Source organism: Caballeronia sp. LZ033, from assembly GCF_031451265.1.
Lineage (GTDB): Bacteria > Pseudomonadota > Gammaproteobacteria > Burkholderiales > Burkholderiaceae > Caballeronia.
Genome location: NZ_JARUXQ010000001.1, coordinates 2444943 through 2502295 on the forward strand (window position 1 = coordinate 2444943; position 57353 = coordinate 2502295).

General features: G+C 64.8%; 50 protein-coding genes, 1 other RNA gene and 2 pseudogenes (1 of these 53 only partly in view). 20 read left to right on the plus strand and 33 right to left on the minus strand.

Translation table 11 applies throughout. The annotated features are described in order from the left end of the window. From QCE62_RS11500 to QCE62_RS11520, 5 genes and pseudogenes are all read right to left on the minus strand, one after another. A pseudogene (locus tag QCE62_RS11500) lies at positions 1-420 on the minus strand (electron transfer flavoprotein subunit alpha/FixB family protein); the annotation flags it as partial. A 15-nt stretch (positions 421-435) separates the two neighbouring features. Continuing rightward, positions 436-1185: an electron transfer flavoprotein subunit beta/FixA family protein gene (locus QCE62_RS11505; protein ID WP_309809274.1), complete on the minus strand. Its 750-nt coding sequence runs from the start codon at positions 1183-1185 to the stop codon at positions 436-438. 179 nt (positions 1186-1364) lie between these two features. After that, entirely contained in the window at positions 1365-2156 is a 792-nt protein-coding gene (locus tag QCE62_RS11510; RefSeq protein ID WP_309917856.1) for a MetQ/NlpA family ABC transporter substrate-binding protein, read from the minus strand. Positions 2157-2190: 34 nt separating this feature from the next. Continuing rightward, a complete protein-coding gene (locus tag QCE62_RS11515) occupies positions 2191-2844 on the minus strand; it encodes a methionine ABC transporter permease (RefSeq protein WP_309809278.1) in 654 nt (217 codons plus the stop codon). Further along, positions 2834-3868: a methionine ABC transporter ATP-binding protein gene (locus tag QCE62_RS11520; RefSeq protein WP_309917859.1), complete on the minus strand. Its 1035-nt coding sequence runs from the start codon at positions 3866-3868 to the stop codon at positions 2834-2836. The genes QCE62_RS11515 and QCE62_RS11520 overlap by 11 nt, the downstream gene beginning before the upstream one ends. 196 nt (positions 3869-4064) lie before the next feature. Between QCE62_RS11520 and QCE62_RS11525 the strand changes: the two genes are divergently transcribed. Continuing rightward, positions 4065-4931 (plus strand): alpha/beta hydrolase, encoded by an 867-nt coding sequence (locus QCE62_RS11525; RefSeq protein WP_309917863.1) that lies wholly within the window; start codon positions 4065-4067, stop codon positions 4929-4931. Here the strand turns inward: QCE62_RS11525 and QCE62_RS11530 are convergent. After that, positions 4928-5851, minus strand: coding sequence for a histone deacetylase family protein (locus QCE62_RS11530; protein WP_309917866.1), 924 nt, complete (start codon positions 5849-5851; stop codon positions 4928-4930). The genes QCE62_RS11525 and QCE62_RS11530 overlap by 4 nt on opposite strands. A gap of 396 nt (positions 5852-6247) precedes the next feature. Here QCE62_RS11530 and mltB point away from each other — a divergent pair, with 396 nt between their 5' ends. Then, complete coding sequence (gene mltB, locus QCE62_RS11535) at positions 6248-7420, plus strand: lytic murein transglycosylase B (protein ID WP_309917868.1); 1173 nt, start codon at positions 6248-6250, stop codon at positions 7418-7420. Positions 7421-7497: 77 nt separating this feature from the next. Here mltB and cysM read toward each other — a convergent pair whose 3' ends face one another. The 16 genes from cysM to gyrA all read right to left on the minus strand — a co-directional run bounded on the left by cysM (position 7498) and on the right by gyrA (position 25602). Beyond that, on the minus strand, positions 7498-8400 hold the full coding sequence (gene cysM / locus QCE62_RS11540; protein ID WP_309917872.1) for a cysteine synthase CysM: 903 nt from the start codon (positions 8398-8400) through the stop codon (positions 7498-7500). 302 nt (positions 8401-8702) lie between these two features. Then, positions 8703-9089, minus strand: a complete 387-nt coding sequence (locus tag QCE62_RS11545) for a helix-hairpin-helix domain-containing protein (RefSeq protein ID WP_309917875.1) — start codon at positions 9087-9089, stop codon at positions 8703-8705. 74 nt (positions 9090-9163) lie between these two features. Next, positions 9164-10156 (minus strand): ADP-glyceromanno-heptose 6-epimerase, encoded by a 993-nt coding sequence (gene rfaD / locus QCE62_RS11550; protein ID WP_309809291.1) that lies wholly within the window; start codon positions 10154-10156, stop codon positions 9164-9166. A 23-nt stretch (positions 10157-10179) separates the two neighbouring features. Beyond that, positions 10180-11166 carry a D-glycero-beta-D-manno-heptose-7-phosphate kinase gene (gene rfaE1 / locus QCE62_RS11555; protein ID WP_309809293.1) on the minus strand — a complete coding sequence of 329 codons (987 nt, stop codon included), beginning with the start codon at positions 11164-11166 and terminating at the stop codon, positions 10180-10182. Continuing rightward, positions 11132-12535, minus strand: coding sequence for a UDP-glucose/GDP-mannose dehydrogenase family protein (locus QCE62_RS11560; RefSeq protein ID WP_309917878.1), 1404 nt, complete (start codon positions 12533-12535; stop codon positions 11132-11134). Before QCE62_RS11560 ends, rfaE1 begins: the two co-directional genes overlap by 35 nt. A 79-nt stretch (positions 12536-12614) precedes the next feature. Then, positions 12615-13790 (minus strand): lipopolysaccharide assembly protein LapB, encoded by a 1176-nt coding sequence (gene lapB, locus QCE62_RS11565; RefSeq protein ID WP_309809297.1) that lies wholly within the window; start codon positions 13788-13790, stop codon positions 12615-12617. Between the two features lie 48 nt (positions 13791-13838). Then, positions 13839-14132 carry a LapA family protein gene (locus QCE62_RS11570; RefSeq protein WP_309809299.1) on the minus strand — a complete coding sequence of 98 codons (294 nt, stop codon included), beginning with the start codon at positions 14130-14132 and terminating at the stop codon, positions 13839-13841. 311 nt (positions 14133-14443) lie between these two features. Continuing rightward, a complete protein-coding gene (locus tag QCE62_RS11575; protein WP_309809301.1) occupies positions 14444-14773 on the minus strand; it encodes an integration host factor subunit beta in 330 nt (109 codons plus the stop codon). A 23-nt stretch (positions 14774-14796) separates the two neighbouring features. Further along, on the minus strand, positions 14797-16527 hold the full coding sequence (rpsA, locus tag QCE62_RS11580) for a 30S ribosomal protein S1 (RefSeq protein ID WP_309809303.1): 1731 nt from the start codon (positions 16525-16527) through the stop codon (positions 14797-14799). A 119-nt stretch (positions 16528-16646) separates the two neighbouring features. Beyond that, positions 16647-17354, minus strand: coding sequence for a (d)CMP kinase (gene cmk / locus QCE62_RS11585; protein ID WP_309917881.1), 708 nt, complete (start codon positions 17352-17354; stop codon positions 16647-16649). A gap of 75 nt (positions 17355-17429) precedes the next feature. Beyond that, entirely contained in the window at positions 17430-18734 is a 1305-nt protein-coding gene (gene aroA / locus QCE62_RS11590) for a 3-phosphoshikimate 1-carboxyvinyltransferase (protein ID WP_309917884.1), read from the minus strand. Between the two features lie 36 nt (positions 18735-18770). Continuing rightward, positions 18771-19706, minus strand: a complete 936-nt coding sequence (locus tag QCE62_RS11595; protein ID WP_309917886.1) for a prephenate dehydrogenase/arogenate dehydrogenase family protein — start codon at positions 19704-19706, stop codon at positions 18771-18773. A 66-nt stretch (positions 19707-19772) separates the two neighbouring features. Then, positions 19773-20855, minus strand: a complete 1083-nt coding sequence (gene pheA, locus QCE62_RS11600) for a prephenate dehydratase (RefSeq protein ID WP_309917889.1) — start codon at positions 20853-20855, stop codon at positions 19773-19775. A 25-nt stretch (positions 20856-20880) separates the two neighbouring features. Further along, the gene (gene serC / locus QCE62_RS11605) at positions 20881-21963 is read right to left on the minus strand and encodes a 3-phosphoserine/phosphohydroxythreonine transaminase (RefSeq protein ID WP_309917892.1); all 1083 of its coding nucleotides are present in this window, start codon (positions 21961-21963) and stop codon (positions 20881-20883) included. A 187-nt stretch (positions 21964-22150) separates the two neighbouring features. Beyond that, entirely contained in the window at positions 22151-22762 is a 612-nt protein-coding gene (locus QCE62_RS11610) for a DUF2059 domain-containing protein (protein ID WP_309811638.1), read from the minus strand. A gap of 200 nt (positions 22763-22962) precedes the next feature. Further along, entirely contained in the window at positions 22963-25602 is a 2640-nt protein-coding gene (gene gyrA, locus QCE62_RS11615) for a DNA gyrase subunit A (RefSeq protein WP_309917896.1), read from the minus strand. A 741-nt stretch (positions 25603-26343) separates the two neighbouring features. Between gyrA and ompA the strand changes: the two genes are divergently transcribed. The 9 genes from ompA to QCE62_RS11660 all read left to right on the plus strand — a co-directional run bounded on the left by ompA (position 26344) and on the right by QCE62_RS11660 (position 34121). Beyond that, entirely contained in the window at positions 26344-27006 is a 663-nt protein-coding gene (gene ompA / locus QCE62_RS11620; protein ID WP_309809318.1) for an outer membrane protein OmpA, read from the plus strand. Between the two features lie 212 nt (positions 27007-27218). Beyond that, positions 27219-27917 (plus strand): bifunctional 2-polyprenyl-6-hydroxyphenol methylase/3-demethylubiquinol 3-O-methyltransferase UbiG, encoded by a 699-nt coding sequence (gene ubiG / locus QCE62_RS11625; protein ID WP_309917898.1) that lies wholly within the window; start codon positions 27219-27221, stop codon positions 27915-27917. 4 nt (positions 27918-27921) lie between these two features. Continuing rightward, complete coding sequence (gene gph / locus QCE62_RS11630; protein ID WP_309809321.1) at positions 27922-28686, plus strand: phosphoglycolate phosphatase; 765 nt, start codon at positions 27922-27924, stop codon at positions 28684-28686. A 90-nt stretch (positions 28687-28776) separates the two neighbouring features. Continuing rightward, positions 28777-29135: a transfer-messenger RNA gene (ssrA, locus tag QCE62_RS11635) on the plus strand. A gap of 248 nt (positions 29136-29383) precedes the next feature. Beyond that, on the plus strand, positions 29384-30016 hold the full coding sequence (locus QCE62_RS11640) for a hypothetical protein (protein ID WP_309917902.1): 633 nt from the start codon (positions 29384-29386) through the stop codon (positions 30014-30016). Between the two features lie 372 nt (positions 30017-30388). Beyond that, positions 30389-30835: an alpha/beta hydrolase gene (locus tag QCE62_RS11645; protein WP_409017854.1), complete on the plus strand. Its 447-nt coding sequence runs from the start codon at positions 30389-30391 to the stop codon at positions 30833-30835. Beyond that, complete coding sequence (locus QCE62_RS11650; RefSeq protein WP_309917903.1) at positions 30832-31059, plus strand: hypothetical protein; 228 nt, start codon at positions 30832-30834, stop codon at positions 31057-31059. The genes QCE62_RS11645 and QCE62_RS11650 overlap by 4 nt, the downstream gene beginning before the upstream one ends. A 20-nt stretch (positions 31060-31079) precedes the next feature. Then, the gene (locus QCE62_RS11655) at positions 31080-31391 is read left to right on the plus strand and encodes a MipA/OmpV family protein (protein ID WP_309917906.1); all 312 of its coding nucleotides are present in this window, start codon (positions 31080-31082) and stop codon (positions 31389-31391) included. A 321-nt stretch (positions 31392-31712) separates the two neighbouring features. Further along, positions 31713-34121: a VCBS repeat-containing protein gene (locus QCE62_RS11660; protein WP_309917908.1), complete on the plus strand. Its 2409-nt coding sequence runs from the start codon at positions 31713-31715 to the stop codon at positions 34119-34121. Positions 34122-34142: 21 nt separating this feature from the next. On the opposite strand, the gene QCE62_RS11665 is transcribed toward QCE62_RS11660, so the two are convergent. The 3 genes from QCE62_RS11665 to QCE62_RS11675 form a co-directional block, all read right to left on the minus strand. Beyond that, positions 34143-35219, minus strand: coding sequence for a glycosyltransferase family 4 protein (locus QCE62_RS11665; protein ID WP_309917912.1), 1077 nt, complete (start codon positions 35217-35219; stop codon positions 34143-34145). Positions 35220-35583: 364 nt separating this feature from the next. Continuing rightward, positions 35584-35853 (minus strand): hypothetical protein, encoded by a 270-nt coding sequence (locus QCE62_RS11670; RefSeq protein WP_309917914.1) that lies wholly within the window; start codon positions 35851-35853, stop codon positions 35584-35586. Between the two features lie 127 nt (positions 35854-35980). Continuing rightward, positions 35981-37051, minus strand: coding sequence for a substrate-binding domain-containing protein (locus QCE62_RS11675; protein WP_309809344.1), 1071 nt, complete (start codon positions 37049-37051; stop codon positions 35981-35983). Between the two features lie 129 nt (positions 37052-37180). On the opposite strand from QCE62_RS11675, the gene QCE62_RS11680 reads away from it, so the two are divergent. The 4 genes and pseudogenes from QCE62_RS11680 to QCE62_RS11695 all read left to right on the plus strand — a co-directional run. Continuing rightward, positions 37181-37669: an NAD(P)H-dependent oxidoreductase subunit E gene (locus QCE62_RS11680; RefSeq protein ID WP_309917915.1), complete on the plus strand. Its 489-nt coding sequence runs from the start codon at positions 37181-37183 to the stop codon at positions 37667-37669. Further along, positions 37666-39222: an NADH-ubiquinone oxidoreductase-F iron-sulfur binding region domain-containing protein gene (locus QCE62_RS11685; protein WP_309917917.1), complete on the plus strand. Its 1557-nt coding sequence runs from the start codon at positions 37666-37668 to the stop codon at positions 39220-39222. The genes QCE62_RS11680 and QCE62_RS11685 overlap by 4 nt, the downstream gene beginning before the upstream one ends. 35 nt (positions 39223-39257) lie before the next feature. After that, the gene (fdhF, locus tag QCE62_RS11690) at positions 39258-42179 is read left to right on the plus strand and encodes a formate dehydrogenase subunit alpha (protein WP_309917920.1); all 2922 of its coding nucleotides are present in this window, start codon (positions 39258-39260) and stop codon (positions 42177-42179) included. Between the two features lie 27 nt (positions 42180-42206). Beyond that, positions 42207-42323: pseudogene (locus QCE62_RS11695) on the plus strand (formate dehydrogenase subunit delta); the annotation flags it as partial. Here the strand turns inward: QCE62_RS11695 and QCE62_RS11700 are convergent. The 3 genes from QCE62_RS11700 to QCE62_RS11710 all read right to left on the minus strand — a co-directional run bounded on the left by QCE62_RS11700 (position 42278) and on the right by QCE62_RS11710 (position 45647). Further along, positions 42278-44197 carry an FAD-dependent monooxygenase gene (locus tag QCE62_RS11700; protein WP_309917923.1) on the minus strand — a complete coding sequence of 640 codons (1920 nt, stop codon included), beginning with the start codon at positions 44195-44197 and terminating at the stop codon, positions 42278-42280. The pseudogene QCE62_RS11695 and the gene QCE62_RS11700 overlap by 46 nt on opposite strands. Positions 44198-44277: 80 nt before the next feature. Then, positions 44278-45282 carry a cation diffusion facilitator family transporter gene (locus QCE62_RS11705; RefSeq protein ID WP_309917928.1) on the minus strand — a complete coding sequence of 335 codons (1005 nt, stop codon included), beginning with the start codon at positions 45280-45282 and terminating at the stop codon, positions 44278-44280. A gap of 23 nt (positions 45283-45305) precedes the next feature. Next, positions 45306-45647, minus strand: coding sequence for a metalloregulator ArsR/SmtB family transcription factor (locus tag QCE62_RS11710; RefSeq protein ID WP_309917930.1), 342 nt, complete (start codon positions 45645-45647; stop codon positions 45306-45308). Between the two features lie 143 nt (positions 45648-45790). On the opposite strand from QCE62_RS11710, the gene QCE62_RS11715 reads away from it, so the two are divergent. After that, positions 45791-47641, plus strand: coding sequence for a tetratricopeptide repeat protein (locus QCE62_RS11715; RefSeq protein ID WP_309917934.1), 1851 nt, complete (start codon positions 45791-45793; stop codon positions 47639-47641). Between the two features lie 21 nt (positions 47642-47662). Then, positions 47663-48226, plus strand: coding sequence for a pyridoxamine 5'-phosphate oxidase family protein (locus QCE62_RS11720; RefSeq protein WP_309917939.1), 564 nt, complete (start codon positions 47663-47665; stop codon positions 48224-48226). A 6-nt stretch (positions 48227-48232) separates the two neighbouring features. On the opposite strand, the gene QCE62_RS11725 is transcribed toward QCE62_RS11720, so the two are convergent. Further along, a complete protein-coding gene (locus tag QCE62_RS11725; protein WP_309809363.1) occupies positions 48233-49528 on the minus strand; it encodes an MFS transporter in 1296 nt (431 codons plus the stop codon). Positions 49529-49800: 272 nt separating this feature from the next. Here QCE62_RS11725 and QCE62_RS11730 point away from each other — a divergent pair, with 272 nt between their 5' ends. From QCE62_RS11730 to QCE62_RS11740, 3 genes are all read left to right on the plus strand, one after another. Then, positions 49801-50295 carry a GNAT family N-acetyltransferase gene (locus QCE62_RS11730; protein WP_309917942.1) on the plus strand — a complete coding sequence of 165 codons (495 nt, stop codon included), beginning with the start codon at positions 49801-49803 and terminating at the stop codon, positions 50293-50295. Positions 50296-50503: 208 nt separating this feature from the next. Then, on the plus strand, positions 50504-51397 hold the full coding sequence (locus QCE62_RS11735) for a hypothetical protein (RefSeq protein WP_309917944.1): 894 nt from the start codon (positions 50504-50506) through the stop codon (positions 51395-51397). A 76-nt stretch (positions 51398-51473) separates the two neighbouring features. Beyond that, positions 51474-52241 carry a DUF2968 domain-containing protein gene (locus tag QCE62_RS11740; protein WP_309917946.1) on the plus strand — a complete coding sequence of 256 codons (768 nt, stop codon included), beginning with the start codon at positions 51474-51476 and terminating at the stop codon, positions 52239-52241. A gap of 86 nt (positions 52242-52327) precedes the next feature. On the opposite strand, the gene QCE62_RS11745 is transcribed toward QCE62_RS11740, so the two are convergent. The 4 genes from QCE62_RS11745 to QCE62_RS11760 all read right to left on the minus strand — a co-directional run. After that, a complete protein-coding gene (locus tag QCE62_RS11745) occupies positions 52328-53722 on the minus strand; it encodes a type 1 glutamine amidotransferase (protein ID WP_309917948.1) in 1395 nt (464 codons plus the stop codon). Positions 53723-53869: 147 nt separating this feature from the next. Further along, entirely contained in the window at positions 53870-55627 is a 1758-nt protein-coding gene (locus tag QCE62_RS11750; protein ID WP_309917951.1) for a cation:proton antiporter, read from the minus strand. Between the two features lie 183 nt (positions 55628-55810). After that, positions 55811-56149, minus strand: coding sequence for a P-II family nitrogen regulator (glnK, locus tag QCE62_RS11755; RefSeq protein WP_086969848.1), 339 nt, complete (start codon positions 56147-56149; stop codon positions 55811-55813). A 138-nt stretch (positions 56150-56287) separates the two neighbouring features. Then, positions 56288-57353 carry the 3' portion of an NAD(+) synthase gene (locus QCE62_RS11760; RefSeq protein ID WP_309917954.1) on the minus strand. The gene runs 989 nt beyond the window's last position, so the window shows 1066 of its 2055 coding nt (coding positions 990-2055); the start codon falls outside the window, past its right edge — the gene reads right to left on this strand; the stop codon is at positions 56288-56290.

A 57353-nucleotide genomic window follows, 5' to 3' on the forward strand; every position in this document is an offset into this window, starting at 1 on the left:
ATCGCTCGATTGCACCGTCGCGATGGCATTGCCCGCGTAGATCGGACGCTCGAAAGTATCCGCGCTGTCGACGGCGGTGATGTCGCTGATCTGCGCGACATCCAGATGCGCGGCGATACGCGGCGCGATGTTCTTGCCGTAAGCGGTAGCCGGAGCCAGGATGTGCGAATAGTCCTTCGCGATATTCAGCACCGTGCCTTCGACGTTTTCCGCGAGGCCGTCGGCAAGTTGAGGCGCGTCAGCGAGCAGCACCTTGGCTACGCCTGCGATCTTCGCCGCGGCATCGGCTGCGCCTTGCGCATTCGAACCCGCGACCAGCACATGCACGTCGCCGCCGATCTTCGTGGCCGCTGCAACCGTATTGAGCGTCGCTGCCTTGATCGACGCGTTGTCGTGTTCCGCAATTACCAGAATCGTCATTTTTTCGCGTCTCCTTTACAGCACCTTGGCTTCGGTCTTCAGCTTCTCGACCAGCGTCTTCACGTCCGGCACCGTGATGCCGGCGCTGCGCTTCGGCGGCTCGACGACCTTCAGCGTCTTCAGGCGCGGCGCGACATCCACGCCGAGATCCGCCGGCTTCACGGTCGTGAGCGGCTTCTTCTTCGCCTTCATGATGTTCGGCAGCGTCACATAGCGCGGCTCGTTGAGACGTAGGTCGGTGGTCACGACGGCCGGCAGCTTCAGCGACAGCGTTTCCGCGCCGCCGTCCACTTCGCGCGAGACGGTGGCTTTGCCATCGGCGATCACGACCTTCGAGGCGAACGTCGCTTGCGGCAGTCCCGCCAATGCAGCGAGCATCTGGCCGGTCTGATTCGAATCGTCGTCGATGGCCTGCTTGCCGAGAATGACGAGTTCAGGCTTTTCCTGATCGACCAGCGCTTTCAGGATCTTCGCGACGGCGAGCGGCTGAAGCTCATCGGCCGATTCGACCAGAATGCCGCGATCCGCACCGATTGCCATGGCCGTGCGCAGCGTTTCCTGACATTGCGTCACGCCGCACGACACCGCGATCACTTCGGTTGCAACGCCCGCTTCCCTCAGACGCACCGCTTCTTCCACGGCGATCTCGTCGAACGGGTTCATCGACATCTTCACGTTGGCGATATCGACGCCCGTGTTGTCCGATTTCACGCGGACCTTCACGTTGTAGTCGACCACGCGCTTGACTGGCACCAGAATTTTCATCCACACGCTCCAAAGTTACGATTACGTCAACCCAGCGTCATTATACGAGCGACGCGGCGGCTCACTTCCCCGCAATCGGGCAGGCCGGGTCATCGTGCAATAGGATTTTCTCTATTTTTATCGAACGGTCGTTCTATTCACATCCACGAAAACCCGTACTCGTCACCTTTTGATGCTGCTTACCACGCGGTGATGACCGCACCCGCGTACTTGCCTTCCACGAACTGCTTCACTTCCGGCGAGTGATACGCCGCCACCAGTTTGGCGACCCACGGCTTGTCCTTGTCGGCGGCGCGGATCGCGATGATGTTCACGTACGGGCCGTGCGGATCCTCGATGGCAATCGCATCCGACTTCGGCTTCAGACCCGCTTCCATCGCGAAGTTCGTGTTGATGGCGGCAGCGTCGACGTCGTCGAGCGAGCGCGGGATCTGCGCCGCGTCCAGTTCGACGATCTTCAGCTTCTTCGGGTTCTCCGCGATGTCGAGCGGCGTGGCCTTCAGGCCTGCGTCGGCGCGCAGCTTGATGAGACCTTGCTTCTGCAGCAGCAGCAGCGCGCGGCCGCCGTTGGTCGGATCGTTCGGCACCGCGATGCGCGCGCCGTTCGGCAGCGCCGCCAGCGACTTCAGCTTCTTCGAATAGATGCCCATCGGGAAGGTCACCGTATCCGCGATCCGGATGAGCTTGTAGCCGCGATCCTTCACTTGCGCGTCGAGATACGGCAGATGCTGGTAGCTGTTCGCGTCGAGATCGCCGGCGGCGAGTGCGGCATTCGGCTGCACGTAGTCCGAGAATTCGATCACCGTGATCTTGAGGCCGTTCTTCGCGGCGACCTGCTTCACCACGTCCATGATCTGCGCGTGCGGGCCGCCTGTCACGCCCATCTTGATGGCGTCTTCAGCGTGAGCGAGGTTGAACAGCGATGCGCTCAGGAGCGCGGCGGCGAACTTCAGGATGAATCGACGTTGCATGGTGTGGTCTCTTGGGATGATTTCTTGGGATGATTTATTTGTGGCTGAGGCGCCGCACGAGCCAGTCGCCGAACGACTGCACGAGTTGCACGAACACGATGAGAATCACGACGACGGTGATCATCACTTCCGGCAGGAAGCGCTGATAGCCGTAGCGGATGCCGAGATCGCCCAGGCCGCCGCCGCCGATCGCGCCCGCCATTGCCGAATAGCCGACCAGCGAGACGAACGTGATGGTCAGCCCGGCGACGACGCCCGGCAGCGATTCCGGCAGCAGCACCTTGAAGACGATCTGGCGGGTGGACGCGCCCATGGCCTGCGCGGCTTCGATGAGTCCGCGATCCACTTCGCGCAGCGCCGTCTCGACAAGGCGCGCGACGAACGGCGCGGCGGCGATGGTCAGCGGCACGACGGCGGCCGCCGTGCCGATCGACGAGCCGACGATCAGGCGCGTGAACGGAATCACGGCGACCAGCAGGATGATGAACGGCGTGGAGCGCACCGCGTTGACGATGCCGCCGAGCACGCGGTTCACCGCGATATTGGGCAGCACGCTGTCGCGGTCGGTCAGATAGAGCAGCACGCCGAGCGGCAAGCCCACGGCCGCGCCCACGAGTCCCGAGATGCCGACCATAACCAGCGTTTCCCAGAACGACTGCACGAACATGTCGAACATCTCACTCAACATGGGACAACTCCTCCACCACGACGCCCTGCGAGCGCAGATAGTCGATCGCTTCCGCGACCTTCACCGGTTGCCCGCCCGCCAGCACCGCGAGCGAGCCGAACGCCTGGCCCTGGATCTCGTCGATCTGGCCATGCAGGATGTTGAAATCGAGCTTGTAGCGGCGGATGGTCTCGGAGAGAATCGGCTGATCGACGCCTGAGCCCGTGAACGCGAGCCGCAGCAGATGTCCGCTGCCGGTCTTGAGGCGCTCGCTCACGCGGGCCTTCAGCGCGGGCGGCAGTTCGTGCGCGATGACATCGCCGATCAATGCGCGCGTCACTTCGTGATGCGGCCGCATGAAGACATCGACGACCTTGCCCTCTTCCACCACGCGCCCCGCCTCCAGCACCGCGACGCGGTCGCACACCTGCTTGATCACTTCCATCTGGTGCGTGATGAGCACGATGGTCAGGCCGAGTTCGCGATTGATCCGGCGCAGCAGGTCGAGAATGGCGCGTGTGGTTTCGGGATCGAGCGCGGAGGTGGCCTCGTCCGAAAGCAGCACCTTCGGCTTGCTCGCCAGCGCCCGCGCGATGCCCACACGCTGCTTCTGGCCGCCGCTGATCTGCGCGGGATATTTGTCCTTGTGCTGCGTCAGGCCGACCAGTTCGAGCAGCGGCAGCACGGCGGCTTCGATCTCGTCGCGCTTCTTGCCGGCGAGTTCGAGCGGCAGCGCGACGTTGCCGTACACGGTGCGCGAACTGAGCAGGTTGAAATGCTGGAAGATCATGCCGATGTCGCGGCGCGCGGCCCGCAGGTCGTCGCGCGAGAGCGTCATGAGGTCGCGGCCGCCCACCACGACGCTGCCTTCGCTCGGCCGCGTCAGCAGGTTGATGGTGCGCACCAGCGTGCTCTTGCCGGCGCCGCTGCGCCCGATGATGCCGAAGACTTCGCCGGCGGGAATCGTCAGATTGACGTTGTGCAACGCCTCGACCCAGCCCCGGGGCCCGGCGAAACGTTGTGAGAGATTGTGAATTTCGATCATGGAAATGCAAACGGCGGAAGGCCTCGCCAGGTGCATGCACCCGCGCAGCCGCCGCCGCTTGATGAAGCTGAAGCTGGTTTTGTCCTGTTCGCCCGCGATTTTACAGGAGCGGCTTCATTCTGTTTAATAATGATTTCAGATCACCTAATAACTCATCGAAATGACAGGCAAGGCACGCACGCTCTACTCGACAAGCATGGTTACGACGCGCCATGGCGTCGATTTGCTGCTGCATCGCTGGCAACCGGCGCGGGACGGCGAGACGCAGGCGGTGCTTGCGCGCGTGGCGCTCGTGCATGGCCTGGGCGAGCACGCGGGCCGCTATGACGCGCTGGCGCTCGCGCTGAATGCGGCGGGCATCGAATTGATCGCGGTCGATTTGCGCGGGCACGGCAAGTCGTCGGGGCCGCGCGTGCAGGTGCGCGTCTTCAACGACTATCTGCGCGATACCGACGTGCTGCTCGAAGCCTGCGCCGCGACGCCGCCCGCCGCCACGCCGCTCTTCCTGATGGGCCACAGCATGGGCGGAACGATTGCGGCGCTGTATGCGATCGAGCGCGCGCCGGAAAGGAAGCTGGCTGGGCTGATCTTGTCGAGTCCTGCGCTGAAGCCGGGGCCGGGCACGCCGCGCTGGAAGCTCGCACTAAGCCGGCTGGCAGGGCTGATCGCACCGCGCATGGCCGCGTTCAGCATCGACCCTGCGTTGCTGTCGCGTGCAAGCGGTGTGGTGAGCGCGTATCAGCGTGATCCGCTCGTGCATCACGGTCCGGTGCCCGCGCGCACGGCCGCGCAGATTCTCGCCGGCATGGAGCGCGTGGCGGCGCAGCGCGCGACGCTCGAGTTGCCGCTGCGGATCTTCCACGGCACCGCCGACGCCATCTGCGATCCCGCCGGCAGCCGTGAATTCGAAGCGCACGTCGGCTCGACCGACAGCACCCTCGCGATGGTTCAGGACGGCGCGCACGAGACGCTCAACGACCTGGATCGGGATCGCGTGATCCGTGAACTCATCGACTGGATCCTCGTGCGCGCCGAGCATGCGCGCACGCATGCGTCCGGCTAGATCTCCGCGAGCGCGCGCAGATGCGCGACCACGCTGCGGCCGAGCGCCGAGAGGTTGTAGCCGCCTTCCAGGCAACTGACGATACGCCCTTGCGCGTGACGTTGAGCCACCCGGCGGATCTGCTCGGTGATCCACGCGTAGTCGTCCTCGACGAGGCCCATGTTGGCCATGTCGTCTTCGCGATGGGCGTCGAACCCGGCGGAGAAGAAGATCATCTGCGGCTTGAATGCCTCGAGCCGCGGCAGCCACAGCATGTCGACCACTTCGCGCACTTCCATGCCCTTGGTGCGCGCGGCGAGCGGCACGTTGACCATGTTGTCCGCATGATTGCCGGCGCCGCTGAACGGATAGAACGGATGCTGGAAGAAGCTGCACATCAGCACGCGCGGGTCGCCGCTGAAGGCGGCTTCGGTGCCGTTGCCGTGATGCACGTCGAAATCGACGATGGCGACGCGCTGCAGGCCATGCACCTCGAGCGCATGCCGCGCCGCGATCGCGACGTTGTTGAAGAGACAAAAGCCCATCGCGCGCGCGGGCTCCGCATGATGGCCCGGCGGACGCACGCTGCAGAACGCGTTGTCATAGCGTCCTTCGATGACGGCATCGGTGGCCGCGACCGCCGCGCCCGCCGCGCGCAACGCGGCCTGATAGGACGCGGGGCACATCGAGGTATCGGGGTCCAGTTCGCTGCGTCCGTGCTCGGGCGTGCGGCTCTTGATGTAGTCGATATGCGCCTGCGTATGCACGCGCGCAAGTTCGGCTTCGTCGGCGAGCGGGGCTTCCTCGCGTTCGATCAGCGCGTCGATGCGGCTCGCGATCAGTTGATCTTCAATGGCCTGCAAACGTGCCGGGCATTCGGGATGCCATTGGCCGTTGTCGTGCTGGAGGCAGTCGGGGTGGGAGTAGAAGCCGGTCGCCATGATGTCTCGCAATGCCGCTTTCGTCGGCTCTCGTCTCGTCTTTTTTCGTCATATACGACCTCGGGCCGCGCCTTTGACGCTAAGTTACCACAGCGTTACCACAGCGTTCCCGATGACGGCCGCGCCCGCGGACTTGGCCGGTACGGGCGCGAGGCGTCGGTTATACTGCCCCGACGCCTTGCCGGCCGTGCCACTGCGCGCGGCCCGTCGCAGGCCGTTGCGTCCCGTTGAGAATCGTTGCGGATCGACCCCGGTCGATCCAGATCAAAGGCCGGCTCGAGCCACCTGAAGCACTGAAGCACCGCGGCAGAATCAAGGCCCACTCGAGACCGGCTCCACGAGCGTCGTGCCGTCCGAACATCCGGCATCGCTCCAACCGCCCCAACCACGCACACCATGACTTTTCAGTTTGCTCCGTCCGACCTCGCGGCCCCGTTCAAGCCGACTCCACGCGCGTTCCTCGCTGCACTCGTCTGCGCGCTCGGCTGCCTCGGCGCAACCGGCGCCGTCGCCCAGTCCCAGCAACCCCAGACCGCGACGCCGCAAGGCCAGATGTTCGAAGAAGAGATCGTGCCGCAGCGTTACGCGAACAATCCGAATGTCGAGGCGTTCATCAACGACATGGTGGCGCGCTACGACTTCGACTCCTCCGCGCTGCACGACCTGTTCGCGCGCGTCAGCTATTCGGCCACGGCGGCGAAGCTGGTGCTGCCCTCGCCCACGCCCGCGACCAAGAACTGGCGCGCGTACCAGGCGCGCTTCATCGAGCCGGTGCGCATCAATGCGGGCGTGAAGTTCTGGCGCGCCAATCAGGCGACGCTCAAGCGCGCCGCCGAGCAGTTCGGGGTGCCGCCGGAGATCATCGTGGGCATCATCGGCGTGGAGACGATCTACGGCCGTTACATGGGCAACTTCCGCGCGCTCGACGCGCTGACCACGCTCACCTTCGATTACCCGAACACGCCGAACCGCGCCGAGCGCATGGCGACCTTCCGCAAGAACCTCGAAGACCTGCTCGTGTGGACGCGCGATTCGCAGATCGATCCGACCACGGTGCTCGGCTCCTACACGGGCGCGATCGGCATTCCGCAGTTCCTGCCGAGCAGCATCGTGCAGTACGCGGTGGACTACGACGGCAACAGCCGCATCGACCTGCGCACGAGTCCGGCGGATGCCATCGGCAGTGTCGCGAATTATCTGAAGCAGAACGGCTGGGAAGCGGGCCGTCCGGTGGTGTGGCGCATTGCCGGCGACGAAGGCAGCCAGGGCATTGCCCAGGCGGCGGCGGATGGATCGCCGGAGCCGAAGTGGTCGCTCGCGCAGCTGACCAAGGCCGGCATGCTGCTCAACGAGCCGGGCCTGAATCTCGCGGCCGAAGCTGCCACGCCGCTCACGGTCGTCGATCTGCCCACGCCGGGGCGCGCGACGGAGTACACGCTCGGGCTGAAGAACTTCTATGTGCTGACGCGCTACAACCGCAGCTTTTTCTACGCGCTTGCGGTGTATCAGCTGGGCGAGGCGGTGAAGGCGCGCATGATCGCGGGCGATACGGGCGCGAATTCACAATAGCGCGCGGTTCGCTCGAACATGAAGAAAACCCCGGCACGCCGGGGTTTTCTCATTGAGCGCTACAAACCGTCTGGACCTTAAGCGGGAAACACGCCCGTCGACAGATACCGGTCGCCGCGATCGCAGACGATGAACACGATGGTCGCGTTCTCGACCTGACGCGCGATACGCAGCGCGACTTCACACGCGCCTCCTGACGAAATACCCGCGAAGATGCCTTCGACGGAAGCGAGGCGCCGCGCCATGGCTTCCGACGCGGCCTGGCTCACGTTCTCGACGCGATCCACGCGGCTGCGATCGAAGATCTTCGGCAGATACGCTTCCGGCCACTTGCGAATGCCCGGAATACGCGAGCCCTCTTCCGGCTGCGCGCCGATGATCTCGATCTTCTCGTTCTGCTCCTTCAGATACTTCGACACGCCCATGATCGTGCCGGTCGTGCCCATGGACGACACGAAGTGCGTAATGCGTCCTTCGGTCTGCTTCCAGAGTTCCGGGCCCGTGGCTTCGTAGTGCGCGAGCGGGTTGTCCGGATTCGCGAACTGGTCGAGGATGATGCCGCGGCCGTCGCGCTGCATCTGGTCGGCGAGGTCGCGTGCGTATTCCATGCCGCCCTTCACCGGCGTCAGGATGATCTCGGCGCCATACGCCGCCATGCTCTGGCGACGTTCCACCGAGAGATCCTCGGGCATCAGCAGCACCATCTTGTAGCCGCGCATGGCGGCGGCCATGGCCAGCGCGATGCCGGTGTTGCCGCTCGTGGCTTCGATCAGCGTGTCGCCCGGCTTGATGCGGCCGCGTTCCTCGGCCTTGCGGATCATCGACGCAGCCGGACGGTCCTTCACCGAACCCGCCGGATTGTTGCCTTCGAGCTTGCCCAGCACGACATTGTTGCGGCTGCGGATTTCATCGTCCACGACGCGGACGAGCTGCACGAGCGGCGTGTTGCCGATCGTGTCTTCGATAGTCATGTAAGCCATATGCGGAGCGGAATCAGGTTTCACGCACGAGTACGGCTGGCGTGAAAACAGAGGTAAGGGGGTTGGTCGATTGTAGCCCAGCGGTCCTTTCGACGTTCACGCGGCCCTGCCGCCCGGATGGTCTGCGCCGGCGCCGTAATCCCTTCGACAGCTTCAGCCACCCATCATGCATGCAAAAAGCCCCGCGGGAGGCACACCGCGGGGAGCCCAAACGCTCTACAGGCTGAAGGAGTCCGAAGCCCAAGGCCCGGTCACGCGCTGCGCACCAGAGCGCGCCCGGAGCCATTCAACGACGCTGCCGGTTACTTCTTGACGACCACCGGCTTGGCCGAGGCGGACGCCGACACCGGCGTGGCGACCGCCGCGTTGGCCGCGCCGGGCGGTGCCGCGTTACCGGGCGGTGCAGCTGCTGTCTTGGTGGAGGCGCCGATGGTCAGCCCCTCCGCTTCCAGACGCTGGACGGTCTTGCCGCCCATGCCCTTCACGCGCGTGCTGAGATCGCCGGCGTCCTTGAACGGGCCGTGCGCCTGACGTTCGTCGAGAATGGCCTTCGCCTTGGCCGGGCCGATGCCCTTGACGCCGCGCAGCGCGTCGACATCTGCGGTGTTGACGTCGACGGCCGCGAACGCCGAACCAAGGGAAAGGATCAGCGCGAGCGCGGCAAGGGACGAGAGTGCGTGCTTGAACATGACTGAGTCTCCGTGAGGAACCGGCCGGCGACCTGCCGACCGTGAGACCCAGTGTAGTGAGGGAAGGCGCGCGTTTATAGCTGGCCGAACAGCCAGCGCACGTAGCGGTCGACGCCTTCCTGAACCGTCAAGAACGGCGCGTCGTAGCCGGCTGCGCGCAACTTCGACTGGTCGGCCTGCGTGAAGCATTGATACTTGCCGCGCAGCGCGTCCGGAAACGCGATGTACTCCAGCAAGCCGCGCTGCACGAGTTCCGCGAGCGACAGCGTGGCCTCGCCGTCGAGCGCGCGCAAGGAGTTCACGACGGTCGAGGCGATGTCGTTGAACGGCTGCGCGCGGCCCGTGCCGAGATTGAAGATGCCCGACTTCTCCGGATGATCGAAGAAGAACAGATTCACCTTCACCACGTCTTCCACCGAGATGAAATCGCGCGTCTGCTCGCCCGCTGCATAGCCGTTGTATTCGCCGAACAGCTTGACCTTGCCTTCCGAGCGGAACTGGTTGAAGTTGTGAAACGCGACCGACGCCATGCGGCCCTTGTGCGTCTCACGCGGCCCATACACGTTGAAATAGCGGAAGCCGACAATCTGGCTCTTCGCCTGCGGCAACACCTGGCGCACGATCTGGTCGAACAGCAGCTTCGAGTAGCCGTAGACGTTGAGCGGCTTCTCGTACGCGCGCTCTTCGACGAACTTGCTTGATCCGCCGTAGGTAGCCGCCGACGATGCATACAGGAACTGCGCCCCTTGCGCGAGGCACGTGTCCATCACGTCGCGGCTGTAGCGGAAGTTGTTGTCCATCATGTAGCGGCCGTCGGTTTCCATCGTGTCCGAACAGGCGCCTTCATGGAACACCGCGCGTACCTTGCCGAAATCGCCGCGCTTGAAGCGCTCGACGAATTCGGTCTTGTCGAGGTAATCGTCGATGTCGCAATCGACGAGATTCTTGAACTTGTCGGCGCGCGTGAGATTGTCGACTGCGATCACGCGCTGTTCGCCGCGCTCATTGAGCGCCTTGACGATGTTGCTGCCGATGAATCCGGCCGCACCGGTAACGATGATGGTCATGGCGGTTTATCAGAGAGAGGGAATCAGGCGAAGAGTTCGTTGTAGTCGACAGTGGCCGTGCCCAGCTTGCCGACCACGATGCCCGCCGCGCGGTTCGCATACACGATGGAGTCGACCAGCGGCACGCCCGCGCCCAGCATGGTGGCGACCGTCGCGATGACGGTGTCGCCGGCGCCCGAGACATCATACACTTCGCGTGCTTCGGCCGATGTATGCACCACCTGGCCTTCGGTGAAGAGCGTCATGCCTTCTTCCGAGCGCGTCAGCAGCAGCGCGCCGAATTCGAGTTCGCGACGCAGCTTCGCCACGCGCTCATGCAGGTCTTCTTCCGACTTCCATTGTCCGACGACCTCGCGCAATTCCGCGCGGTTCGGCGTGATGAGCGTCGCGCCGCGATAGCGGTCCCAGTCGTCGCCCTTCGGATCGACCAGGACCGGTTTTCCGGCGCGGCGTGCGTCGGCGATCATCTGCGTGACGTGCGTCAGGCCGCCCTTCGCGTAGTCGGACATGAGGATCACGTCGTGCTGCGGCAGGATCTCGGCAAAGCGTTCGAGGCACGCGCGCAGCACTTCGTGATTCGGCGTGTTCTCGAAGTCCACGCGCAGCAATTGCTGCTGACGCGACAACACCCGCAGCTTGATGGTCGTGAGCAGTTCGGGATCGCGTTCCAGATGCGCCGCGACCTTGCTCTCGCCGAGCAATTCGACCACGCGTTCACCCGGCTCGTCGTGTCCCACGACGCACAGCAAACCCGCCTGCGCGCCGAGCGCCGCCGCATTACGCGCGACATTGGCCGCGCCGCCCAAGCGATCTTCCTTCTTCTGCACGTGCACCACCGGCACGGGCGCTTCGGGGGAGATGCGGTTGACGTCGCCGAACCAGTAGCGGTCGAGCATCACGTCGCCGACCACCAGCACGCGCGCCGCCGCGACGCGCGCGCGCGGCACGACGGGAATCTCCGTCCTGGTGTCGTGCTTAATGTCGTGAGCCGTTGGAGTCGAGTTCGACATGGGGACGTCCTATTGCGTAGTAGTCGATGCCCAGTTCAGCCATCGCTTCCGGTTCGTACAGATTGCGGCCATCGAAAATCACCGGCGCCTTCAGCGCGCCTTTCAGATGAGCGAAGTCGGGGCTCTTGAATTCCTTCCATTCGGTCACGATGACGAGCGCATCGGCGTTCGTCAGCGCATCCTGCTGCGTCTTCACGAAGTGCAGGCGCTTCATGTCCTCCGCACGATCCGCGAGATCGAGCGCGAAGACGCGTTCGGCCTCGTCGCGCGCGACCGGATCGTAGGCCTGCACCGACGCGCCGCGCTTCAGCAGCGCCTGGATCATGCGGCGGCTCGACGCCTCGCGCATGTCATCGGTGTTCGGCTTGAACGCCAGGCCCCAAACCGCGAAGGTACGGCCGCGCAGATCCTCGCCCATGCGCCGCACGATCTTGTTGACGAGCACTTCCTTCTGGTCGTCGTTGACGGCTTCCACGGCTTCGAGAATGCGCAGCGTGTGGCCGTTTTCACGGGCCGTCTGCGCGAGCGCCTGCACGTCCTTCGGGAAACACGAGCCGCCATACCCGCAGCCCGCATACAGGAAGTGATAGCCGATGCGCGGATCCGAGCCGATGCCGCGCCGCACCGCTTCGATATCGGCGCCGACGGTATCCGCAAGATTCGACAGGTCGTTCATGAACGAGATGCGCGTGGCGAGCATCGCGTTGGCCGCGTACTTGGTGAACTCCGCCGAGCGCACGTCCATGTAGAGCGTGCGTTCGTGATTGCGATTGAACGGCGCGTACAGGCGCTTCATCTTCTCGCGCGCGAGCTGGCCGGCATGATCGTCGTCGATGCCGATCACGATGCGGTCGGGCCGCATGAAGTCATCGACGGCCGCGCCTTCTTTCAGGAACTCCGGATTCGACACGACCGAGAAGCCGTGCTTGTCCGAGCCGTCGAGGCCGCGCGCCTTGAGTTCCTCGGCGACGACGCGTCCCACCTGGAGCGCCGTGCCGACCGGCACCGTCGACTTGTCGACGATCACCTTGAAGCCGTTCGAATACTTGCCGATGTTGCGCGCCGCCGCGAGCACGTATTGCAGGTCGGCGGAGCCGTCTTCATCCGGCGGCGTGCCGACGGCGATGAACTGGATGTCGCCGTGCTCGACGCTCGCTTTCACGTCGGTGGAAAACTGGATGCGGCCCGCGGCGCGCGTGCGCCGGAGCATTTCCTGCAGGCCCGGCTCGTGGATGGGCACGCCGCCGTTATTGAGAATCTCGATCTTGCGCGGATCGACATCCACGCAAAACACGTCATTGCCAATTTCGGCGAGACACGCGCCGGTCACTAGACCGACATAACCCGTGCCGACGATGGTCACTTTCATACGCTTTCCAGTGAGGTCTGAATTGCCGGGGCGCACGCAGCGCCCGCTTTCACGCGTGTTCCGATTCTGCTCTCGCGGCTCAGGCCGAACTCGTGATCGGCTCGACGCGGCGCGGCGCGTAGGTCTCCCAGCCGCTGCAGCCGGGGCACTGCCAATAGAATAGCCGCGCGCGGAAACCGCAGGTCTGGCACGTGTAACGCGGCAGATTCTTGGTGCGCTGCTTCACCAGATTGCGCATCAGTTCGAGTTCGCCGCGGCGCGGTTCCTCGGCCGTCGCTTCCTGCGCTTCGAGCAGGCGCGTCATGCCCGCGAGATTCGGCGCGCTCTCCATTTGCTTGCGCGCCAGCGCGTGCGCCGCTTCCAGTCCGCGCAGTTCCTGCACGTGCTTGTACGCGACATCGAGCAAATCGTTCGACGGATAGCGGCTCGCGTACTCGGTCAGCAGCGCGACGCCGTCTTCCTTGCGCTCGAGCGCGCTGTAGGCCTTCATCAGCTTTTCGGCGACCAGCGGCAGATACGCCTCGTTCTGCTCCTCGACGCGCTTCCAGTGCGCAATCGCGCCGTCCAGGTTGCCGGCGGCGGCTTCCACGTCGCCGCCGAGGATGGTCGCGCGCACGTTGTCCGGATTCGACGCCAGCGCGAGTTTCAGCTCCGCGCGCGCGCCATCGGGATTCTTGCGCTGCAACGCTTCCTGCGCGAGCTCGCAATGGAAATGCGCGATCTCCATGTGCAGCGACGGTGCGCCCATCTTCTCGATCTGCTCGGCCGTCGCGATGGACTTCGGCCAGTCCTTCTCGATCTCATAGATGGTCAGCAGCGCGCGTTTCGCGCCGAGCGAGTATTCGCCGGAATCGAGCGAGCGGAATGTTTCCTCGGCGCGGTCCAGCAAGCCGGCTTTCAGGAAATCCTGGCCCAGTTCGTAGAGCGCGTGATCGCGTTCCGCGACCGGCAGATCGGCGCGGCTCAGCAGGTTCTGATGCACGCGGATCGCGCGATCGGTCTCGCCCCGGCGACGGAACAGGTTGCCGAGCGCGAAGTGCAGTTCGATGGTTTCCGGATCCAGCTTGGCAACTTCGATGAAGGCGTCGATGGCCTTGTCGTGTTGCTCGTTGAGGAGGAAGTTGAGGCCGCGGAAGTACGAGCGCGGCAGGTTCGCATTCTCGGACAGCAGCGTTTTCAGGTCATAGCGGGACGTCATCCAGCCCAGCGCGAACGCGACGGGAATGACGAGCAGCCACCAGAAGTCTAGATCCATGCGATTAGTCGAGAAGAGTGAGGTGTCTGCCGGCCGCGGGCGTCATGTTCAGATGAGCGGCGGCATCGGCGGTTCTTCCTTCACCACCGGCGTCTCGCGCGCCACGCGCAGTTCGCGCTTGAGACGGCCGTTCTCCATGCGCAGGCGCACGCGCGCCGGCAACGCGGAGACGAGTCCCGCCAGCAATCCAACGACGAAAAACGCCAGGCCGATCAGGATCAGCGGCGCTTGCCAGGCATAGCCGGCGAGGAAATTCAGCGTCGCCGTCTGGGTGTTGGCCAGGGCCAGCACCAGAAGCAGCACGAAAACCAGGACGCGGATCAGCCAGACAATGAATTTCATACGAGGTCTCGCGGGAGCGGTTGCGGGTGGTACACGTGGCGCATGCAGCGGTGCAGGATGCGGCCGTTTATTGTGGAACGGCGAGCGAAGCATGTTACGAGGTCAAAGTGACCGGTATTGTAATTGATGCTTATGCGCACCGGCAGTCGCCGGCGCTTTGCTCGTCTTTCAGCAAGCCACGCACCCGTCAGATACACAGCGCGTGCAAATGCAGCGCCCATGAAAAAAGCACCCCGAAGGGTGCTTTCTCTGGTCGATGGCCCGCTGGCCGACGATACGTTCGGGGCATCCCCGCCGACAAACCCGGCCGATCAGAGATCGTCCGAATCATCGTCATTCGACATCTTCAGCGGCTCGCCCGAACGGCCGTCGACGCGTTCGCGCAATTCCTTGCCCGGCTTGAAGTGCGGCACGAATTTCTCCGGCACCAGCACTTTCTCCCCCGACTTGGGATTGCGCCCGACGCGCGACGGACGACGGTTGAGCCCGAAGCTGCCGAAGCCGCGAATCTCGATGCGATGACCGTTGGCCAAGGCCTCCGACATCGCATCGAGCATCGTCTTCACCGCGAAATCCGCATCCTTGAGGACAAGTTGCGGAAATCGCGACGCCAACTGGGCGACCAATTCCGATTTGGTCATTCTGCAGCCGTGCCGTTAAGGGCTTAGCTGTTCTGGCCGTCGAGCTTGGCCTTGAGCAGCGCGCCGAGGTTGGTCGTGCCGGTCGCGGCGGCGTTCGAGTCGCCCTGCAGGCTGCGCATGGCTTCCTGCTGTTCGGCCGAATCCTTCGCCTTGATCGACAGGTTGATGCCACGCGACTTGCGATCGATGTTGATGATCATCGCGTTGACCTTGTCGCCTTCCTTCAGCACGTTGCGCGCATCTTCCACGCGGTCCTGAGCGATTTCGGAAGCACGCAGGTAGCCTTCGACATCCGCGTTCAGCGCAATGACAGCACCCTTCGGATCCACCGACTTCACGACGCCGTCGACGATGGCGCCCTTGTCGTTGATCGCGACGAAGTTGCTGAACGGGTCGCCTTCCAGCTGCTTGATGCCCAGCGAGATGCGTTCCTTCTCGACGTCGATGCCCAGAACCACGGCTTCGACTTCGTCGCCCTTCTTGTACTTGCGGACGGCTTCTTCGCCGGTTTCCGACCACGACAGGTCCGACAGGTGAACCAGACCGTCGATGCCGCCAGGCAGACCGATGAACACGCCGAAGTCGGTGATCGACTTGATGGCGCCGGACAGCTTGTCGCCCTTCTTGTAGTTGCGGCTGAAGTCATCCCACGGATTCGGCTTGCACTGCTTCATGCCGAGCGAGATACGGCGGCGGTCTTCGTCGATTTCGAGAACCATGACTTCGACTTCGTCGCCCAGCTGGACAACCTTCGACGGCGCAACGTTCTTGTTGGTCCAGTCCATTTCCGACACGTGAACCAGGCCTTCGATGCCCGATTCCACTTCGACGAATGCGCCGTAGTCGGTGATGTTGGTGACCTTGCCGAACAGGCGCGTGCCCGACGGGTAACGGCGCGAGATGCCTTCCCACGGATCGTCGCCCAGTTGCTTGATGCCGAGCGAAACGCGGTTCTTCTCTTGGTCGAACTTGAGGATCTTGGCGGTGACTTCCTGACCAACCGACAGGACTTCCGACGGATGACGCACGCGACGCCATGCGATGTCGGTGATGTGCAGCAGGCCGTCGATGCCGCCGAGGTCCACGAACGCGCCGTAGTCGGTGATGTTCTTGACCACGCCTTCGACGATCGCGCCTTCCTTCAGCGTCTCGAGCAGCTTTGCGCGCTCTTCGCCTTGCGTGGCTTCGATCACCGCGCGGCGCGACAGCACCACGTTGTTACGCTTGCGGTCCAGCTTGATGACGCGGAATTCGAGCGTCTTGCCTTCGTACGGGGTCGTGTCTTTGACCGGACGCGTGTCGACGAGCGAACCCGGCAGGAACGCGCGGATGCCGTTGACCATCACGGTCATGCCGCCCTTGACCTTGCCGGTGATCGTGCCGGTCACGAGTTCGTTGTTGTCCAGCGCTTTTTCCAGCGACAGCCACGAAGCGAGGCGCTTCGCCTTGTCGCGCGACAGGATGGTGTCGCCATAGCCGTTTTCCAGCGCGTCGATCGCGACGGAAACGAAGTCGCCCGCCTGCACTTCCACTTCACCCGCGTCGTTCAGGAATTCTTCGAGCGGAATATAGGCTTCGGACTTGAGACCAGCGTTGACGACCACGAAGTTGTGGTCGACGCGCACGACTTCGGCGGAGATCACTTCGCCAGCGCGCATGTCCTGCTTGGTCAGCGACTCTTCGAACAGAGCCGCGAAAGATTCGGTATTCGGGGTGGAGGTTTGCAGGTCGGACATAAAAATCTGTATTTGCACAGCCCTTGCGCGGTGGTCCGGGAACAATCCCATGCTGGACCGGTGAAACGCAAAGCCGTACGGGGTTAAGGGGTTTTACACACGTCCCGCCTCCCGGCGGAACACCTTGCTGCCTGCGTCTACTGCTTGCTGCTTGCTTGTTGCTGCACTACGCGAATCCCGCTGTACCAGCCGATGATCTGCTCGACCGCCTGGTCGATGGACAGACCGGAGGTGTCCAGCGTCTTCGCATCCGCTGCAGGCTTGAGCGGCGCGACGCTCCGGTTTATGTCCCGGGCGTCCCGTTCGCGCAAATCGCGCAGCAGGTCATCTATGTTAGCAGAAAAACCTTTTTGCATCAATTGCTTATGCCGTCTGGCAGCGCGCGCCTCGACGCTCGCCGTCAAAAACACCTTCAGCGTGGCGTCCGGGAAGATCACGGTGCCCATGTCGCGGCCGTCGGCGACCAGTCCCGGGCGCTTGCGGAAGGCCCGCTGGCGCGCGACCAGCGCCTGACGCACCTCGTGGTGGACGGCGATGGCAGAGGCGCGGTTGCCCACTTCTTCCTGCCGGATTTCGCCGGACACATCCACGCCATCGAGCTGGGCGCAGCCTTCGCGGAAGGTGATATGGAGCGACTCGATCAGCTTTGCAAGGCCGGCCGCATCGTCCGTCGCGATCTGATAGCGCACGCTCGCGAGCGCCGCCAGCCGGTACAGCGCGCCGCTGTCGAGCAGGTGGAAGCCCAGCGTCGCCGCGACGACCGCGGCGACCGTGCCCTTGCCCGAAGCGGTCGGCCCGTCGATGGTGATCACTGGAATGGGGTCGAATGGACGGGTCGGTTTCATTGAATCTGGCCGTACTGGCCCGTTAGTGTTGCCGTTGAAATCAAAGTCATCGCGCTTCACGGTACCGCACGCCGGTTACGCCTTCACGAGGGCCGCGAAGCGCTCGAAGTAATCCGGAAACGTCTTGTTCACACATTTCGGATCGTTGATGCGCACCGGCACGCCGCCCAGGCTCACCAGCGAGAAGCACATGGCCATGCGGTGATCGTCGTAGGTGTCGATCGCGGCGCCCGGCGTGAGGGTCGCGGGCGGCGTGACCACGAGATAGTCCGCGCCCTCTTCCACCGTCGCGCCGACCTTGCGCAGTTCCGTCGCCATCGCGGCGATGCGGTCGGTTTCCTTCACGCGCCAGCTCGCGATATTGCGCAGCGTCGTCGTGCCGTTCGCGAACAGCGCGGCCACCGCGATCGTCATCGCGGCATCGGGAATCAGGTTGAAATCCATGTCGATGGCAGCGAGCCTGCCGTCGTCGGACTCGACGCCCCGCACCTCGATCCAGTCCTCGCCCATCATGATGTTCGCGCCCATGCGGTTGAGCGCATCGGCGAATCCGACATCGCCCTGGATGCTCGACCGCCCGACGCCTTCCACGCGCACCGGACCGTGGCCGATCGCGCCCGCCGCCAGAAAATACGAGGCCGACGACGCATCGCCTTCCACCATGATCGCGCCCGGCGAGCGATAGCCGGCGCCGGCCGGAATCGTGAAGCGCGCCCAGCCGTCGCGCTCGACGCGCACGCCGAAGCGCTCCATCAGGCGAATGGTGATGTCGATATAAGGCTTCGAAATCAGCTCGCCCTCGATCTCGATCGTCACCGGCCCGTTGCGCCCTTCGGCCACCGGCAGGCTCATCAGCAGCGCGGTGAGGAACTGGCTCGACACGTCGCCGCGCACGCGCACGGGACGGTCCACCGCGATCTTCGCCGGGTGGATCCTGAGCGGCGGAAAGCCGTCGTTGAGTTCGTAGTCGATCTGCGCGCCGATCTGACGCAGCCCGTCGACAAGATCGCCGATCGGCCGCTCGTGCATGCGCGGCACGCCGTGCACGCGGTATTCACCGCCGTTGACGGCCAGCGCCGCGGTCAGCGGGCGCACCGCCGTGCCGGCGTTGCCGAGGAACAACTCCGCCGACTTCGACGGAAACGCGCCGCCCGTCCCGGCCACGACGATCCGCTCGCCTTCCTCGCGGACGCCAACGCCGAGCGTTTTGAGCGCGGCGATCATCACGCGGGTGTCGTCGGAATCGAGCAGATTGGTGATCGAGGTTTCGCCGCTCGACAATGCCGCGAGCAGCAGCACGCGGTTCGAGATGCTCTTCGACCCGGGCAAGCGCACCGTGCCGGACGCGCGCGAGAAAGGTCCGAGATCCAGATGTTCCATAGTGTGTCCTTGTTTTACTGCGTGCTTCTCCGCGGCTCACTTTTCCGCGCTTTCACCGGCCGGCCTGACGCCGCCACGTTCCTGCCATTCCCGGCGCGCCACGCGCGAGCGCGCGAACGCTGCTTCGAGCGCGGCGCCGTCCGATGCCTCGATCGCCGCGCGAAAACGCGCGAGCACGGCCGTGTAATCGTCCAGTTCGGCGAGCAGCGCGGCGCGGTTCGCCAGACAGATGTCGCGCCACATTTCCGGACTCGACGCGGCGATGCGCGTGAAGTCGCGGAATCCGCCCGCCGCAAACGAGAATTTCAGCTCGGCGTCGGGCGTGGCAAGAATCTGGTCGACGAGCGCGAACGACAGCACGTGCGGCAAGTGGCTCACCGAAGCGAACACGCGATCGTGCTGCGCCTCGCTCATCTCGCGCACGCAGGCGCCGGTGGCGCGCCACATCGAGGCGATGCGCTCCACGTCGGCGAGCGCGTTCTCCGTCAGCGGACACAGCACGACATTGCGCCCGACGTACAGCTCCGGCAACGCCGCATCGACGCCGCTCGACTCGCGGCCCGCGATCGGATGCCCCGGCACGAATTGCGCGATCCGCGCGCCCAGCGCTTGCCGCGCGGCCGCGACGACGTCGCTCTTGGTGCTGCCGGCATCGGTGACGATGGCGTGCGGGTCCAGCAACGGCGCAATCCGCGCGAGCAGCGGGCCCGTCTGCGCGACCGGCGCCGCGAGCAGCACGAGGTCGGCGCCCTGGAGCGCGCGCGTCAGCGCGGGGGTGTCGTCGAGCGCAACGGCTTCGTCGATCACGCCTAGCTCGAGCGCGCGCGCCACCGACTGCGCCGAACGCCCCACGCCGACGATCCGCCCCGCGAGTCCCGCGCGTTCACGCAGCGCGCGCGCGAGCGATCCGCCTATCAGGCCGACGCCGAGAATAACGAGTTTATTGAAAGAGAACGCAGCCACGGGGGACATCGATAAAAGCGCGTCGTGCGACGCAGGAAACCGGACCGCCACGCATGCGCGGCGGCAACGAGCCGCTCAGCGGGCGCGCGGGTACGAACCGAGAATCTTGAGGAACGCGGCCTTGCGCCCGAGTTCGTCGAGGGCGGCGGCGACGGACGGATCATCGCGATGACCTTCGATGTCGATGTAGAAGTAGTACTCCCACGTGCCGGCACGCGCCGGGCGCGACTCGAAACGGTTCATCGACACGCCGTGCGCCGCGAGCGGCTCAAGCAGCTTGAACACCGCGCCCGACTCGTTCTTCACCGTGACGATCAGCGAAGTCTGATCGTGGCCGCTCGACCCCGTCGGCGCCCGGCCGATGATCACAAAACGCGTGCGATTGTGCGGATCGTCCTGGATCATCGAGAACACGACGCCGAGACCGTAATGCGTGGCCGCGCGGTCGCCGGCGATGGCCGCGACCGTCGCATCTTCCACCGCCATGCGCGCCGCCTCGGCGTTGCTCGATACCGCCTGCCGCTCGAGCTGCGGCGCATTGGCGGCGAGCCAGCGCTGGCACTGCGCGAGCGCCTGCGGATGCGCGCACACGCGCTTGACGCCGTCGAGCGTGCCGGACGCCGTCAGCAGGTTGTGATGGATCGGCAAGGCCAGCTCGCCGCCGATCAGCAAGGACGTGGACAGCAACAGGTCGAGCGTGCGCGACACCGCGCCCTCGGCCGAATTCTCGACGGGCACGACGCCGTACTGGGCCGCGCCGGCTTCGACCGCGCGGAACACTTCGTCGATCGAAGGACACGGCACGCCGTGGATGGAATGTCCGAAATACTCGAACATCGCCTGTTCGCTATAGGTGCCGACCGGGCCCAGGAATGCCGCGCTGATGCTCTGTTCGAGCGCGCGGCTCGCGGCCATGATCTCGCGCCAGATCGACGCAATGTGGTCGTCGGCGAGCGGACCCTGGCTCATCTCCTGAAGCCGCGCGATGACCTGCAGCTCGCGCTCGGGACGAAACACCGGCGCGTTGAAATGCTTCTTCACCTCGCCCACTTCGAGCGCGACGGAGGCACGCTGGTTCAGCAGCGCGATGAGTTGCGCGTCGAGCGCGTCGATGCGCTCACGCAGGGGTTTGAGTTGCGAATTGAGATCGTCGTCCATGCGGTGCTAGATGTGTGATGCCGGTTTAAGCGCTGGCGCGCTCGAAATCCTTCATGTATTCGACGAGCGCCTTGACGCCCTCGACCGGCACCGCGTTGTAGATCGATGCCCGCATGCCGCCGACGGACTTGTGGCCCTTCAGTTGCAACAGCCCGCGCGCCTTCGCGCCGGCCAGGAAATCCGCGTTGCGCGATTCGTCGGCGAGGAAGAACGGCACGTTCATGCGCGAACGGTTCTGCCGCTCCACCTTGTTGACGTAGAAAGCACTGGAATCGATGGTGTCGTAGAGCAGCTTCGCCTTCTCGACGTTGCGCGCTTCGATCGCTTCCAGTCCGCCCTGCTTCTTCAGCCATTTGAAGACGAGCCCCGCGATATAGATCGCATAGGTGGGCGGCGTGTTGTACATGGAATTGTTTTCGGCGACGGTCTTCCACTCGAACGCCGACGGACAGATGGGCAGTGCGCGGTCCAGCAAGTCTTCGCGCACGATCACGACCGTGACGCCCGCCATGCCGATGTTCTTCTGCGCGCCGCCGAAGAGCACGCCGTACTTGGCGATGTCCATGGGACGCGAGAGGATGTGCGAGGAAGCGTCGGCGACCAGCGGGATATCGCCGAGATCCGGAATCTCGAAGGCCTCGACGCCGTCGATGGTTTCGTTCGAGCACAGATGCACGTAGGCCGGATCGTCGGACAGCTGCCATTCGTCGAAGGCCGGCACGCGCGTGAAGCCCGCTTCCGTCTTGCCGCTCGCCGCGAGATGGGCCGTGCCGTATTTCAGCGCTTCCTTGAACGACTTCGTGGACCACGAACCGGTCACGACGAAATCCACCGTGTGCCTTCCGCCGAGCAGGTTCATCGGCACGATGGCGTTCTCGCCGAGACCGCCGCCCTGCAGAAACAGGATGCGATGCGAAGCCGGCACCTTCAGCAGTTCACGCAGGTCGGTGAGCGCTGCCTCGTGGATCGACATGAATTCGGCGCCGCGGTGGCTCATTTCCATCACGCTCATGCCGCTGCCTTGCCAGTCGAGCATTTCATCGGCTGCCTGCTGGAGCACTTCTTCTGGCATCGCGGCGGGGCCGGCGGAGAAATTGAACACGCGCATCTGAGAAAGTCCGGATGGCAGGCGCGAAACGAACAGCGGCCAGGTAATTACCGCGTGTTCACGCCCAAAAAAGAAATGGCTGCTTGCGCTCACGCGCAAACAGCCATTATGGCACTGTCCAGGAAACGCGCCAACGAAAGGGGCCGTCAGCCCCTTCGCCTGGTCCGTCCGGACGATGCCGCCGTGCTTACTTGCCCGGCTTGACGCTCGCCACTTCCTGGTCGGCTTGCGTGCGCGTTGCCTTGATGGCTTGCGGCATGTACTTCTGCATCAGGCCGTTGACCACATCACGGCCAACCTGGTCCTGCACCTGAATGAACTTGCGGCCCGTCGGGCTCTTGTAGAACGTGGTCAGATCCTTGATCTCGTCCGTCGTGTAGTACTTCGCGTACGCGTCGTACTGAGCCTGCATGGCGTCCTTGCGGAATGCGTCGGTCGCGAAAACCTGGCCCGCGGAGTCAACCAGCTTCGGCACTGCGTTCTTCTGCAGCGTCGGGACGGCAGCCTGCTTTTGCTTGTCGTTCAGCGACTTGTTCTCCGAGAGCGCGTCCGAGAGGATGGCCGGGACGAGTTGCTTCGACTGCATCTGCGCGCTGTTGCCGATTGCGCCAACCAGCTTCTGCGCGTCGATGGCATCGAGCAGGTCCTTGATCGCGGCTTGCTTGGCCGGATCAACCGGTGCTGCTGCCGGCGCCGGAGCTGCCGACGTGGCCGGCGCCTGGTTCTGAAGCGACTGAGCCATTGCGAAAGTCGGCACGAATGCGGCCAGCAACATCCACTGCTTGAAACGTCCTTGCATCATTACTCCCTGTAGAAAATATCCAGTTCAGCACTGGCCACGAGCGTTTGCGTTATTTGAAGCCGAATCGGCGGACGGCCGGTTACAGCATCTTCACGCGCTGCGTCGCGCAGCTTAACCAATCCAAGCTTACAAATGCTTAACCCCGGCTTGAACCGCGGCTACGACGAGTTGGAACGAGCGACACAACACAAGCGCCATCAGGCATCCTCATCGCCCGGCGCAGATTCGTTGCCGGACTCATTGCCATTCAGCGGTGCATCGCCTTCGTCGAGTTCCGCTTCGGCTTCCGCCTCGGCGATGTGCTGCAAGCCCGACAGCTTGGTTCCCTCGTCAAGGCTGATGAGTGTAACACCTTGGGTTGCGCGGCCCATCTCGCGGATCTCGGACACTCGCGTGCGAATCAGCACGCCCGAATTCGTGATTAGCATGATCTCGCTTTCCGGCTCGACGAGCGTTGCAGCCACCACGCGGCCATTGCGCTCCGACGTCTGGATCGCGATCATGCCCTTCGTGCCGCGGCCATGACGCGTGTACTCGTTGATCGGCGTGCGCTTGCCGTAGCCATTCTCCGTTGCGGTCAGCACCGACTGGTTTTCGCCGCCCGCCACCAGCAGCGCGATGACCTGCTGCCCGTCTTCCAGCTGCATGCCCCGCACGCCGCGTGCCTCCCGGCCCATGGCGCGCACGTCGTTCTCGTCGAAACGCACGGCCTTGCCGGAATCGGAGAACAGCATGACGTCATGTTCGCCGTCGGTGATCGCGGCGCCGATCAGGTAATCGCCCTCGTCCAGACCCACCGCGATGATGCCCTTCTTCAGCGGGCGGCTGAACGCCTCGAGCGGCGTCTTCTTGACGGTGCCAAGCGACGTGGCCATGAACACGTACTTGTCTGCCGAGAATTCCTTGATCGGCAGCACGACGTTGATCTTCTCGCCGTCCTGCAGCGGGAACATGTTGACGATCGGGCGGCCGCGCGAATTGCGCGAGCCCTGCGGCACTTCGTACACCTTGATCCAGTACACGCGGCCGCGATTCGAGAAGCACAGCATGTGATCGTGCGTGTTCGCGATGAACAACGTGTCGATCCAGTCGTCTTCCTTCATCTGCGTCGCCTGCTTGCCGCGCCCGCCGCGCTTCTGCGCGCGATATTCGGACAGCGGCTGCGACTTCACGTAGCCCGCGTGCGACATGGTGACGACCATGTCCGTGGGCGTGATCAGGTCTTCGGTGTTGAGCTCGGTCGCGTTCATCTCGATGCGCGAACGGCGGTCGTCGCCGAACTCCGCACGGATCTGGCCGAGCTCGTCGACGATCATCTGGCGAATCCGTTCCGGACGCGCGAGGATGTCGAGCAGGTCGGCGATCTGCGCCATTACTTCACGGTATTCGCCGACGATCTTGTCCTGCTCCAGACCGGTCAGGCGTTGCAGGCGCATCTGCAGGATTTCCTGCGCCTGCACGTCGGACAGACGATACAGTCCGTCTTCCTGCAGGCCGTACGCGGGATTCAGCCCTTCCGGACGATAGGCCGCGCGGCCACCCGAGGCCTCGGTCTCGGTGCGCGTGAGCATTTCGCGCACGAGCGACGAATCCCACGGACGCGCCATCAATTCCTGACGCGCGATGGGCGGCGTGGGCGCCGCCTTGATGATGGCGATGAACTCGTCGATGTTCGCGAGCGCCACCGCCAGGCCTTCGAGCACGTGGCCGCGATCGCGCGCCTTGCGCAGTTCGTAGACCGTGCGCCGCGTCAGCACTTCCCGTCGATGCGACAGGAAGCATTCGATCATCTCCTTCAGGTTCAGGAGCTTCGGCTGGCCGTCGACGAGCGCGACCAGGTTCATGCCGAACGTGTCCTGCAACTGCGTCTGCTTGTACAGGTTGTTCAGGATGACTTCGGGCACTTCGCCGCGCTTCAGCTCGATCACGACGCGCATGCCGCTCTTGTCGGATTCGTCGCGGATGTCGGAGATGCCTTCCAGCTTTTTCTCGTTGACGAGTTCGGCGATGCGCTCGAGCAGCGTGCGCTTGTTCACCTGATACGGGATTTCGTCGACGATGATGGCCATGCGCTGGCCGCGGTCGATCTCTTCGAAGTGCGTGGTCGCGCGCATCACGACGCGCCCGCGGCCCGTGCGATAGCCGTCGCGTACGCCGGCGACGCCGTAGATGATGCCGGCGGTCGGGAAGTCCGGCGCGGGCACGATCTCGATCAGTTCGTCGACCGTGGCCTCCGGCGTGTGCAGCAGATGCAGGCAGGCGTCGACGATTTCGCGCAGGTTGTGCGGCGGAATGTTCGTGGCCATGCCGACCGCGATACCCGCCGAACCGTTGATGAGCAAATTCGGGATTCGGGCCGGCAGAACGAGCGGCTCGTTTTCGCTGCCGTCGTAGTTCGGACCGAAGTCGACGGTTTCCTTGTCGATGTCGGCCAGCAGCTCGTGGCCGATCTTCGCCATGCGGATTTCGGTGTAGCGCATGGCGGCGGCGTTGTCGCCGTCGACCGAACCGAAATTGCCCTGGCCGTCCACCAGCATGTAGCGCAGCGAGAAGGGCTGCGCCATGCGCACGATGGTCTCGTAGACGGAGGCGTCGCCGTGAGGATGGTATTTACCGATGACGTCGCCGACGATACGCGCCGACTTCTTGTACGCGCGGTTCCAGTCGTTGTTCAGCTCGTGCATCGAATACAGCGCCCGGCGATGCACCGGCTTGAGGCCATCGCGGACATCGGGAAGCGCACGTCCGACGATCACGCTCATCGCGTAATCGAGATACGAACGGCGCATTTCCTCCTCGAGGGAGATTGGCAGAGTCTCTTTGGCGAATTGATCCATTATCCGTGTCTTGAACTGTGCAGCGGCGACACGGCAGCGCGTTCGGGAGCGTCGAATTCCGGCTTCGAATGCTCGTCACGCGCCCGCCAGCCGCGTGACATGCGCCGCGCGGCCCGGGGCCGACGTCCGCTGCATGCCTCGCTGTATGCCTCGCTTCGTGGCTTTGCTTCAGGCTTTTTCACACACTGCGAACGCAGCGCATCAGGAAATTCTAACATGCGCCACCTGCTCGACCGGACGCCGTGCGTATACATAGTGTGTGTGTCACGGATCAGCAGTCGTAACCGGATGGCGAACCCGAAGTTCGCAATGCGCAACGCTGTTCCAAACATTTACAAAATCGCGGGAACGCGTATCGTCGGTTGGTCATGTGAACGGGCTATGATGCCGCCTCGCCGTTTTGTCGGCGGCAAAAGATTCAGCGTTGAAATCCCGCAGAAAATGGCGCTCAGGCACGTAATGTGCGCACGTTTTGCGCCTTCTTTGGCGTGCGCCGCTTCCTGTCCCCATCATGTTGCGGAAGCACCACATAAGGTTGCGGGGCTTGAGGGTGCGGGGATATTTTTATCGTTGCAAGGGAACGATATGGCAAAATGCCAACGCACAAAGTTAGACACTGCTCGAAGTCTATACAGGGCGTTTTGTTCCGTAGGGAATGTTATACTTCGAGCAATGTATGACTTGTCTTCGTCTACAGGCTCGCAGTAAACCTGCGGTAATCTCAATTTCGAGAGGAGAAATATGAATAAACTTTCAAAGCTCGCGTTCATTGCAGCTACCGCAGTTATGGCTGCATCGGCCTCGGCACAGTCGGTGCCGGCCTCGCGACAAGCAGTGAATGACAACTGGGTGAACGGCACGGGCGAGTATGTGTGGATGAACGGCACGAACGAACTGTGCTGGCGCGATGCATTCTGGACCCCGGCTACGGCAAACGCAAAGTGCGATGGCGCGCTGGTCGCGCAAGCACCGACGCCGCCGGCACCGGTCGCTCCGCCGCCCCCGGTCATCCAGTCGCAGAAGGTTACCTACCAGGCTGACGCCCTGTTCGACTTCGACAAGGCAGTCCTGAAGCCGGCCGGCAAGCAACAGCTCGACGATCTGGCATCGAAGATCGGCGCGCTGAACCTCGAAGTCGTGGTTGCAACGGGTTACACGGACCGCATCGGTTCGGACGCGTACAACAACCGTCTGTCGCTGCGCCGTGCGCAAGCTGTCAAGGCTTACCTGGTCAGCAAGGGCATCGAATCCAACCGTATCTACACGGAAGGCAAGGGCAAGCGTGACCCGGTCACGGGCGGAAAGTGCCAGCAGAAGAACCGCAAGCAACTCATCGCCTGCCTCGCGCCGGATCGTCGCGTGGAAGTCGAAGTTGTCGGCACGACGCGTCAGCCGCAGCAGTAATCGCGAGTCGGATTACCGCAGATCAAACCCCCGCCTCGGCGGGGGTTTTTTTATGTCTTTTCGCGTGTCCCTGGGCATGTCCTGGACACGGCGGATTCACCCTTCCCGGCAATCCCGGGCCGGCCCCTTTTTGCCCGCCTCCGGAGACGCCTATATACTCGGCCTAATCGATAACCGAGCGTTTCACGACTCAATCCAGGGCAATTCCCAACATGACCAATGTCGATCCCCACGAACTACAGAAATTCAGCGAGCTCGCGCATCGCTGGTGGGACCCGAACGCCGAGTTCAAGCCGCTGCACGAGCTGAACCCGGTCCGTCTCGACTGGATCGACGCCCACGCCCACCTGATGAGCAAGCGCGTGGTGGATATCGGCTGCGGCGGCGGCATCCTGTCGGAATCGATGGCCACGCGCGGCGCCAGCGTCAAGGGCATCGATCTTTCGTCGAGCGCGTTGGGCGTCGCGGACCTGCATAGCCTCGAAAGCGGTGTCGAAGTCGCCTACGAGGAGATTTCGGCGGAGGCGCTCGCCGCGCGCGAGCCGGCCTCCTACGACGTCGTCACCTGCATGGAAATGCTCGAGCACGTGCCGAATCCCGCCGGCACCGTGGCCGCATGCGCCATGCTCGTGAAGCCGGGCGGCTGGGTGTTCTTCTCCACGCTCAACCGCAACGCGAAGGCCTACCTGTTCGCCGTCATCGGGGCCGAATACATCGCGCGCATGCTGCCGCGCGGCACGCATGATTACGCGCGCTTCATCAAGCCGTCGGAACTCGCGACCTTCGCGCGAACGGCATCGCTGCTGCCCGTGGATATCAAGGGCATCACCTATCGGCCGATCTCGAAGCACTTCGGATTGTCGAACGACACGAGCATCAACTACATGATGGCTTGCCGCCGCGAAGCCTGACGCCATGAACCCAGAAGATCCCCTCGTTACGGGTACCCTCGACACCCAGCCATTGCCGGACGACCCCACGCCCCTGCCCCAGCGCGTCGCCGAGCGGGACGGCCTCGGGCTCTGCCAGGCCGTGCTGTTCGATCTCGACGGCACCCTCGCCGACACCGCGCCCGACCTCGTCGCGGCCGTCAACAAGATGCGTCACGACCGCGGCCTCGAAATGCGGCCGCTGGAGCTGCTGCGGCCGTTTGCGTCGGCGGGTGCGCGTGGGCTGCTGGGCGGCGCGTTCGAGATTGGCCCGGAACATCACGACTTCGCGGCGATGCGCGACGAATTCCTCGCCAACTACGAAGCCGATCTGTGTATCGAGACGACGCTCTTTCCCGGCATCCTCGAACTGCTCGACCAGCTCGATGCCCGCGGCGTGCGCTGGGGCATCGTCACGAACAAGGTGACGCGGCTGTCCGAGCCGCTCGTTGCGCTGCTCGGACTGGACGCGCGCGCCGGCTGCCTCGTCTGCGGCGACACGACGCCGCATTCGAAGCCCCATCCGGCGCCGCTGCTGCACGCGGCCGAATTGCTCGATGTCGCGCCGGAACGCATCGTCTATGTCGGCGACGATCTCCGCGACGTGCAGGCGGGCTTCGCGGCCGGCATGATCACGGTCGCGGCGGCCTACGGCTATTGCGGCGACGACATTCCGCCGCGTCGCTGGCATGCCAACCATGTGGTGGACACGCCGGAAGAGCTGCAGCAGTTGCTGCGCGATATCGGTTGAGAGAGCGCTGAAAAGCGGCCGAAAGCGCGGCTTGAGAATCCTGCGGTTCGCCCCATCTGGTGTTTCGTGGGATAATCACCGTTCCGTTTCGGGGGCGACCTGGTTTCGACAGGGGTTGTGAAGCGGTCAGGGCATACCGAGGACCCGTCACCTCGTTAATCAATGGGAAAAACGTAACTGCAAACGACGATACGTTCGCACTGGCAGCCTAAGGGCTAGCCGTCCTCTCACTAATTCGCTGACGGGTTAGGGTAGCAATACCACGAGAGGTCATATACGTCAGATAAGCCTTTGCGGCGTCACGACGCCAAGGTCGAAAATTTAGTGAATCGCCGTCACGCAGCGTGTTCGTCCGCGTCGTGGCAGTTAAATCAAATGACAGAACTAAGTATGTAGAACTGTTCGTAGAGCGCTTCTGGACGCGGGTTCGATTCCCGCCGCCTCCACCAAAAATCCTCCGGAAAACCCGCATAAGGTCATCGCCTTACGCGGGTTTTTTTTCGCCTTCACTTCAGTCGACGCGATGTGCGCGCTGACCTCCTCTGTTTCAGATTTCTCCAGTAGCGCCCGGTGCGGTTTTTTTCGAGACTCTCTTCTGATAGACACCGCGTGTTTGGGCTCATGCATGGCATGCAGCGCTGGACATCGCGATGCACGACCTCGTCTCGAACAATCCAGAGGAACGAAAGGGAGAAGCATGATGCGCGGGGAACCGCCTGTGAAGCCACGCGCAGCGCGGCGCGTTCCGCTCGAAACCGTGTCCTTCTCCGACACGCGCGGACAGGTGAAAGGGTTCGCGCACGGCTGGTTCTTCTGGGTCCATGACGCATTCAAGTGCGCACTGGACATCCGGTTCGTCGAACGGATCGACGCGGATATCACCTCGGCATTGCGCGAGAAGAACGCTCAGGAACGGTTCGGATTGTCGCTCTCGGACTTGCGTCGCCGAGGACGCGAAAGCGTCGAGATGAAGCGAGCCCTCCACGAGATCATGAAAATCTCGAGGAAGGTCATGCTCGAGACAGAGACTTCGTCGCCGGCCTACACGTTTAGAGCCGGCGATTCGTTCGAGAGCCGGTGCGGCAGGTGGTACTTGCAAGTGACGCATGAAACCGTCGAGAAGATCGTAGGCATCGGAGACGACACGTTGATCAGCCATGAAGTACTCGGCGTCACGCTCTATCGTCGCGGCGACGGCTCCGACACGCGCTGGGTCAGGCAACGGTTCGTCGAACTGCAGCAATCTGATCTTGCGGCGCTTCTCAGAACCGGCTCGGCCGCGTCCGTCGATCTGGTCGGCGATGGGGCGGACCGAGGTTCTGCAACGTAGATTGCGTTGTTTTGAACGGGCGGAAAGAGAGAGTGCGGCCTCAGGTTCCCCTAACCAAAAGCTTCGGTGGTCATCAAGCGGGCCAAGGCCACTCGAAGCACACAGCGTCACGCTCCGCGATTACGAATCGCGCATCGATTCGGATTCCCAATGCATCACCTCCCGCATTTCAACCGTTCGCTGATTCTCATCAAGGCGCTCGATCCCGCGACCCGCTCGCGCCCGCGCAGCGCCGTTGCAACAGCGGCCGGCGACCTCGACGATCCACCGTTATCTTCCGGCGTGACATTCGGCGCGAAGCGTTTGCAAGCGCACCAGGAGGATCTCGCCCGCGTAAGCGATCGCATGGCGGGTCACTACCGCATGCGATTCATGAGCGGATCCGACTGGCAGGCAGGCGAATGCGTGTGCGAACGCTTCGCTACACCGACCGGCGCATTCCTGCTGCATGGCCTGTCGAGCACCCCGGCGGAACTGCGCTATCTTTCCCGCGCGCTCGCGAAAGAAGGCCTCACGACTCACGTGCCGACACTCGCCGGCTACAGCGCCGGCACGGGCCACGCGCCGATGGAGCAGTGGATCGACGCGGCGCTCGCCGAATTCGATGCACTCGCGGCACAACACGAGCACGTCTCGGTGTGCGGCCTGTCGATGGGCGCGACGCTGGCGGCCGCCGTCGCGCAGCAGCGTCCGAACGTGCGCGCGTTGCTTCTGCTGTCGATCACCTTCAACTACGACGGCTGGGCCATGCCGTGGGTCGTCTCGCGAGCGCTGGCGCGACGTCTACGACAGTTGAGCGCCGTGGCGATCAAGCCGTGACCTTCGCCGCAACGGCTGCGAGGTGTGCTGCGGCGCTTGCCGCGTTCACCGCCTGTTGCACGACGAGCATCGCGCGCGCCGATGAACCCGAGCCGCCAGCCGACTGGACAGTCTCCCAATATTCACTATGGCCCGAGCTGCGGCTGTTCGGCGACTACACGGTGTGGGCGTTCACCGCCGCGGCGGCGGTGTACCAGGACATTGCGGGTACCGGCAGGGTCTGACGGCAACGGGCGATCTGCTGGTGTCAGCGCCCGTCGGCAAGTGGCTGTTTTCGATGAATCCAGGCCTCACGTGGGCCATCGGCGAATACACGCGAACCTTCTTCGGCATCACGCCGCAGGAAAGCGCGGCATCCGGCGTGCCGCGCTACGACACGGGCGCCGGCCTGCGCGACGTTCATTTCAACGTCAGCGCGACCGGCACGCTCAGCCGGCACTGGTCGGCGAACATCGCGGCCGTCGCAGTCCGCCTCGAGCACGACGCGGCAGGCAGTCCGGTCACCGAGCGCCGCCTCGACCTCAACGGCACGGCCTCTCTGCTCTACCGCTTCTGAACGCTTCGCCGAAGCACTCCCGCACCCCATCAAAAAAAACCCCGCACGAAGCGGGGTGAAGATCCAGAGAGACGTAGCAAGGACCTCCACAGTCCCGTCTACGGACAAAAGAATAGGCGCGCAAACCTTGCCTTCGAATCAGAGCGGTCCGAATACCCCGTCTCAGGCCATTTGCGACACCACGCCGCATGACCACTCCGCACGCGTGTTCGCTCGGCCACCGACCGCCTGACCCGCACAGGCGCATTCTCCTGCTTTATCCTGTGAACCAACAGGCGCGCCGGCGTCGCTGACGGGGACAGCATGGGCAAAGGCATATCGTTGAGTCGCAGCGTGGCCGTATGGGCATCTGTCGCGCGGGTCGCGCTGCTGTCGATCCTCGCGCTGGCGCCGCTCACGGCAAGCGCCGCCCCGCCCTCCGCCGATTGCAGCGCCGGCACGCTCGTCACCGTCGTCGCGCATCTCGACGACGACCTGCTGTTCGTCAACCCCGGCATCAGCGACAAGCTGAAGGCGGGCTGGTGCGTCACCGTCGTCCATCTGATCGGCGGCTCGAACGACGCGAAGTTCGACTACGTCGTGCTGCGCGAGACCGGCACCAAGCTCGCCTATGCCCGCATGGCCGGCGTCGCCGACGAATGGGACGAATCGACCGTCATGTTCGCGGGCAAGCCGGTCCATCAGATCGTGCTCAAGCCCCAGCCGAAGGTGAAGCTGCTCGAACTGCGCCTGCCCGGCGGACATGTGCGCGGCGGCAAGGTGCCGCTCGGCCTGCTCTGGGATCGCGGCCAGACCCTCACCACTCATCCGATGAACGCCGACGGCTCCGGCGCCACCCGCTACGACCGCGCCTCGCTGAGCGCCACGCTGCGCGAGATCCTGATGCCCGCCACGGACATCTACACGCTCAATCCGGATACGGTCGCGTTCATGGAGCACCCGGACCATATCTACGCCGCCCGCATCACCCGCGCGGTCGCGCAGAGCCTGAAGCGCAGCGTGCCGATCAGCTATCACATCACGTACCCAACTGGCGGACTGCCCAAGAACCTGAGCGCCGACGAGACCCAGGCGAAGCGCGATGTCATCGGCAGCTATTTTGCGATCGATGGCAACGATGCAGGCCACGTCTTCGGCGAATACATGTGGGACGGCAACTGGGTGGCGCGGCGGTATCGCACGACGGCCCGCTCGAACGATCCGGGCCCGGATTTCCAGTTGCGCCCTTTCCAGCTCGTCAACGAATATTCGAGCCGCTGCATCGAATCGTCCGGCACGGGCCGCGCGCCACGGCTTGCGGCATGCTCGGGCGCGCCGTCGCAGAACTGGTTCTGGCAGCAGTTGCCGGTCATGCCAGGCGAAAAGAACGACGCCCTGCTCGTCAACGCCGCCACGCGCGGCTGCATCGCGGAGCGCGACGCCGGCTTCGTCGAACAAGCCTGCAGCCCGTCGAGCCCGGCGCAGCGCTGGACGCCGTGGGACTTCGGCTTCGTCTACACGCCGCTCGATCACTGCCTCGGCGAGAAGGACGGCCTGCTGGACGCCGGCCGCTGCTCGCTGCTGACCGCGCAATACCGCTGGTCGCCGTCGCCGCAGACGGTCTGGACCGACACGCGCCAGGAAGGCGCCCTCTATGGCGACGTGAAAGGCGCGGGCCGCGACAGCGTCGTCTACGTGCAGCGTCGCAAGGACGGGCCGGGTTTCAACGTGTGGGTGGCGGAGATGTCGCGCATGGACCAGGCGTCGCCGTGGTACCTGAACGCCGTGCCCTTCGATCCGCACGCGACGCTCACGCCCACCTGCACCGGCGACGCTCTCTGCTTCGACAGCGCCCGCTTTCTGCTCGCCGATTTCGACGGCGACGGCCGCGCCGACCTGATGGTCATCACGCCGCGCAACGGCGGCACCGCGTTCTGGCTGCTGAAGAGCACGGGGTCGCATTTCGCGGCGCCGCGTCTCTGGTATCAGACAAGTTCCGAGTGGACGCCTGCCGACGCGCAGCAATACATCGCAGGCGACTTCACGGGCGATGGCCGCGCCGACGTGCTGATCGCCCGCAAGCGCCAGGACGCGGGACTTGATCTCGACGTGCTGACGGCGGGTCCGTCGGGCGGCAACGCGCCAGCGCGCTGGCTGGAGGCGCCCGAACTCGACGCGAGCGCGCGCTTCATGCCCGCGCGCGTCGCGGGCGCGGCTGACGCGCGCCGTGCGGGACTGATCGCGTTCGAGGACGTGAACGGCGCGCTCACGCTCTCGCAGTTCATGAGCAGCGGAACCGGCTTCACGCCGGCCTATCGCACGAACGTCTGGCCGCAGTTCCGGGCGGCATTCGTGAAAGTGGTGGCGGGCGATATCGACGGCGACGGCATCGACGATCTCGTCGTCCTCGAACCGCGCGGCGATGCAACCGGCACGCGCGTCTTCACGATGAAGGGCGGCAAGGTGTTCGGCGCGGTGCACGAAACCGCGACGCTCGCCGACACCTCCTACGCCGATTCGATGCCCGCGCTGATCCGCCGCAACGATCACGACAATCACGCGACGCTGGTGCTCTTCGGGCGCGCCAATGCGCGTCTGGGCGAGTTCTACTACACGGGTGGGCCGCCGAGCGTGGCGGGCCGCGACTTCGACACCGGCTTCAATCTCGGTCCTGTGCAGCTCTGGGGCGATCTGCCGGGGCTGTTCTCCGAGTCGCTGTGGCTCAAGACGCTCGGCTACTGGGGCCGATGAAACCGGCCTCCACCCTCGAACCTAGCCCAGACCGACCCGCAGATTCAGCACATCGCGCGCGATCGCCAGATAACGGTCCGCCGTGCTCTGCAAGGTGAGACCGTTGAGCGGACGTTCGGCGCGCGGCTGCGTGAGCGCGTCGAGGAGCGCGCGGGCATAGGCGTCGATGTCGGCGGTATCGAGCAACTGCACGCCGGCAAAGTTGCTCGCGAAGGCAAAGGCGGCGATCGCGCTCGCCACCACCGGTATGCCCGATGCAAGCGCCTCCAGGAAGCTGATGCCCTGCGACTCGAAGCTCGACGGCATCGCGAACACCGACGACGCACGCAGGATCTGCGCGACCTGCATCTGCGGCCCGTCGATCGCCACGCGCTCCGTGAGCCCGAGCTGCGCGACGCGCTGGACCACCGCCGCGTGATACGCGACATTCTCGATCACGCCGCACAGCCGCAAGCGCGCATCGGGATCCACGCGGGCCACGTGCGCGAACGCCTCGACCGTCTGCAACTGGTTCTTCTCGGGAATGTAGCGGCCCACCTGCACGATCTGTCTGTAGGCGACGGGCGCGGCGGGCAGCGTCTCGTCCGTGAAGTGCGAGACATCGACGCCGTTCGGCACGACGATCATCGACGGATGCGAGCCGATTTCCTGCACGTACTCGTCGATGTTCTTCTGCGACACCCCGATCACCGCCTTCGCGCGCCCCGAGAGCAGGCGTTCCGCTCGCAGCAACACGCCGTTCGCGAAATCGTTCACACCGGAATGCATGACCCATACGATCGGCACGCGCGTCGGCAAGGCGCGGACGTAGAGCGCGGGAATCGTCGCGTGCGCAAAGATGATGTCGGGCTTGAAGGTGCGAATCGCCCGCTGCAGGAACAGCAGACGTCCGAGCCGCCCAAGCGGCTTTTTCGGAAACAGGCGGATCACGTCATGGGCCTGGAGTTCCGCGCTGATGTGGGCGAAATCGTCGTGCTCGGGCATCAGCGACGCAATGCAGACGCTGTGTCCTCCCTGCTGATGACCGATCGCCACGCCCTTCGCGATCACCTCCGCCCCCGAAAGGCGAGGCGCCAGTATGACCTGGAGAATTCGCATGTATGCTGTCCCTCGGCTATTCCGAAGCGCCCGGAGCCCGATCCATCCTGCCAACGTAGGGGTGTCCTCGTTGCCGCCGGCCGCGCGCGCGATGAATCGCGTCACCGGCCAGTCGGCGCACTTCCTGTTTTTATCGTTATGAGAATCAAGGCGCCCGCCAGAAAAACTCGGAGCGCCGCGCACGGTTAACGTACTCCTGACGTCATATCAAACGCACGCCATCAGGTAGTGTTTTTCGGTCGCGACAGAAAAGTGGGCGGAACCGTGCGGCGCCGCGTCAATCGAACGCGTTCGCGCGGAGGGTGCGGCGGGAGGGGAAAACGCGGCGCGAGAATACGCACCGCGGAAACACAGTTCTTGACGATCAGTTCGAGCCGTCTTTCGGGCACTTCAGGTTACAGCCGTCCGGATCACCGGCGTCGCCGCGGCGGCGCATGGCGGACTTGCCGTTCTGATACTTGCCGGACGGCGCGGAGGCAGCGAACTGCATCTGCGGATGTTCGTTGAGACGGAACTGGTCTTGCAGGATGCCGCCGGGCAGGCCGGGCGAGTTCTGGGCAAAGGCAACAGGAACCAGATAAGCGGCGCCGGCGACGAGCGCGGCGGCGGAACAAGCGAGCAACGAGAGTTTCATGGCGATAGTCGCGCGGCGAAACCGCGCCTTGAACGGAAAGTCTGACAGCAAGGCGTTAGGTTAACCCAATTCGCCGCCCATGGCAGTTCCGCAGCCGGTCCACTCGCTTACCGCGCGTTGCGGTGTATTACCCGCGCAGTCCTTCATCGACATCGACCACCGTGCCGCAGCGCGCCGGATCGTAGCCCTCGAGGTGCGCGACGCTATCGGTGAAGCCGGGGCTGCGCAAGGTCCGCAGGACCGAGGCCAGACGCGCCTCGTCGAGCCGCGCGCGTTCGCAGGCGAAGAAATAGTCCTCGTCGATGATCGGAATGAAGTCGAGCGCGAAATGCTGCGCCGCGGGCTGCACGCCGAAGCCGAGATCGGCCATGCCGCTCGCGACGAACGCGGCAATCGCCGAATGCGTGAGTTCAGTGGTTGCGTAACCGTTGATCTGGTCCGGATCCACGCCCACGCGCCGCAGCGACAGATCCAGCAGCATGCGCGTGCCCGACCCAGGCTGCCGGTTCACGAAGCGCACGTCGTGGCGCGCCAGATCGCGCAGGCCCATGATCCGCTTCGGATTGCCCTTCGGCAGAAACAGGCCCTGCGTGCGGCGCGTGAGACGGATCAGCTGATGCTTGCGCTGATCGAGCCACGGACGATAGATGTCGGCACAGGTCGAGCGAAATTCGCCGATCGGCAGATGGAAGCCCGCCAGTTCGCACTCGCCGCGCGCCAGCGCACTCACCGCCTCCGCACTTTCCCGATACTTGATGTCGACCGGCACGCGCTGCTCGCCGAGCGCACGCACGAGTGTCGCGACCGCATAGCCGTGCGACGCATGGATCCGCACCTGCATGACATCGCCCGCGAGACGCCGATTCAGTTCGCCCGCCACCTCGGTCGCCACGGCTTCCAAAGGCGCGGCGAGCCGGTCGCCGCAGACCCGCTGCGCACGCAGCACGGACTCACCCAGTTCGGAGAGCACCGAACCGCGCCCGCGTGACTTGGTGATGAGCGCGCCGCCGAGACGCGCTTCGATATCCCGCAATAAACCCCATGCATGCCGATAGGACAAACCCTTAGCGTTCGCGGCATTCGCGATGCTGCCTGTTTGTGCGACGAGCTGCAGCAGCGGCACAACCGCGCTGAGACTGGTTTCCCGGCCATCGGCGTCCCGCAGGACCAGCTCGGCGCGGCATTCGACATCAACCATATGTACTCTCCCCTCCTATTGCCAGGATATATCACGACGCCTATTGTTCTTTTGCAGGCTCGGCACCTGAAATTATATCGACTCAAATATGTACCACAAAACATATGCCGAGCGTTGGAGGAGCCCCCAATGACATCTACGCAGCCGAACGCCGCTGCATCCGAAGAGCTGGTGCGTCGTCACGCCGTGCAAGGCGCTACCTTGATGACCATCCTGCATGCCATCCAGGACGAAGTCGGCCATGTGCCGGAGACGGCTATCGCGCCGCTTGCACGCGCCCTGTCGCTGTCGCGCGCCGAAGTGCACGGCGTCATCACCTACTACCACCATTTCCGTTCCGCGCCGCCCGCGCGCGTCACCGTACAGCTGTGCCGAGCAGAAGCCTGCCGCAGCATGGGAACGGAGACGCTTAAGGAACACATCGAAGGCCATACCGGCTGCCGCTTCGACAGCGGTCACGCGGAAGACACCGAGCTCGAATCGGTGTTCTGCCTCGGCCAGTGCGCGCTGTCGCCTGCGCTGATGATCAACGGCGAACTGCACGCGCGCGTGACCCCCGCGAAGTTCGACCGTCTCCTTGCCGCCGCACAGGCCAAAGTGTCAGAGGTGACGGCATGACGCGCATCTATGTTCCGATCGATTCCGCCGCGCTCGCACTGGGCGCGCAAGCCGTCGCCGAAGCCGTCGCGAGCGAGGCGCAGCAACGCGGCCTCGACGTGCAGATCGTGCGCAACGGTTCGCGCGGCCTCTTCTATCTCGAACCGCTGGTCGAAGTGGAAACGGCCGAAGGCCGCATCGGCTATGCGAACGTCGAGGCCGAAGACATCGCCGCGCTGTTCGATGCCGGTTTCCACGAAGGCGGCGCGCATGCAAAGCGCGTCGGCGTCGTCGACGAGATTCCGTATCTCAAGAACCAGCAGCGCCTGACCTTTGCGCGCATCGGCATCACGGATCCGCTGTCGATCGACGATTACGTCGCGCTCGGCGGACTGCAGGGCCTGCGCAACGTGCTCGACATGAACGGCGACGCCGTGGTCGAGTCGCTCATCGATTCCGGTCTGCGCGGACGCGGCGGCGCCGCGTTCCCCGCGGGCATCAAGTGGAAGACAGTGCGCGCGGCGCTCGCGGACCAGAAGTACATCGTCTGCAACGCGGACGAAGGCGACTCGGGCACGTTCTCCGACCGTCTCGTGATGGAAAGCGATCCGTACATGCTGATCGAAGGCATGATCATCGCGGGCGTAACGGTCGGCGCAACGAAGGGTTATATCTACGTGCGCAGCGAGTATCCGCATTCGATCGCGACGCTCAATCGCGCGATCGACCGTGCCCGCGACGCCGGCTGGCTCGGCGCGAGCGTGCTGGGTTCGTCGCATGCGTTCGAGCTGGTGGTCGCGAAAGGCGCCGGCGCCTATGTGTGCGGCGAGGAAACGGCGCTGCTCGAATCGCTCGAAGGCAAGCGCGGCATCGTCCGCGCGAAGCCGCCGGTGCCGGCGCTGGTCGGCCTCTACGGCAAGCCGACCGTCATCAACAACGTCATTACGCTCGCCACCGTGCCGATCATCTTCGCGAAGGGCGCGGCGTTCTATCGCGACTTCGGCATGGGCCGCTCGCGCGGCACGCTGCCGTTCCAGATCGCAGGCAACGTGAAGCAAGGCGGACTCGTCGAACTGGCGTTCGGCGTGACGCTGCGCGAGCTGATCTTCGAATACGGCGGCGGCACCGCGAGCGGCCGTCCGGCGCGTGCGGTGCAAGTAGGCGGCCCGCTCGGCACCTATCTGCCGGAAAGCCAGTGGAACATCCCGCTCGACTATGAGGAATACGCGAAGGTCGGCGCGGTGGTGGGTCACGGCGGTCTCGTGATTCACGACGACACCTCGAACCTCGCCGAACTCGCGCAATACGCGATGCACTTCTGCGCGCTCGAATCGTGCGGCAAGTGCACGCCGTGCCGCATCGGCTCGACGCGCGGCGAGGAAGTCATCGCGAAGATCCGTGAAGGCGATACCTCGGTGAAGCAGATCACCCTGCTGCGCGAACTGTGCGACACGATGGTGTCCGGTTCGCTCTGCGCGATGGGCGGCATGACGCCGTTCCCGGTGATGTCCGCACTCGATCACTTCCCGGAAGACTTCGGTCTGCCCCGTACGCCCGCACAGAAGGCGGCCTGAGCACGCGACTGAGCGAACAGAAGGAGACAAAGACAATGTCCAATACCATCAACGGCTGCGGTTCCGGCAATTGCGCGTGCAAGAGCGCGGCATCGGTGCAGCGCCGCGACCCGTTCGACGAAACCGACTACGGCACGCCGCTGCGTCATGCCGATGTCGACGTGACGCTGGAGATCGACGGCGAAAGCGTGACGGTGCCCGCGGGCACGTCCGTGATGCGCGCGGCGATCGAAGCCGGCGTCAACGTACCGAAGCTGTGCGCCACCGATTCGCTCGAACCGTGGGGTTCGTGCCGCCTGTGCCTGGTCGAGATCGAGGGCAAGCGCGGCTATCCGGCGTCGTGCACGACGCCCGTGGAAGCCGGCATGAAGGTCCGCACGCAAAGCGACAAGCTGCAATCGCTGCGTCGCAACGTGATGGAGCTCTATATCTCCGATCACCCGCTCGACTGCCTCACCTGCCCCGCCAACGGCGACTGCGAACTGCAGGACATGGCGGGCGTGGTCGGACTGCGCGAAGTGCGCTACGGCTACGAAGGCGCGAATCACCTGAAGGACAAGAAGGACGAGTCGAACCCGTACTTCACCTATGACCCGTCGAAGTGCATCGTCTGCAACCGCTGCGTGCGGGCGTGCGAAGAGACACAAGGCACCTTTGCGCTGACCATCGCCGGACGCGGCTTCGAGTCGCGCGTCGCGGCAAGCGAGAACGTGCCGTTCATGGAGTCCGAATGCGTGTCGTGCGGCGCCTGCGTGGCCGCCTGCCCGACCGCGACGCTGCAGGAAAAGAGCGTCATCATGCTGGGCCAGGCGGAACACTCGGCGATCACGACGTGCGCGTATTGCGGCGTCGGCTGCTCGCTGAAGGCGGAGATGAAGGGCAACACCGTCGTGCGCATGACGCCGAACAAGAACGGCCAGGCGAACGAAGGCCACGCCTGCGTGAAGGGCCGCTTCGCGTGGGGCTACGCGACGCACAAGGACCGCATCAAGAAGCCGATGATCCGCGCGAAGATCACCGATCCGTGGCGCGAAGTCTCGTGGGAAGAAGCGCTCAACTACGCGGCGAGCGAATTCCGCCGCATCCAGGACAAGTACGGGCGCGACAGCATCGGCGGGATTACTTCGTCGCGCTGCACGAACGAAGAAACCTATCTCGTCCAGAAGCTCGTGCGCGCCGCGTTCGGCAACAACAACGTGGACACCTGCGCGCGCGTCTGCCACTCGCCGACCGGCTACGGTCTCAAGTCCACGCTCGGCGAATCCGCCGGCACGCAGACCTTTGCGTCGGTCGAGCAGTCGGATGTGATCATCGTGATGGGCGCGAATCCGACCGACGGCCATCCGGTCTTCGGCTCGCGTCTGAAGCGCCGCGTGCGTGAAGGCGCGAAGCTGATCGTGATCGATCCGCGCCGCATCGATATCGTCGATACGCCGCACGTGAAGGCGCAGTACCACCTGCAGTTGCGTCCCGGCACGAACGTCGCGATGGTCAACTCGCTGGCTCACGTGATCGTCACCGAAGGCCTGCTGAAGGACGATTTCATCGCCGAACGCTGCGAGCCGCGCGCCTTCGGTCAATGGCGTGACTTCGTGGCGCGCGAGGAGAATTCGCCCGAGGCGATGGAAGCGACCACCGGCGTGCCGGCACAGCAAGTCCGCGAAGCCGCGCGCATCTATGCGCTCGGCGGCAACGGCGCGATCTACTACGGCCTTGGCGTCACCGAGCACGCGCAAGGCTCGACGACCGTCATGGGCATCGCCAACCTCGCGATGGCGACGGGCAACATCGGCCGGGAAGGCGTCGGCGTGAATCCGCTGCGCGGCCAGAACAACGTGCAGGGCTCGTGCGACATGGGTTCGTTCCCGCACGAGCTGCCGGGCTATCGCCATATCGGCGATGCCGCCACGCGCGCGCTGTTCGAGGAAGCCTGGAACGTGAAGCTGCAGGACGAACCGGGGCTGCGCATTCCCAACATGTTCGATGCCGCGATGCACGGCACCTTCATGGGCCTGTACTGCCAGGGCGAGGACATCGTGCAGTCGGATCCGAACACGCAGCATGTGGCGGACGCGCTCTCGTCGATGGAATGCATCGTCGTGCAGGACATCTTCCTCAACGAGACCGCCAAGTACGCGCACGTGCTGCTGCCGGGCTCGACCTTCCTGGAAAAGGACGGCACCTTCACCAACGCGGAACGCCGCATTTCGCGCGTGCGCAAGGTGATGCCGCCGCTCGCCGGCTTCTCGGACTGGGAAGTGACCATCAAGCTGTCGCGCGCGCTCGGCTACGAGATGAACTACACGAATCCGTCCGAGATCATGGACGAGATTGCGCGTCTCACGCCGACCTTCCACGGCGTGTCCTACGAACGCCTCGACGAACTGGGCAGCATCCAGTGGCCGTGCAACGAACGCGCGCCGGACGGCACGCCGACCATGCACATCGACGAGTTCGTGCGCGGCAAGGGCCGCTTCGTCATCACGAAGTTCGTCGCGACGCCGGAGAAGGTCACGCGCAAGTATCCGCTGCTGCTGACCACGGGGCGCATCCTGTCGCAGTACAACGTCGGCGCGCAGACGCGGCGCACCGAGAATTCGCAATGGCACGACGAGGACCGTCTCGAGATCCACCCGGTGGATGCGGAAGATCGCGGCATCCGGGAAGACGACTGGGTGGGCATCGAGTCGCGCGCCGGGCAGACCGTGTTGCGCGCGAAGATCTCGGAGCGCATGCAGCCGGGCGTCGTGTACACGACCTTCCACTTCCCGGAATCGGGCGCGAACGTCATCACGACGGACTCCTCCGACTGGGCCACCAACTGTCCGGAGTACAAGGTGACGGCGGTGCAGGTGCTGCCGGTCGAGCAGCCGTCGCAATGGCAGAAGGACTATTCGCGCTTCAACACGCAGCAGCTCGAACTGCTGAACCTCGCCACCACCACATCAGGAAAATAACGCATGGACGTCGACAACCTGATCGAGATGGCGAACCGCATCGGCGAATTCTTCGATTCGATGCCGGACCGCGCCGAAGCCGTCGATGGCGTGGCGGATCACATCCGCCGCTTCTGGGAGCCGCGCATGCGGCTCGCGATTCTCGCCGCGCTGGACAATCCGGAAGCCAGCGCCACGATGGAGCCGATCCTGCGCGAGGCCTTGACACTGCACAAGCAGGACCTGCAACCGAAGACCGCGCCGGCCTGATCCGATACGCCTGAGCACCAAGCCCTGCACCGCAGGGGTTTTTTAATCCTCGTGCGGCGCAGGCCGCTCGACGCTCGTGTCCTGCGCGCCAACCAGGTTTCGCAGTGACGCAGCAGCGCGGGCACATCGGACGGCGCGCGGCCGCGCGCGGCGATATAACCGTCCGGACGCACCAGATAGAACGCCGGACGCGTGCGCCCGTACTGGTCGGTGAGCGACTGCGCGCCCTCGCCGCTCGTGTCGGTGATGCGCCACACGCGCACGGCGTTCGGCAGGATCGCGTCGATGGCCTTCGCCAGGCCGTCGAGGTCCGGGTCGCGCATCGCGTGCGCGACGGTGATCGTGGCGGGCGCCAGCGCGATATCGTCCTCGCCGCTCGGATTCACGAGCAGGAACAGCGAGAAGCAGCCCGGATCGTGCAGGTCGAACAGACAGCCGACGCCCGGCAGACGCCCGAGCGGACCGTCGATCACATGCACGCGCGCATCGGGCGCACGCTCGCCCGCGCGCGGACCGCCATCGAGCAGACGCTCCAGCGTCAGCGGACTCTTGCGATAGTTGATGGACAGCTCGCTCACCGTGCGCCGCATCGCGTCGCGCAACGGGCCGATCGCGGCAAGCGCGGGCATCACGTGATCGCGCATCAGCTTCATCGGACCGTGCTCCGCGCCGGCCATCTGCGTGAGCAGGTTCGATTGCCGCAGCACGTCGCGCTCGATCGGATGCCGCTCCGCGTGATAGCTGTCCAGCAGCCGCTCGGGCGCGCCGCCCGCGAGCATCCGCGCGATCTTCCAGCCGAGATTGAGCGCTTCCTGGATGCCGGTGTTCATGCCTTGCGCGCCGGCCGGGCTGTGGACATGCGCGGCATCGCCGGCAAGAAACACGCGCTCCACGCGCAGACGGTCGACCATGCGGCTGTTCAAATGAAAGTACGACGACCACGTCAGGTTCGAGAGCGTCATCTTGTGATGCACGCGGCGCGCGACGAGCGCGCGGCATTCATCGAGCGTCGGACCGGTCTTCGTGCTGTCGGCCTTGATGGCATCGGCGACGGGCGCGGGCAGGTCGGCGATCAGGCGTGCGCGCTCGCCGCCCAGCGGAAAGAGCGCGGCGAGTCCTTCGCCCGAGGCGAAGATATGGAACTCGTCGTCGGGCCAGTCGACGTCCACCTGGAGATCCGCCAGCAGGTAAGTCTGGTCGAAGGTCTTGCCGTCGAAGCCGATGCCCAGCCGATGCCGCACGAAGCTGTGCGCGCCGTCGGCCGCGATCAGGTAGGACGGGCGCAGCAGTTCGTCGCGCCCGTTGGGATGCCGCAGCGTGGCCTGCACCCCCGCGGAGCCCTGCGAGAAATCGATCAGTTCCACGCCGCGCTCGATCTCGACATGAAAGCCCTTCAGATGCTCGGTGAGGAGACGCTCGGTCTCGGTCTGGTCGAGAAACAGCAGATACGGATAGCGGGTCTGCAACGGATCGAAGTCGAGGCGCGCGAGGCGCTGCCCGTTCGAATAGAGATTGGCGACCCGCGCGCGATGACCGAGTTCGAGGAACGGCGCAACGGTGCGATGCTGCTCGAAGAGTTCGAGCGTGCGGGCCTGGATGCCGATGGCGCGCGAATACGGCAGCGGCTGCCGCGCCTTGTCGACGAGTCTCACCGGGATATGCGCGCGCGAAAGACTCATGGCGGCGGCGAGGCCCGTCGGACCGGCGCCCGCGATCAGGACGGGCGCCACGTCCAGCTTGTCGTTCGGATTCAGCTTTGGCGCGTACATGCGGTCCTCCGTGAAACGTCACGGCGTCTAGTGTACGCCCGCCTCCTGCGCGGCCGCTGCGGGTTGCGGCACGCGCAGGATCAATGCTCGTGCCCGCGCTCCTCGAGAATGCACGCATGGCAGGCCATGCCGAACTCGACCTGCACGGTTGCATGATGCATCGAATAGTCGCGGCGCAAGGTGCTGACGACGCCCTGCACGAACGCATCGCCGGGATGGCCTTGCGGCATCACGAGATGCACGGTCAGCGCGTTCTCGGTCGTGGAGAGCGCCCACACGTGGAGATCGTGCACGTCGCTCACGCCCGGCAGTTGCACCAGATAAGTCCGGATGCGCGTCACGTCGACGCCCGGCGGGACGGCGGCCATGGCGAGCCGCATCGCGTCGCGTCCGAGGCCCCAGGTGCCGTAGACGATCACCGCGACCACGATCAGGCTCATCAGCGGGTCGAGCCAGCTCCAGCCGGTGAACAGGATGACGAGGCCGCTCACCGCGACGGCGGCGGAAATGGCGGCATCGGCGGCCATGTGCATGAAGGCGCCGCGCACGTTGAGGTCGTCCTTGCTGCCGCGCATGAAGAGCCATGCCGAGAAGCCGTTGACGACCATGCCGAGCGTCGCGACGACGAACACGTCGAGGCCCGCGACGGGCGCCGGATGGATGAGCCGCTGGATGGCTTCCAGCACGATCGCGCCGCACGCGAACAACAGCAGCGCCGCGTTGGCGAGCGACGCGAGGATCGACGAGCTGCCAAGTCCGAAGGTATAGCGCGCGCTCGGCTGGCGCGTGCCGAGCCAGACGGCGGCCCATGCGAGCAGCAGGCCGAGGACATCGGAGAGATTGTGGCCGGCGTCGGCGAGCAGTGCGGTGGAGTGAGCGAGGAAGCCGTAGATCGCCTGCACGACGACGATCAGCACGTTCAGTCCGACCGCCAGCGCGAAGCTGCGGCCCTGCCCCGCCTGCGGCGCGTGGTGATGATGATGACCGCCCGGGCCATGGGCATGTGAATGACCGTGGCCTTCGTGCTTGTGGTCGTGGTCGTGGTCGTGCCTGTGATCGTGTTCGTCGTGTCGATGCGTATCCATCGCGATGCTCTTCGTTGGTTGATTCAATCGAGATCGGCGGCTTCCGGCTGCGGCTCGGCGACGTGTTCCAGCAATTCGCCGAGCATCGCGCTGATGTGGCGGTCGGCGGCCACGTAGAAGACCTGCTTGCCCTGGCGTTCGGCCCGCACGATGCGCGCCGCGCGCAACAGCCGCAAATGGTGGCTCACCAGCGACGCCGACAGTCCCAGTCCCTGCGCGATGGCCCCCACCGCCCGTTTCTGCTCGACGCACGCCAGCACGATGCGCAGTCGCGTGGGATCGCCCAGCAGGCGGAACAGGTCGGCCAGCGGCACGACCCGTTCGTCGGAGGTGATTTCGCCGGGAGCAATGAACGGTGCGGACATGGCAAGCTCAAACAAACATATGAACAGGTATTCATATGTTAAGCGCCATTATCGCCGATGGTCAACCGTGCTTTTGGAAAACCGGGGCCGCCGGTGTGGGAAAATACGAGGTTTGTATTTCCGGCCTGTGTCTCTTTTCCTTCATGGACACCGTTTTCGCCCGCGGTTTCGCGGCCCATCGTGACGGCCGCCTGACCGACGCGGAGCGCGACTATCAAGCCGCGCTCGCCGCCGAACCCCATCACGTCGACGCGCTCCACTACCTCGGCGTGCTGCGCCATCAGCAAGGCCAGCACGCGGAGGCGGCCGAGCTCGTGCGCCGCGCCGTGGACCTGCGCCCGACCGACGCGGGCCTGCAGCTGAACCTCGGCAACGCGCTGAAGGCGCTCGGCCGGCTCGACGACGCCATCGAGCGCTTCCGCAATGCGCTGACGCTCGCGCCCGGTTTTCCGCTCGCGCAATACAACCTCGGCAATGCCTACACGGCGGCGGGCCGTCATGAAGACGCCGCCGATGCCTTCGAGAAAGCGCTGCGCCTGCGTCCCGACGACGCCGCCGCCTGGAACAACTTCGGCAATGCGCTGTCGGCGCTGCGGCGCTTCAAGGACGCGGCGCAGGCGTTCCGGCGCGCGCTCGTCCTGCGCCCGCGCCACGCGGGGGCGCACAACAATCTCGGCATGGCGCTGAACGCGCTCGGCGATACGCCCGGGGCCATCGAACACTTTCGCGCGGCGCTCGATGTCGAACCGAACTACGTCGCCGCGCACTTCAATCTTGGCAATCTGCTCGATGCGAACGGCAATCCTGCCGACGCGCTGCCCGTCCTGCGTCACGCCGTCGGCTTGCAGCCGCGCTTCGCGCCCGGACATTTCGGGCTGGGTCATGCGCTCGCCCGCCTCGGGCGTCATGAAGAAGCCGTGCCGCACTTCGAGCGCGCGGTCGGGCTCGATCCGAAATACGGCGTCGCGTGGCTGTCGCTCGGCAATGCGCATCTGGCGCGCGGCGCGCATCAAGCGGCATTGCGCGCCTTCGATCAGGCGTTGCGGCTCGACGCCGGCATGCCTGCCGCGCAACTGAACCGCGCGCTCGCCCTGCTGGCGACGGGCGACTATGCGCGCGGCCTGCCGGCCTACGAGGCGCGTCTGGAGACGGCCGGGAGCGAGCCCGCGCCGGCGCTGCCGCGCTGGCACGGCGAACCGATGCCGGGGCGTACGCTGCTGGTTCGCGCCGAACAGGGTTTCGGCGACACGTTGCAGTTCGTGCGCTTCGTGCCGTTCGCGGCGCAGCGGGTCGGCAGGCTCGTGCTGGAGGTGCAGCCCGCGCTCGCGCCGCTGCTGGCGCCCGCGGCCAAGGCCGCGCGCGTCGAGTTGCGAAGCCGCGCCGACGACGCGCCCTCACGCGCGGACGCCTTCTGTCCGCTGCTGAGCCTGCCGCATGCGCTCGGCGTCGCGTCGCTGGACGCGGTGCCCGCGCGCACGCCCTACCTCGTCGTGCCGGCGGACTACCGGCGCAAATGGCGCGGCTCGCTCGGCGGGCAGCACAAGCGCAAGATCGGCATAGCGTGGTCCGGACGGATGCAGCCGGGCGAAACGCGCTCGGCGCCCGTGGAAGCGCTCGCGCCGCTGCTCGCGCTCGCGGATGTCGACTGGATCGTGTTGCAGCCGTTCCTCACCCCGCATGAGCGCGCCGTGCTGCGCGCGCATCCGAATGCAAAGGCCATTTACGACTTCGAAGGCCGCCTGGAGAATTTCGCGGACACGGGCGCGATCGTCGACCGGCTGGACGCGGTGGTGTCTGTGGATACGTCGGTGGCCCACCTCGCGGGCGCGCTCGGCAAACCGCTGTGGGTGATGCTGGCGCATGCCGCCGACTGGCGCTGGGGCATCGATGCCGACCGCTGTGCGTGGTATCCCGCCGCGCGGCTGGTGCGCCAGCGTGCGCCGGGCGCCTGGCGCGAGATGATCGAAAACATTGCGACGGCGCTGCGGGACTGACCACGCACCGGAAGATCACGGATGGATGAGATTCTCGACGAAATCTGGACCCTGCTCGACTCGGGCGCGAACGCCGGCGCGCAGCGCTCGCCCTTCACGATGCTCCAGGCCGCGACGCACGGGCTGGACGGCACGCCCGCCGTGCGCACCGTGGTGCTGCGGCGCACGTGTCGCGCGCAGCGCTCGCTCATGTTTCACACCGACTTGCGGTCGACAAAAGTCGCCGAGTTGCGACGCGATGCGCGCATTGCGCTCATCGGTTGCGATATGGACGCCGGCAAGCAGCTGCGGCTGACGGGCACGGCACGCATCGTCGAGGATCCGCGCGACACCCGGCCCGTATGGGAAGCCAGCCGGCCGCGCACGCTGATTGTCTATCGCGCGCCGGTTGCGCCCGGCACGCCGGTGTCCACGCCTGCCGAAGCGCATCCGGACCCCGCCACGACGGATGGCTTCGAGCATTTCTGCCTGATCGAGATCGCCGTATCAGGCATCGACTATCTTCATCTGGCGCCGGAAGGACACGTCCGGGCGCGCTTCCACTTCGATGCAGGAAGCTGGCGCGGCCAGTGGCTCGCGCCCTGACTGCGCTCAGGCCGTCTTGTACTGGTTGCGCGCTTCCGGCGAGCGATACAGCACGCATGTCGCAATCAGCCCGCACACGGCGGCGAGTCCCATCCACAGGCCCGGCGCGGCCTTGTTGCCGGTGACATGGATCAGATACGTGGAGATGGCCGGCGTGAAGCCGCCGATGGTCGTCGCAAGGCTATAGGCCATCGAGAAGCCGGTGGTGCGCACCTCGACCGGCATGACTTCGGTGAGCGCGACGACCATCGCGCCGTTGTAGCTGCCGTACAGGAACGAGAGCCACAGTTCGCACAGCAGCAGGCGCATGAAGGACGGATCCGCCACCAGCCACTGCACCACCGGATACGACGTGAGAATGGTGAGGATCGTGAATACCAGCAGCACCGGCCGGCGTCCCACGCGATCCGACAGGGCGCCCATCACCGGCAGCCACACCAGGTTCGAAATGCCGACGCACACGGTGACGACGAGCGCATCGATCGACGAGAGCTTCAGCACTTCCTTGCCGAAGGTCGGCGTGTAGGCGGTGATCATGTAGAACGACACGGTGGTCATGATGACCATGCCCATGCCGGCCAGCACGATGCCCCAGTTCTGCGCGATCGAACGGGCGATCTGGCCCATGCTCGGACGATGCTTGCGCGCGAGGAACTCTTCCGTTTCACGCAGCGAACGGCGAATGATGAACAGGAACGGCACGATCAGGCAGCCGATCAGGAACGGCACGCGCCAGCCCCATGCGGTCATCTGGTCGGCGGGCAGCAGCCGGTTCATGATCACGCCGATGAGCGCGGCGAACACCACCGCCACTTGCTGGCTGCCGGACTGCCAGGAGCAATAGAAGCCCTTGTTGCCCTTGGTCGCGATCTCGGACAGGTACACCGACACCCCGCCCAGCTCCACGCCGGCCGAGAAGCCTTGCAGCAGGCGTCCGCCGAGCACGATGATCGGCGCCAGCGCGCCGATGGTGGCATAGCCCGGCACCAGCGCGACGCAGGCGGTGCCGACCGCCATCAGCCCGAGCGTCAGGATCAGGCCTTTGCGGCGGCCATGATGATCGATGTACGCGCCGAGCACGATGGCGCCCACGGGACGCATCAGGAAGCCCGCACCGAACACGGAGAGCGCGAGCATCAGTGAGGCAAACTCGTTGCCGCTCGGAAAATAGGTCTTGGCGATGGCCGAGGCGTAATAGCCGTAGACCATGAAGTCATACATCTCAAGGAAGTTTCCGCTGACGACGCGAAACACCGACTTGAACTTTGATTCGTTGGCTGGAGCGACGTGGGCTGTGGACATGAACGTTCTCGACAATCGTGAGATGAGCGCGACGGGCCTCGCGGTGCGCGGTTCAGCGACCTGCGCAGGATCCGTACAGGGACGGATGGCGGCGCGCCGTGCTGACCGGGAGGATAAGGCTTCGTTGTTATGGTTGCGGCGACCTCAATCTTAACGCTTGCGCCTTGACGGCTGCATAGAACAGCGCCTAATTTCGTTCAAATTACATTAAAACTAGCTTACATATGCCTAACGTAAAACCGACAGTCGAGATGCCGCGGCCGCAACCCGTCATGCGCGACGCCACCCTCGGCGATCACGATCTCATCACATCGATGCACGTACGCAGCTGGATGTCGGTCTATCGCGGCATCCTGCCGGACTCATACCTCGATCGCGAGATGCAGGCGGAACGCGCCGCGCATTGGGCAACGCGCCTGCCGGAGCTGACGCAAGGCGCGGGCCGCGTAGTGATCGCCCTGCATGACGACGAGGCGGTCGGCTTCACCTGTCTGATCGAACCCGACGAGCACGGCAGCGTGCTCGTCGACAACCTGCACGCGCTGCCGGAGCACAAGGGTCTCGGCACGGGCACCGCGATGCTTGCCGAAGCCATCCGCTGGGCGCGCGAGCGCGGCGCGCGGCAACTGCACCTGTCCGTGCTGGAGGACAATGCCGCGGCGATCGGCTTCTATGAATCGCGCGGCTGGCGACGCGAGGCGCGCGAAGCCGACCACTTGGCGGGCATCGACCTGTTCTGCTTCCGCTACGTCTTCCCTCTCGACTGAGGCTCGCGGCGCCAGCCAGAAACGCACGCGGTTTTCCACTGGCGCCAGTGAAATTAGGAATGCTCTGGTCGCGGGAAGGAAATCCGTTTCGTATGATTGCCGGTCGAAAATTCGGCTTGTCCGCCCGCGCGACTAGGCCGTTTTCCGCGCCATCAGGGTCGATGCATTCCGCTGCTGCCCGCGTGCGGCGCATGTCTGTGGAATCTCGATGAGCGAACCGTTGATCGTTGTGGAAGGCGAACTGCGTCTGCCGACGGTGCGCCCGCTGCCGGACCCCGCGCTGGACTTCGGCGTCGCATGGACGCTCGCCCGCGCGCGTCCGGTTCAGTCGCCGTTCGAGATCGCGCTGTATGCGGCACGGTTCAAGACCGCTTATCTGCCGGCGTTCCGTCTGTCCGATTCCACTTCGCGTTATCGCGCGGTCAGCCTGTGGAGCGTGTTCGCGCACGGCGAACTGCCGCGCGCCATCCTCGACCTGCTCGACAGCCAGCGCGCCCGCGCGCGCGCGGAAGAAGCGCCGGTGGATCCGCTACGCCTGAGCGCGCCGATCCATGCGGGACTTGGAGCGGCGCGCCGGGGCATGTCGCGCGCCGCGCAGATCCTGACCGGCGTGGCGATCTCCGTCGGCGCGCTGTTGCTGCTGTGGTTTCTGTTCGGCAACGAGCCAGCCGCGCCGGGCGCGATGCCGGCTGTGCCCTTGGCGGAAGCTGCACGGTTCGGGCCGACAGAGAAACCGTCCACCCCTTCCGCTCTTGCGCCGCCGGCGGCGGTCGAACCAGCCGTGGCCGCTCCAGCACGCGCTATTGAGCCGGAAGCGCCTGCCGACGTCTCACGGCCCACGCCGCAAGAACCGGTGGCGGCGGTTCCCGGCCGCACTACCGTCGCGCCGGAAGCGGATCGGGCGCGTGCCGTCAAGGTGAAACGTTCGCGGCTCGAGCGCACGGAAGCGCCTCGCAAGACGGTGCGGATGAAGCCTGCCCGACCCGGCGCGATGAATGTGCACTCGCTGTATGCCTTGCTGCAGCACTCGCCGACGCTCGACAGCAACGCCCCCGCACCTGACGCACGCGATGCCGGCGAGGGAGGCGCGGCAGCGGATTAACCACGACGAACAACCGAGGATGCACGTCAGGAAGCAGCGAACCCGTCCGATCAACCTTTTCGGCCCGAACGCCAACATGAAGCAATCCAGACCCATCCGTCACACGACGCTCACGCTCGCGCTGTCCCTCTGCCTCTGCGGGACGCTCGCGCCGTTCGCGATTGCGTCCGCTGCTTCGAGCCAGCCCAGGACCGCTGCGACTGCGCCGCGCCCGGGTCCCGGTGCGGACGCCCGCACCGCGGACAATGCCGACAACGACGCTTCCAGTCCGGCAAGCGACCCGCGTGCGCCGCGTGCTGAAGGCAACATCGCCGAACTGCAAAGCCTGGTGCAGGCGGGCAGCCTCACCGAGCTGCGCGCCACCCGCAACGGCAGCTATGGCGCGAAGCTGTTCTTCCTCGCGCAGGAGATGCTGTACTACGTGGCGTTGTCGCAGGACGACCGCTGGTGGCGCGTGGTGAAGACGCAGGACGCGGGGCGCGCCGATTCGGTCTATGCGGAGTTCGCGCGCAAAAGCTTCTCGCTTGCGGAAGGCGAAATCCGCCGCATTCAGCTGACGGCGCAAAAGGCGTTGCTCGACCGGGTGATCGCCAAATCGGCGGATCGCGCGAACCGGCTCTCCGCCGATCTCGTGCTCGCGCAACAGCAGGACTCGCAGGTGTCGCAGCGTCAGCAGCAGTTGCAGGTCGAAGCCGCAACCTTGCAGAGCGACAAGCTCGAAGCCGAACGCAAGCTGCGCGCATTGCAGATGCAGGTGGACCAGTTGCAGCGCGCGACCGAAGCCGGGCTGGGCACGTCGAATACGGCGGCCGCGCGCCGATGGTCGGATAAGGCGGCGGACTGAGCGTCCAATCCGGCGTCCTTCAACGTACAAAGCCCGCTCACCTGGAGCGGGCTTTGTCTTGTCGGCACTGGAACCGTACGGCCGGCTCAGAAACGCGTCTCGCGCGCCACGCGCAGGAAGGTATCGAGCAGCGGCGTGCAATCGAGCAGTTCCGCACCGCCCGCGCGATGGAACTCCGGATGCCACTGCACGCCCACGACGAATGGCGCCTTGCGATAGCGCACCGCTTCGATGATGCCGTCCGACGCTGACACCGCCTCGATATTCAGGTCGCGGCCGAGCGTCCGCACCGCCTGATGGTGGATCGAATTGACGAGGGCGTCGCGTTGGTTCGGAAACATGTTGGCGAGCGTCGAGCCGTCCGGAAAGCGGATGGCGTGCCGATGCTGGTCATACTGCTCGTTGACGTGCACGCCGGCCATCGGGACCTCGGTGGCGATGTCGCCGTAGAGCGTGCCGCCGAACGCCACGTTGATCAGCTGGCAACCCCGACACACGCCCAGCACCGGCTTGCCCGACTCGACGAACTCATGCAGCAGTTCGAGCTCGTACATGTCGCGCACGCGGTCGCCGGGCCATTCGGGACGCGTCGTGACTTCCTCGTAGGATTGCGGCGAGACGTCGGCGCCGCCTTGCAGCAGCAGGCCGTCGAGATGCTTCGCGTAGTCGCGCAGACGGATATTGCTCGTATGCAGCATGCCCTGGTTGCCGACGGTCGGAATCATGAAGACCAGCACGTCGCGCGACATCACCCAATGAGCGATGGATTCCTCCAGGTATTGCAGCGTCTTGCCGCGCAGCCCCTTGGCGCCGGGCTCCGGGTGAAAGATCCGTGCCGAGACGCCAATCCGCAAGGTGCGCTGCGTGACCCGCTGCCCTGCCCGGTCGAAAATCTGGCGCGCGCGCGCCGCGATGATGCGGCCAAACACCGACCACGCCGAATCCGACTGCTTCAGGTACGCAGGCTGCGGCTGCGTGGCAGCCGCGTCGGGCACAGGCGGAACATTGAGCTTGCTGAAATCCGGCGCCTCGGCGATGCCGGAAGGAAAGCCGGCGGTCGCCGGCGGCGCGGTGCGGCCAGTGGGCGAGTCTGAAGACGCCGACTGGGCGTTCGTGGTGCGTGTGACTTCGGCTTCCGCTTCCGCTTCTGTCGCCGCCTCGAGGTTCTGCGCGAGACTCGACCTGGCATCCGCCGGCGCAGGCTTCACGTGAACCGCGGCTGCCTGCGCGTCGTCACGGCGGGCCTTCTGGGTATCGACGGGTTCGAGGTTCGCCGCGCTGGAAGGCGCATCCGTCGACGCGCGTTCAGTGGCGCTGGCGGCCGGCCCGGGCGCCGCAGCAACAGCCGCGGCTTCCGGCGGCGCCGTGAGATTCGCACCGCGCGAGGCGTCGTGCTGCAAGCCGCCCGCTGCAGAAGAACCCGCGCCGCTCGTGCGCCCGTCTGGAGTGGTGCTGCCTTTGGAGGTGTTGTTATCGCTCATTCCGATGTCGGACGCCCGCGCGCCTTGAAAGAATGGACAAGCCCCAATTATCCGCCAGTGAAGCATCTGCGGCAAACCGGCACACAATTGGTCACATTGGCTCACATTCTCCCGGGCGCCCGTAATACTCCATCGAGCGAACCGGCATCAGTGCTCGCGCGGTTCCTCGAAGGTTTCGCGCAAGGCGATCTGCATCGTCGCGTGAATCTTCACGCACCAGCGCCACAGCACCGTCAGCAGGAGCGCCGCGCACAGCAGCACGGCGATCATCAGCCCGAACGGCGGCAGGATCGCGCCCGACAACGCGGCCACCAGCAGGAACACGCCGAACATCGCGACGATCGGAATCAGCCCCGAGATCGCCGAGCGGATCGCGCGCGTGAAGCGTCCCGCCTTGGCTGGCTGCACGCTCACTTCGGCCAGCAACAGCGCGAGCGATTCGAGCTTGCGATACACCGCCACCAGGAACGGCATCGCCACCACCAGCGCGGCGCTCCACAGCACGACACGCTGCGCATTGTCGGAGTCGAGCCAGCGCGCGAGTTGCGCGAACGCAAACGGCGCCGCATACGACGCGCTGATGAAAATCGCCGCGACGAGCGCGAGATTGACCGCGATCTGCAACACGATGCGCTTGCTCATCGAAAACAGCGTCGGGCCGCCGGAGCCGGTCGTGAGGCTCGCGAGCCATTGCGAGTACAGCCCGAACGTGTTCGACAACGGTGCGGGCATCGCGCGGGCCACGCGCATCGTCAACGGATCGGCGGCGCGGATCAGATAGGGCGTGAACAGCGTGGTGAGCGCGGACACGGCCACCGCGATCGGATACAGGAAGCCGCTCGTGACCTTGAGCGACAACCCGAGCGACGCGATGATGAACGAGAACTCGCCGATCTGCGCGACGCTCATGCCGACGCGCATCGACGTGCGTCCGTCCTTGCCCGCGAGAAAGGTCCCGAGCCCGCACGAGACGATCTTGCCGAACACCACCGCGACCGTGATGACGGCGATGGGCCAGGCATAGTCGACCAGCACGGTCGGGTTCAGCAGCAGGCCGATGGTGACGAAGAAGATGGCCGAGAACATGTCGCGCACCGGCGCGATCAGATGCTCGATGCGCGCGAGATGCTTCGACTCCGCCATGATCGCGCCGATCAGGAAGGCGCCGAGCGCGATCGAATAATCCAGCTTCACGACCAACAGGCAGAAGCCGAAGCAGAAGCCGAGCACGGTGACGAGCAGCATCTCGTCGCTCTTCGCGCGCGCCACGTAGTTGAGCGCCCGCGGCACCGTCAGGATGCCGACCACCAGCGACACCGTCATGAACAGCAGCAGCTTGCCAAGCGTCGCGAACGCGATGCCGGCGCTCACCGAACCCGTCTGCGCGATGCCCGACAGCAGCACGAGCATGGCAATGGCGAGAATATCCTCGACGATCAGAATGCCGAACACGAGCTGCGCGAAGCCTTCGCGTTTCATGTTCAGCTCGGACAGCGCCTTCACGATGATGGTGGTCGACGAGATGGCGAGCATCGCGCCGAGGAACAGCGAGTCCATCGCGTTCCAGCCGAACCAGCGGCCGATCTCGTAGCCGATCCAGATCATCAGCACGATTTCCGAGAGCGCCGCGACGAACGCCGTTGCACCGACCTTGAACAGCTTGCGCAGACTGAATTCGAGCCCGAGCGAGAACATCAGGAAGACCACGCCGAGTTCGCCGAGCGTCTGGATGGTGGCTTCGTCGTGAATGAGATTGAACGGCGGCGTGTACGGCCCGATGATCACGCCCGCCACGATGTAACCGAGCACGACCGGCTGCCGCATGCGGTGGAACAGCACCGTCACGACGCCCGCGATGGCCATGATCACCGCGAGATCCTGAATGAACCCGATCGCATGATGCATTCAGCGAATCCTTTCAAATATGTAATCGATCACCGATGTTACCGCACGGACGGTGAAATCCTGCGGTCGGGCAATAAATTGGATGAACGGCGAAAGACGGCGCGCATTCCGCGAGCGTGCGCAGAACGGCTGAAGAAAGGCTCGCGCGAACGGCGAGCCCTGAAACCGGAAGAACCGCGGCGCTCAGACTGCCGCTTCGTTTTCCTCGCCGGTGCGGATACGGATCACGCGCTCGACTTCCGCGACGAAGATCTTGCCGTCGCCGATCTTGCCGGTGCGCGCGGCGCCGATGATCGCATCGATGACCTGGTCGGTCTGGTCGTTGGCGACGACCACTTCGATCTTCACCTTCGGCAGGAAGTCCACCACGTACTCTGCACCGCGATAGAGCTCCGTGTGTCCCTTCTGACGGCCGAAGCCCTTCACTTCCGTGACCGTGAGGCCGGTGAGGCCCACTTCGGCGAGCGCTTCACGCACTTCGTCGAGCTTGAAGGGTTTGATGATGGCGGTGATGCGTTTCATGGCGTGCCTCGCATGGAGTTCGGTTCAATGGATTCGAAAGAGGTCGTGTCCCGCGCGGGACAGATGATTTCGATTCTAGCTGCGTTTCATCGCGCAAGCGGTCCGGTAAACCGCGAGGTGCAAGAAAACGCGTCGCCGCTATTCGGTGACAGGCACGCGCTCCAGGTCCTTGAGCCAGACGGTGGCCTGCGAATCGCTGGGCGCGCGCCAGTCGCCGCGCGGCGAAAGCGAGCCGCCCGAGCCAACCTTCGGCGCATTCGGCACGCATGACCGCTTGAACTGACTGGTGCGGAAGAAGCGGTCGAGAAAGATCTTCAGGTTCTTGCGGATGTCGCCGATGCCGTACTGATTGCGCACCACCGCAGGGCCTTCCGGCCAGGCGCCGGCATCGCGGTCGCGCCATGCATGCAGCGCGAGGAATGCCACCTTCGTCGGCGCAAAGCCGAAACGCAGCGTGTAGTACAGGTTGAAGTCCTGCAACTCGTACGGGCCGATGACGCTCTCGGTCTTCTGCTCCACCACGCCGCTCGTCTTGCCGGGGATCAGCTCCGGACTGATGTCGGTGGCGAGGACGTTCTCAAGCACGTCGCTGCCGGTGCTGCCGATCTGTCCCGACTCCGCCACCCAGCGCACCAGATGCGTGATCAGCGTCTTCGGCACGCTGGCGTTGACGTTGTAGTGCGACATGTGATCGCCGACGCCGTAGGTGCACCATCCGAGTGCCAGCTCGCTCAGATCGCCGGTGCCGATGACGATCGCCTGATTGAAGTTGGCGAGCCGGAACAGATGGCTCGTGCGCTCGCCGGCCTGCACGTTTTCATAAGTGATGTCGTACTGCTCGGCGCCGGTGCTGTGCGGATGACCGATGTCGGACAGCATCTGCACGCAGCTCGGCCGGATGTCGATTTCATTCGCCGTGCAGCCGATCACCTCCATCAGTTCGCGCGCCTGGCTCAAGGTGCGTTCGCTGGTGGCGAAGCCCGGCATCGTGTACGCGAGGATGTTCGCGCGCGGCAGGCCGAGCCGGTCCATCGCCTTCGCGCACACCAGCAGTGCATGGGTCGAATCGAGTCCGCCCGAGATGCCGATCACGACCTTCGACATTCCCGATGACTGCAAGCGTTGCAGCAACGCCTGCACCTGGATGTTGTAGACCTCGTTGCAGCGTTCGTCGCGGCGCGCGGCATCGGACGGAACGTAGGGG

Bases quoted from the DNA above. Each gene is read 5' to 3' on its own strand.
- rfaD (WP_309809291.1), bottom strand. From the start codon at position 10,156: ATGACCATCATCGTTACCGGTGCGGCCGGATTCATCGGCAGCAACATC.
- QCE62_RS11715 (WP_309917934.1), top strand. From the start codon at position 45,791: ATGGACACCGTTTTCGCCCGCGGTTTCGCGGCCCATCGTGACGGCCGC.
- cysM (WP_309917872.1), bottom strand. From the start codon at position 8,400: ATGGCTTACATGACTATCGAAGACACGATCGGCAACACGCCGCTCGTG.
- QCE62_RS11560 (WP_309917878.1), bottom strand. From the start codon at position 12,535: ATGAAAGTGACCATCGTCGGCACGGGTTATGTCGGTCTAGTGACCGGC.
- lapB (WP_309809297.1), bottom strand. From the start codon at position 13,790: ATGGATCTAGACTTCTGGTGGCTGCTCGTCATTCCCGTCGCGTTCGCG.
- QCE62_RS11570 (WP_309809299.1), bottom strand. From the start codon at position 14,132: ATGAAATTCATTGTCTGGCTGATCCGCGTCCTGGTTTTCGTGCTGCTT.
- QCE62_RS11575 (WP_309809301.1), bottom strand. From the start codon at position 14,773: ATGACCAAATCGGAATTGGTCGCCCAGTTGGCGTCGCGATTTCCGCAA.
- aroA (WP_309917884.1), bottom strand. From the start codon at position 18,734: ATGGAACATCTGGATCTCGGACCTTTCTCGCGCGCGTCCGGCACGGTG.
- rfaE1 (WP_309809293.1), bottom strand. From the start codon at position 11,166: ATGTCGAACTCGACTCCAACGGCTCACGACATTAAGCACGACACCAGG.
- QCE62_RS11750 (WP_309917951.1), bottom strand. From the start codon at position 55,627: ATGCATCATGCGATCGGGTTCATTCAGGATCTCGCGGTGATCATGGCC.
- QCE62_RS11530 (WP_309917866.1), bottom strand. From the start codon at position 5,851: ATGGCGACCGGCTTCTACTCCCACCCCGACTGCCTCCAGCACGACAAC.
- gyrA (WP_309917896.1), bottom strand. From the start codon at position 25,602: ATGGATCAATTCGCCAAAGAGACTCTGCCAATCTCCCTCGAGGAGGAA.
- QCE62_RS11680 (WP_309917915.1), top strand. From the start codon at position 37,181: ATGACATCTACGCAGCCGAACGCCGCTGCATCCGAAGAGCTGGTGCGT.
- QCE62_RS11740 (WP_309917946.1), top strand. From the start codon at position 51,474: ATGAAGCAATCCAGACCCATCCGTCACACGACGCTCACGCTCGCGCTG.
- pheA (WP_309917889.1), bottom strand. From the start codon at position 20,855: ATGGACGACGATCTCAATTCGCAACTCAAACCCCTGCGTGAGCGCATC.
- QCE62_RS11595 (WP_309917886.1), bottom strand. From the start codon at position 19,706: ATGTCCCCCGTGGCTGCGTTCTCTTTCAATAAACTCGTTATTCTCGGC.
- gph (WP_309809321.1), top strand. From the start codon at position 27,922: ATGAACCCAGAAGATCCCCTCGTTACGGGTACCCTCGACACCCAGCCA.
- QCE62_RS11670 (WP_309917914.1), bottom strand. From the start codon at position 35,853: ATGAAACTCTCGTTGCTCGCTTGTTCCGCCGCCGCGCTCGTCGCCGGC.
- QCE62_RS11505 (WP_309809274.1), bottom strand. From the start codon at position 1,185: ATGAAAATTCTGGTGCCAGTCAAGCGCGTGGTCGACTACAACGTGAAG.
- ompA (WP_309809318.1), top strand. From the start codon at position 26,344: ATGAATAAACTTTCAAAGCTCGCGTTCATTGCAGCTACCGCAGTTATG.
- QCE62_RS11710 (WP_309917930.1), bottom strand. From the start codon at position 45,647: ATGTCCGCACCGTTCATTGCTCCCGGCGAAATCACCTCCGACGAACGG.
- QCE62_RS11610 (WP_309811638.1), bottom strand. From the start codon at position 22,762: ATGCAAGGACGTTTCAAGCAGTGGATGTTGCTGGCCGCATTCGTGCCG.
- cmk (WP_309917881.1), bottom strand. From the start codon at position 17,354: ATGAAACCGACCCGTCCATTCGACCCCATTCCAGTGATCACCATCGAC.
- QCE62_RS11525 (WP_309917863.1), top strand. From the start codon at position 4,065: ATGGTTACGACGCGCCATGGCGTCGATTTGCTGCTGCATCGCTGGCAA.
- QCE62_RS11700 (WP_309917923.1), bottom strand. From the start codon at position 44,197: ATGTACGCGCCAAAGCTGAATCCGAACGACAAGCTGGACGTGGCGCCC.
- QCE62_RS11645 (WP_409017854.1), top strand. From the start codon at position 30,389: ATGAGCGGATCCGACTGGCAGGCAGGCGAATGCGTGTGCGAACGCTTC.
- ubiG (WP_309917898.1), top strand. From the start codon at position 27,219: ATGACCAATGTCGATCCCCACGAACTACAGAAATTCAGCGAGCTCGCG.
- QCE62_RS11640 (WP_309917902.1), top strand. From the start codon at position 29,384: ATGATGCGCGGGGAACCGCCTGTGAAGCCACGCGCAGCGCGGCGCGTT.
- QCE62_RS11685 (WP_309917917.1), top strand. From the start codon at position 37,666: ATGACGCGCATCTATGTTCCGATCGATTCCGCCGCGCTCGCACTGGGC.
- fdhF (WP_309917920.1), top strand. From the start codon at position 39,258: ATGTCCAATACCATCAACGGCTGCGGTTCCGGCAATTGCGCGTGCAAG.
- QCE62_RS11665 (WP_309917912.1), bottom strand. From the start codon at position 35,219: ATGCGAATTCTCCAGGTCATACTGGCGCCTCGCCTTTCGGGGGCGGAG.
- QCE62_RS11510 (WP_309917856.1), bottom strand. From the start codon at position 2,156: ATGCAACGTCGATTCATCCTGAAGTTCGCCGCCGCGCTCCTGAGCGCA.
- QCE62_RS11705 (WP_309917928.1), bottom strand. From the start codon at position 45,282: ATGGATACGCATCGACACGACGAACACGATCACAGGCACGACCACGAC.
- QCE62_RS11675 (WP_309809344.1), bottom strand. From the start codon at position 37,051: ATGGTTGATGTCGAATGCCGCGCCGAGCTGGTCCTGCGGGACGCCGAT.
- QCE62_RS11515 (WP_309809278.1), bottom strand. From the start codon at position 2,844: ATGTTGAGTGAGATGTTCGACATGTTCGTGCAGTCGTTCTGGGAAACG.
- QCE62_RS11745 (WP_309917948.1), bottom strand. From the start codon at position 53,722: ATGAGCGATAACAACACCTCCAAAGGCAGCACCACTCCAGACGGGCGC.
- QCE62_RS11720 (WP_309917939.1), top strand. From the start codon at position 47,663: ATGGATGAGATTCTCGACGAAATCTGGACCCTGCTCGACTCGGGCGCG.
- QCE62_RS11725 (WP_309809363.1), bottom strand. From the start codon at position 49,528: ATGTCCACAGCCCACGTCGCTCCAGCCAACGAATCAAAGTTCAAGTCG.
- QCE62_RS11735 (WP_309917944.1), top strand. From the start codon at position 50,504: ATGAGCGAACCGTTGATCGTTGTGGAAGGCGAACTGCGTCTGCCGACG.
- glnK (WP_086969848.1), bottom strand. From the start codon at position 56,149: ATGAAACGCATCACCGCCATCATCAAACCCTTCAAGCTCGACGAAGTG.
- QCE62_RS11730 (WP_309917942.1), top strand. From the start codon at position 49,801: ATGCGCGACGCCACCCTCGGCGATCACGATCTCATCACATCGATGCAC.
- mltB (WP_309917868.1), top strand. From the start codon at position 6,248: ATGACTTTTCAGTTTGCTCCGTCCGACCTCGCGGCCCCGTTCAAGCCG.
- serC (WP_309917892.1), bottom strand. From the start codon at position 21,963: ATGCGCGTGTTCAATTTCTCCGCCGGCCCCGCCGCGATGCCAGAAGAA.
- QCE62_RS11520 (WP_309917859.1), bottom strand. From the start codon at position 3,868: ATGATCGAAATTCACAATCTCTCACAACGTTTCGCCGGGCCCCGGGGC.
- QCE62_RS11545 (WP_309917875.1), bottom strand. From the start codon at position 9,089: ATGTTCAAGCACGCACTCTCGTCCCTTGCCGCGCTCGCGCTGATCCTT.